We start from the raw sequence: 56,232 nt of genomic DNA, 5'->3' as shown, positions 1-56,232 counted from the left end.
CTGTTGAAGTTACTCATGCAGACAATGCACTGAACTTCGGTCCACGTGATGGTTTCGTGGATGGATGGGCTCAGGCTGGTACCGCGCGTGCCCTGCTGAATTCAATGGTTGTTGGTGTTACCGAAGGCTTCACTAAAAAGCTTCAGCTGGTTGGTGTAGGTTATCGTGCAGCGATCAAAGGGAATGCAGTAGGCCTGTCTCTGGGCTTCTCACACCCTGTTGAGCATCCGCTGCCGGCCGGTATCACTGCAGAATGTCCGACTCAAACTGAAATCGTGCTGAAAGGCGCTGATAAACAGCTGATCGGTCAGGTTGCAGCAGATCTGCGCGCCTACCGTCGTCCTGAGCCTTACAAAGGCAAGGGTGTTCGTTACGCCGACGAAGTCGTGCGTACCAAAGAGGCTAAGAAGAAGTAAGGTAACACTATGGATAAGAAATCTGCTCGTATCCGTCGTGCGACCCGCGCACGCCGCAAGCTCAAAGAGCTGGGTGCAACTCGCCTGGTGGTACATCGTACCCCGCGTCATATTTACGCACAGGTAATTGCACCAAACGGTTCTGAAGTTCTGGTAGCTGCTTCTACTGTAGAAAAAGCTATTACTGAACAATTGAAGTACACCGGTAACAAAGACGCCGCTGCAGCTGTAGGTAAAGCTGTTGCTGAACGCGCTCTGGAAAAAGGCATCACAGTTGTGTCCTTTGACCGTTCCGGGTTCCAATATCATGGTCGCGTCCAGGCACTGGCAGATGCTGCCCGTGAAGCTGGCCTTCAGTTCTAAGGTAGAGGTGTAAGATGGCTCACATCGAAAAACAGGCTGGCGAACTGCAGGAAAAGCTGATCGCGGTTAACCGCGTATCTAAAACCGTTAAAGGTGGTCGTATTTTCTCCTTCACAGCTCTGACTGTTGTTGGTGATGGTAATGGCCGCGTTGGTTTTGGTTACGGTAAAGCGCGTGAAGTTCCAGCAGCGATCCAGAAAGCGATGGAAAAAGCCCGTCGCAATATGATTAACATCGCGCTGAACCACGGCACCCTGCAGCACCCTGTTAAGGGTACTCACACGGGTTCTCGTGTCTTCATGCAGCCAGCTTCCGAAGGTACCGGTATCATCGCCGGTGGTGCAATGCGCGCCGTTCTGGAAGTTGCTGGAGTTCATAACGTTCTGGCTAAAGCATATGGTTCCACCAACCCGATTAACGTGGTTCGTGCAACTATTGATGGCCTGGAAAATATGAAATCTCCAGAAATGGTCGCTGCCAAGCGTGGTAAATCCGTTGAAGAAATTCTGGGGTAATTGACCATGGCAAAGACTATTAAAATTACACAAACCCGCAGTGCAATCGGACGTCTGCCGAAACATAAGGCAACGCTGCTTGGCCTGGGTCTGCGTCGTATTGGTCATACCGTTGAGCGCGAGGATACTCCTGCTGTTCGTGGTATGGTCAACGCGGTTTACTTCATGGTTAAAGTTGAGGAGTAAGAGATGCGTTTAAATACTCTGTCTCCGGCCGAAGGCTCTAAAAAGGCGGGTAAACGCCTGGGTCGTGGTATCGGTTCTGGCCTCGGCAAAACCGGTGGTCGTGGTCACAAAGGTCAGAACTCTCGTTCTGGCGGTGGCGTACGTCGCGGTTTCGAGGGTGGCCAGATGCCACTGTACCGTCGTCTGCCGAAGTTCGGCTTCACCTCTCGCAAATCAGCGATCACAGCCGAAGTTCGTCTGTCTGACCTGGCGAAAGTTGAAGGCGGCGTTGTAGACCTGAACACGCTGAAAGCAGCAAACATTATCGGTATCCAGATCGAGTTCGCGAAAGTGATCCTGGCTGGTGAAGTTTCTACTCCGGTAACTGTTCGTGGCCTGCGTGTTACTAAAGGTGCTCGTGCTGCTATCGAAGCTGCTGGCGGTAAAATCGAGGAATAAGTAGCAGATGGCTAAACAACCGGGATTAGATTTTCAAAGTGCCAAAGGTGGCTTAGGCGAGCTGAAACGCAGACTGTTGTTTGTAATCGGTGCGCTTATTGTGTTCCGTATTGGCTCTTTCATTCCGATCCCTGGTATTGATGCCGCTGTACTTGCCAAACTGCTTGAGCAACAGCGTGGCACCATCATTGAAATGTTCAACATGTTCTCTGGTGGTGCTCTCAGCCGTGCTTCAATCTTTGCTCTGGGTATCATGCCGTACATTTCGGCATCGATTATTATCCAGCTGCTGACGGTCGTTCATCCGACCCTGGCAGAGCTGAAGAAAGAAGGGGAGTCTGGTCGTCGTAAGATCAGCCAGTACACCCGTTACGGCACTCTGGTGCTGGCAATATTCCAGTCGATCGGTATTGCTACCGGTCTACCGAATATGCCTGGTATGCAGGGCCTGGTTATTAACCCAGGCTTTGCATTCTATTTCACCGCTGTTGTAAGTCTGGTCTCAGGAACCATGTTCCTGATGTGGCTCGGCGAACAAATTACTGAACGTGGTATCGGCAACGGTATTTCGATCATTATTTTCGCTGGTATTGTTGCGGGACTCCCGCCAGCCATTGCCCACACTATCGAGCAAGCGCGTCAAGGCGACCTGCACTTCCTCCTGTTGCTGTTGGTTGCAGTATTAGTATTTGCAGTGACGTTCTTTGTTATTTTCGTTGAACGTGGTCAACGCCGCATTGTGGTAAACTACGCTAAACGTCAGCAAGGTCGTCGTGTCTATGCTGCACAGAGCACACATTTACCGCTGAAAGTGAATATGGCAGGGGTTATCCCGGCAATCTTCGCTTCCAGTATTATTCTGTTCCCGGCGACCATCGCGTCATGGTTCGGGGGCGGGACTGGTTGGAACTGGCTGACAACAATTTCGCTGTATTTGCAGCCTGGGCAACCACTTTATGTGTTACTCTATGCGTCTGCGATCATCTTCTTCTGTTTCTTCTACACGGCGTTGGTCTTCAACCCGCGTGAAACAGCAGATAACCTGAAGAAGTCCGGTGCATTTGTACCAGGAATTCGTCCGGGAGAGCAAACGGCGAAGTATATCGATAAAGTAATGACTCGCCTGACTTTGGTTGGTGCGCTTTATATTACTTTTATTTGCCTGATCCCGGAGTTCATGCGTGATGCAATGAAAGTACCGTTCTACTTCGGTGGGACCTCACTGCTTATCGTTGTTGTCGTGATTATGGACTTTATGGCTCAAGTGCAAACTCTGATGATGTCGAGTCAGTACGAGTCTGCATTGAAGAAGGCGAACCTTAAAGGCTACGGCCGACAATAGGTCGCTCGAGAAGTTACGGAGAGTAAAAATGAAAGTTCGTGCTTCCGTCAAGAAATTATGCCGTAACTGCAAAATCGTTAAGCGTGATGGTGTCATCCGTGTGATTTGCAGTGCCGAGCCGAAGCATAAACAGCGCCAAGGCTGATTATTTCGCATATTTTTCTTGCAAAGTTGGGTTGAGCTGGCTAGATTAGCCAGCCAATCTTTTGTATGTCTGTACGTTTCCATTTGAGTATCCTGAAAACGGGCTTTTCAGCATGGTGCGTACATATTAAATAGTAGGAGTGCATAGTGGCCCGTATAGCAGGCATTAACATTCCTGATCAGAAACATGCTGTGATCGCATTAACTTCGATCTACGGCGTCGGCAAGACCCGTTCAAAAGCCATTTTGGCTGCAGCGGGTATCGCTGAAGATGTTAAGATCAGTGAGCTGTCTGAAGAACAAATCGACACGCTGCGTGACGAAGTTGCCAAATTTGTCGTTGAAGGTGATCTGCGCCGTGAAGTTAGCATGAGCATCAAGCGCCTTATGGACCTTGGTTGCTATCGCGGTTTGCGTCATCGTCGTGGTCTCCCGGTTCGCGGCCAGCGCACCAAGACCAACGCACGTACCCGTAAGGGTCCGCGCAAACCGATCAAGAAATAATCGGGGTGATTGAATAATGGCAAAGGCACCAGTTCGTGCACGTAAGCGTGTAAGAAAACAAGTCTCTGACGGCGTGGCTCATATCCATGCTTCTTTCAACAACACCATCGTTACTATTACTGATCGTCAGGGTAACGCACTGGGTTGGGCAACAGCCGGTGGTTCCGGTTTCCGTGGTTCACGCAAATCCACTCCGTTCGCAGCTCAGGTTGCAGCAGAGCGTTGCGCTGAAGCCGTAAAAGAATACGGCATCAAGAATCTGGAAGTTATGGTAAAAGGTCCGGGTCCGGGTCGCGAATCTACTGTTCGTGCTCTGAACGCCGCTGGTTTCCGCATCACTAATATTACTGATGTGACTCCGATCCCTCATAACGGTTGTCGTCCGCCGAAAAAACGTCGCGTATAACGCGTTCGTTTCTAGGATTGTTGGAGATAGAAAATGGCAAGATATTTGGGTCCTAAGCTCAAGCTTAGCCGTCGCGAGGGTACCGACTTATTCCTTAAGTCTGGCGTTCGCGCGATCGATACCAAGTGTAAAATTGAACAAGCTCCTGGCCAGCACGGTGCGCGTAAACCGCGTCTGTCTGACTATGGTGTGCAGTTGCGTGAAAAGCAGAAAGTTCGCCGTATGTACGGTGTGCTGGAGCGTCAGTTCCGTAACTACTATAAAGAAGCAGCACGTCTGAAAGGCAACACCGGTGAAAACCTGTTGGCTCTGCTGGAAGGTCGTCTGGACAACGTTGTATACCGTATGGGCTTTGGCGCCACTCGTGCTGAAGCACGTCAGATGGTTAGCCATAAAGCAATCATGGTAAACGGTCGTGTTGTTAACATCGCTTCTTATCAGGTTAAAGCGAATGACGTTGTTAGCATTCGTGAGAAAGCGAAAAAGCAATCTCGCGTGAAAGCCGCTCTGGAGCTGGCTGAGCAGCGTGAAAAGCCAACCTGGCTGGAAGTTGATGCTGGCAAGATGGAAGGCACGTTCAAGCGTCAGCCGGAACGTTCTGATCTGTCTGCGGACATTAACGAACACCTGATCGTCGAGCTTTACTCCAAGTAAAGCTTAGTACCAAAGAGAGGACACAATGCAGGGTTCTGTGACAGAGTTTCTAAAACCGCGCCTGGTAGATATCGAGCAAGTGAGTTCGACGCACGCCAAGGTGACCCTTGAGCCTTTAGAGCGTGGCTTTGGCCATACTCTGGGTAACGCACTGCGCCGTATTCTGCTCTCATCGATGCCGGGTTGCGCGGTGACCGAGGTTGAGATTGATGGTGTACTTCATGAGTACAGCACCAAAGAAGGCGTTCAGGAAGATATCCTTGAAATCCTGCTCAACCTGAAAGGGCTGGCGGTGAGAGTTCAGGGTAAAGATGAAGTTATTCTTACTCTGAATAAATCTGGCATTGGCCCTGTGACTGCAGCCGACATCACCCACGACGGTGATGTTGAAATCGTCAAGCCGCAGCACGTGATCTGCCACCTGACCGATGAGAACGCAGCTATTAGCATGCGTATCAAAGTTCAGCGCGGTCGTGGTTATGTGCCGGCTTCTGCCCGAATTCATTCGGAAGAAGATGAGCGCCCAATCGGCCGTCTGCTGGTCGACGCATGTTACAGCCCTGTAGAGCGTATTGCCTACAATGTTGAAGCAGCGCGTGTAGAACAGCGTACCGACCTGGACAAGCTGGTCATCGAAATGGAAACCAACGGCACAATCGATCCTGAAGAGGCGATTCGTCGTGCGGCAACCATCCTGGCAGAACAACTTGAAGCTTTCGTTGACTTACGTGATGTACGTCAGCCGGAAGTGAAAGAAGAGAAACCAGAATTCGATCCGATCCTGCTGCGCCCTGTTGACGATCTGGAATTGACTGTCCGCTCTGCTAACTGCCTCAAGGCAGAAGCTATCCACTATATCGGTGATCTGGTACAGCGTACCGAGGTTGAGTTGCTGAAAACGCCGAACCTGGGTAAAAAATCTCTTACTGAGATTAAAGACGTGCTGGCTTCACGTGGTCTGTCTCTGGGCATGCGCCTGGAAAACTGGCCACCGGCAAGCATTGCTGACGAGTAACCGGATCACAGGTTAAGGTTTTACTGAGAAGGATAAGGTCATGCGCCATCGTAAGAGTGGTCGTCAACTGAACCGCAACAGCAGCCATCGCCAGGCTATGTTCCGCAACATGGCAGGTTCACTGGTTCGTCATGAGATCATCAAGACGACCCTGCCTAAAGCGAAAGAGCTGCGTCGCGTAGTTGAGCCGCTGATTACTCTTGCCAAGACTGACAGCGTTGCTAATCGTCGTCTGGCATTCGCCCGTACTCGTGATAACGAGATCGTGGCAAAACTGTTTAACGAACTGGGCCCGCGTTTCGCGAGCCGTGCCGGTGGTTACACTCGTATTCTGAAGTGTGGCTTCCGTGCAGGCGACAACGCGCCGATGGCTTACATCGAGCTGGTTGATCGTTCAGAGAAAGCAGAAGCTGCTGCAGAGTAATCTGTAGCAACGTAAAAAAACCCGCCTCGGCGGGTTTTTTTATATCTGCTGGATCCCCACTTTCCTACAATAGTCGTATTCATTTTATTCTCTGCGGAGTTTTGCTATGTGGTTACTTGACCTGTGGGCAGAACGACACATTCTTGATGCTCAACGCCAGGGTGAATTTGATAATCTGCCCGGGAGTGGGCAACCGTTAATGCTGGACGATGATTCTCATGTTCCTGCTGAACTGAGAGCGGGTTATCGGATGTTGAAAAATGCAGGTTGCCTGCCGCCAGAGCTTGAGCAGCGTAAAGAGGCAGTTGAACTCGCTCAATTACTCGATTCGGTCAGACAGGGGTCTGCAGAGCATACGGATTACAGCCGTCGTCTTGCATTGCTTGAGCTTAAGCTTCGTCAGGCGGGAGTGAACACAGATTTCCTGCGTGGCGACTATGCCGATCGGTTAGCGTCAAAAATGAATGAGGAATAACGATGTATCGTATTGGTGAGATTGCGAAGCTGGCTGACGTCACCCCTGACACCATCCGTTATTACGAAAAGCAGCAGATGATGGAGCATGAAATTCGCACGGAAGGTGGCTTTCGGTTGTATACCGATAAGGATCTTCAGCGTCTGAAGTTTATTCGCCATGCCCGGCAGCTGGGATTTACGCTGGAGTCGATCCGGGAACTACTGTCGATCCGTATCGATCCCGAACACCATACCTGCCAGGAATCAAAAAGCATTGTGCAGGCGAGGCTGAGTGAGGTCGAAGCGCGAATTGAAGAGTTACAAACGATGCGTCTGTCACTCCAGAGATTGAATGATGCCTGTTGTGGCACCGCGCACAGCAGCGTCTACTGCTCTATACTGGAAACCCTCGAGCAGGGAGCAAACGGGGAAAATCGCGGCTGTTGATTTTATTGCCGTCAGCTTCTACACTCGCGTGGATATTTTATATACCGGAGAATTTATGAGTCATTATCAGCATAAGAAAGGTCAAATCAACGATAATGCTATCGAGGCATTATTACATGATCCTTTATTCAGACAGCGGATCGAGAAGAATAAGAAAGGGAAAGGAAGTTATCTGCGTAAAACTAAACATGCAAAACGGGGTAACTGGGAGGCCAGTGGCAAGGAAGCGAATCGCTTTCTTACCACTGGCCTTCTTGCTTTCAGAGCCTTACAAAGTGCGGTTGTTCTGCACTTTCAGTAAGTCACGAATTTCTGTCAGCAATACTTCTTCTTTCGATGGGGCTGCCGGTGCAGCAGGTTCTTCTTTTTTCTTACGGTTCAATCTGTTGATGAGCTTTATAGCCATGAAGATGGCAAAAGCAACAATCACAAAATCAAATACGTTTTGAATAAACACGCCGTAATGCATTACTACTGCAGGAATATCACCTTGTGCTTCACGCAGGGTTATGGCGAATTGTTTGAAATCAATCCCGCCAATTAACAATCCCAGCGGGGGCATGATGATATCAGCAACCAGTGATGAAACGATCTTACCAAACGCTGCACCAATAATTACACCCACAGCCAAATCCACTACATTCCCGCGCATCGCAAATTCGCGAAATTCTTTAATAAAACTCATTTTGTTCTCCTTGTGCCAGCTGACAAATACAAGTCTAACAAATCATTAGCGGATTGCCATTGAAGAGAGATATGCGTCACAGAAATATAACCCTTACATATTATTGGGTTAAATAAGTAAAGGTGCTGATAACAGCACCTTTGAGGTATTACAGGAAGAAAGGACTCGGCTGGAAGAGGCGTTCGACGTCGGTAATAAACTTTTTATCAGTGAGGAACATAATCACATGATCCCCCTGCTCAATACGTAAATTATCATTGGCGATCATCACGTCATTGCCCCGCACTACCGCGCCAATGATGGTACCCGGTGGGAGCTTAATCTCATCAATGGAACGTCCAACCACACGAGACGTACTCTCATCGCCGTGCGCCACGGCTTCGATAGCTTCTGCCACCCCACGACGCAGAGAAGATACGCCCACGATATCCGCTTTACGCACATGGCTCAGCAGGGCAGAAATGGTGGCCTGTTGTGGCGAAATCGCAATATCGATAACGCTTCCCTGCACCAGATCTACATAGGCGCGGCGCTGGATAAGCACCATTACCTTTTTCGCCCCCATCCTTTTTGCCAGCATCGCTGACATGATGTTGGCTTCGTCATCGTTGGTAACCGCGATGAAAAGATCGACTTGATCGATATGCTCTTCGGCAAGCAGCTCCTGATCCGACGCATCGCCATAAAAAACGATCGTATTCTGCAGTTTTTCGGCCAGCTCAGAAGCCCGCTGTTGATCGCGTTCGATCAACTTAACGCTGTAATCTTTTTCTAGCTGGCGAGCCAGACCGGCACCGATATTACCGCCTCCGACCAGCATAATCCGCTTATAGGGTTTTTCCAGTCGCTGAAGCTCACTCATCACCGCGCGAATATGTTGCGACGCTGCGATAAAGAACACTTCATCTCCGGCTTCGACAATAGTGGAGCCTTGCGGGCGGATAGGGCGGTCATGACGGAAAATCGCCGCAACGCGGGTGTCGATGTGCGGCATATGTTCGCGCATGGTGGAGAGCGCGTTACCAATCAGCGGGCCACCATAATAGGCTTTTACCACCGCAAGACTGACTTTGCCTTCCGCGAAATTCACTACCTGCAGTGCTCCAGGGTATTCGATCAGCCGGTAGATACTGTCAATAACCAGCTGTTCTGGCGCGATGAGATGGTCGATCGGAACCGCATCGGAATTGAACAGCTTATCGGCATCACGTACATAATCCGGGGAACGGATACGCGCGATACGGTTTGGCGTGTTGAATAACGAATAGGCCACCTGACAGGCAACCATATTGGTTTCATCGGAACTGGTAACGGCAACCAGCATGTCGGCATCATCCGCACCGGCTTCACGTAATACCCGGGGATGGGAGCCATGCCCCTGAACCACACGCAGATCGAATTTATCCTGCAGGCTGCGCAGACGATCGCCATTGGTATCAACGATAGTGATGTCATTATTCTCACCGACCAGGTTTTCTGCCAGCGTACCGCCCACCTGTCCCGCGCCCAGAATGATTATCTTCATATCTTGTGACCCGTTATCAACATCACGCTTTGATTAGCTTAGCGTAAAAGAAGCCATCGCCTTCTTCTGCCCCAGGCAGGTTTTGTTTGCCGGGCTGCTCTGGCGTACCGGTCAGATGTAGACGCGCATCTGGCGTACGCTTCAGGAACGCCGCGATCTGCTGGCTATTTTCTTCTGGCAGTACGGAACAGGTGGCATAAACCAGCGTCCCACCTGTTTTCAGATGTGGCCAGATAGCGTCAAGGATCTCTGACTGCAGCTGTGCCAGCTCATTAATATCCCGGTCGCGGCGTAACCATTTAATATCCGGATGACGGCGAATCACCCCGGTAGCTGAACATGGGGCGTCCAGTAAAATACGATCGAACTGCTCATCCCCGCACCACTGCGCAGGCGTGCGCCCGTCGCCCTGCTTAACCTCAGCCTTCATGCCCAGACGCTTAAGATTATCGTAGACCCGGGACAGACGCTGTTCATCAACGTCGACGGCCATCACACTTGCCTGAGGTGCGACTTCCAGAATATGCGTTGTCTTACCGCCAGGCGCGGCACACAGATCGAGAATACGCTCACCGTCTTTCGGCTCAAGCCAGGTCATGCAACCCTGAGCGGAAGCATCCTGAACGGTAACCCAGCCTTGTTCAAATCCCGGAAGAGCAAGTACCGGCGCAGGTGCGGCAAGACGAACCGCATCACTATAATCCGGATGCGGAAAACCACTCATCCCGGCTTCTTCCAGTAGGGCCAGCCACCCATCGCGGGAGTGGTGGTTGCGGTTGACGCGTAACCACATTGGCGGCCGCTGGTTATTGGCCTCAACCACCTTTTCCCACTGCTGAGGATAGGCTTTTTGCAGACGTTTTAATAACCAGTCGGGATGCAGGAAACGTTTTTCGGAGCGGGTAAATTCAGCCAGTAACTCATCCTGTTGGCGCTGAAACTGACGTAATACGCCGTTAATCAGCCCCTTAAGCTGCGGACGCTTAACCGCAACCGCACCCTCTACCGTTTCAGCCAGTGCGGCATGAGGCGGAATGCGGGTATGCAGTAACTGATAGAAGCCGACCATGATCAGATAATGAAGCACGCGCTGTTTGCCCGCCATCGGGCGCGCCATCAGTTTGCCGATTAGCCACTCTAACTGAGGTAAGGTGCGCAGAACGCCAAAGCACAATTCCTGAAGCAGTGCTTTATCCTTATCGGAAACTTTTTGCTGTAACGGTGGCAGGACATTGCTCAGGGATTGGCCCTGTTCGACCACTTGTTCGATCGCCTGTGCTGCCAGGCTGCGTAAATTTTGTTTTTTCATAACCGCAAAAATAAAAATGCCCGGAAACACCGGGCCTTAAATGGAGATGATTTCAGGCGAGACTATTGCCAGGCGTAAACCATTCGCGGCGTGAGTTCAGAAGGTCCTGCGCGCTCATGGCTTTTTTACCTGCAGGTTGTAAGGATTCCAGATTGAGGATCCCTTCAACAGTTGCGACCTGAATACCCTGCTTACTGGCTTCAATAATCGTTCCGGGCGCGGCGTTTGCCTGTCCGTCAATCACGGTAGCCTGCCAGACTTTCACCGGCTGCCCGTCTATCTCCAGCCAGCTCATTGGCCAGGGATTAAATGCCCGGATGCAACGTTCAAGCTGGGCTGCGGAAAGTGACCAGTCGAGGCGGGCCTCTTCTTTGCTGAGCTTTTCGGCGTAGGTCACCAGGGCTTCGTCCTGGACTTCTGGCTGAGCACGGTTATCCGCCAGCTGTTGCAGCGTATCGATAAGCCCTTTTGGTCCAAGTTCCGCCAGTTTGTCATACAGCGTGGCGCTGGTGTCTTCGGCAGTAATGGGGCAGGAAAGCTTATAAAGCATGTCGCCAGTATCCAGACCCACGTCCATCTGCATGATCGTCACGCCAGTGTCGGCATCGCCGGCCCACAAAGAGCGTTGAATCGGCGCCGCCCCGCGCCAGCGCGGAAGCAGTGAGCCGTGGACGTTAATGCAACCCAGGCGCGGCATATCAAGCACCGCTTTTGGCAGGATGAGGCCATATGCCACAACCACCATGACATCCGCATTTAAATCAGCGACCAGCTGCTGGTTTTCCTGCGGACGTAACGAAGCAGGCTGAAACACCGGTAAGCCATGTTCTTCCGCCAGCACTTTAACCGGGCTCGGCATCAATTTTTTACCACGGCCTGCCGGGCGATCGGGCTGAGTAAAAACGCCCACAACCTTATGGCCAGACGACAACAGCGCGTCCAGATGACGCGCTGCAAAGTCAGGTGTTCCTGCGAAGATGATACGTAGTGATGTAGACACGTTATTCCTTGTATCCGGGGTCACGTTATGCGCGGGTGCGCATGCGATCCAGTTTCTCTACTTTCTGACGAATACGTTGCTGCTTCAGTGGAGAGAGGTAATCGATAAACAGTTTACCGACCAGATGATCCATCTCATGCTGAATGCAGATCGCCAGCAGATCGTCTGCTTCCAGTTCAAAAGGCTTACCGTCGCGATCGAGCGCGCGGATTTTAACTTTTTCTGCACGAGGAACCAGCGCTCTCTGCTCAGGAATAGAGAGACAGCCTTCTTCGATTCCGGTTTCGCCGCTTTTTTCCAGTAACTCCGGGTTAATTAACACCAGGCGTCCTTCACGGTTTTCGGAAACGTCGATCACGATAATGCGCTGGTGAATATCAACCTGCGTCGCCGCGAGACCAATGCCTTCTTCGGCGTACATCGTATCGAACATATCATCAATGATACGTTGAGTTTCTGCATTCACTTCTTTTACCGGCTCGGCGACTTTGCGAAGGCGCTCGTCCGGGATATGTAACACTTGCAAAACTGCCATATTTTTCCAGAGTCGTGTTCAGGAGTTGATAAGAATATACCCTCTATTCTAGACAAAACCCCCTCTGATTGACAGCATCAGTGACCAATCGCAAAGATTGCTATAGCGGCTTGTGGCAGGGGAAAGGATGACATCCACAGAGATATGGTTACGCCTGATCAGCACTGGAGAATTGTACGGCGATAAGATGGTGGCGATAGCGCAGCAGTTACAGCGCCAACCCCATATTGATGGTGCTGTGCTGACAGGAATGGGGCTGACCCAAAAGCAAAAGGCGCGGTTTCTTACATTTTCGCCGCGTGAAATTGATCGCAGTATGCAGTGGCTGGCAGAACCGGATCATCACCTGATATGTGCAGACAGTGCTCTCTATCCCGTCCAGCTACGCGCCATTACGGATTATCCGGGCGCCCTGTTCGTCAGGGGGGCTGTGCAGGTGCTGTCGAGCCTGCAGCTGGCCGTCGTTGGTAGCCGTTCCCACTCCTGGTATGGCGAGCGGTGGGGAACACTCCTGTGCGAGCAGCTGGCCCAGGCGGGCCTGACGATTACCAGCGGCCTGGCCTGCGGAATCGATGGGGTCGCGCATCGCGCCGCGCTTACCGTAAAGGGGAAGAGCGTGGCGGTTTTAGGCAATGGTTTGTCCGAAGTCTATCCCCGACGCCATACCTCGCTGGCCACGCGTCTTGTTGAGAGCGGTGGCGCTGTGATTTCGGAGTTTCCTCTCGCTACGCCTCCCTGGCCCGGTAATTTTCCCCGGCGTAACCGTATCATTAGTGGCCTGAGCCAGGGGGTATTCGTCATCGAAGCGCGGTTAAAGAGCGGCTCACTCGTTACCGCGAAATGTGCACTCGAACAGGGGCGCGAAGTCTTTGCGCTACCAGGGGCGATTGGAAACCCAGGTTGCGAGGGACCTCACTGGTTGATAAAGCAGGGCGCCACGCCAGTGACGGCGGTAGACGATATTCTGGAAAGTTTGCGTTATGGCCTTAACTGGCTGCCACAGGATCCCGAAAATGGGCTTTATTCATCAGAGCAGGACCAGGTAGCATTGCCATTTCCTGAGCTCCTGGCTAACGTAGGAGATGAGGTAACACCTGTTGACGTTGTCGCTGAACGTGCCGGCCAACCTGTGCCAGTAACGGTAGCACAGCTACTGGAACTGGAGTTAGCAGGATGGATCGCAGCTGTACCCGGCGGCTATGTCCGATTAAGGAGGGCAAGCCATGTTCGACGTACTCATGTATTTGTTTGAGACTTACATCCATAACGAAGCTGAAGCACGCGTGGATCAGGACAAACTTACACGCGATCTCACCGATGCAGGTTTCGAACGGGAAGATATTTACAACGCGTTAATATGGCTCGAAAAACTGGCTGATTATCAGGAAGGCCTCGCCGAACCGATGCAGTTAGCTTCCGATCCGCTGTCTGTACGCATTTATACGGCTGAAGAATGTGAAAGGCTGGATGCCAGTTGCCGGGGATTTGTTTTATTCCTGGAGCAGATTCAGGTGCTGAACCTCGAAACGCGAGAAATGGTGATAGAGCGCGTCATGGCGCTGGATACGGCAGAATTTGAACTGGAAGATCTGAAATGGGTCATCCTGATGGTTCTGTTCAACATTCCAGGCTGTGAAAATGCCTATCAACAAATGGAAGAATTACTCTTTGAAGTGAATGAAGGTATGCTGCATTAATTCATCATGCAGCACCAAGAGTTGTTATGGCCAAATCAGCACTATTTACGGTGCATAAAAATGAGCCCTGCCCGCAGTGTGGAGCAGAGCTTGTTATCCGGTCCGGTAAGCACGGGCCGTTTCTCGGTTGTTCACACTATCCAGACTGTGATTATGTCCGTCCCCTGAAGAATCAGGCGGACGGACATATTGTTAAAGTTCTGGAGGGGCAGCCGTGCCCACAATGTGGCGCGGATCTGGCGTTGCGTCAGGGTCGTTATGGCATGTTTATCGGCTGCAGCCGCTATCCTGAATGTGAGCACACTGAACAGATAGATAAACCCGATGAAACAGCGTTGGCCTGTCCACAATGCGATAGCGGTCATCTTGTTCAACGGCGTTCACGTTACGGTAAGACATTCCACTCCTGCGATCGTTATCCTGAATGTCAGTTCGTCACCAATTTCAAACCGGTGGCGGGGAGCTGTCCTGAGTGCCATTACCCGCTACTTATCGAGAAGAAAACGGCGCAAGGCATGAAGCGTTTTTGCGCCAGTAAACAATGTGGAAAGCCGGTTTCGGCGGATCAAAAAAGTGAATAATAACCTGCAGTCAGGCTCCATCGCGCATGCGGTGGACGTACTGAATAAAGAAGACGTCATCGCTTATCCAACAGAAGCTGTTTTTGGGGTTGGGTGCGATCCCGACAGCGAAATGGCCGTATCGCGCCTGTTAACACTTAAGCAGAGACCGGTTGAAAAAGGCCTGATTCTCATCGCGGCCAGTTTCGAACAGCTTAAACCTTATATTGATGATTCCATGTTGACGTCAGCGCAGCGTGAGGCCATCGATGCCGCATGGCCCGGACCCGTGACCTTTGTGTTTCCCGCGCTGCCAACTACGCCGCGATGGCTGACGGGACGGTTTGATTCACTCGCCGTTCGCGTGACCGACCATCCATTGGTTATCGAACTCTGTAATCGTTTTGGTAAACCGCTGGTCTCAACCAGTGCCAATCTGACGGGATTGCCCCCTTGCCGCACCTCAGAAGAGGTATTAGCGCAGTTTGGTGACGATTTCCCGGTAGTTATCGGTGAAACCGGTGGCCGCCTGAACCCGTCTGAAATTCGTGATGCGTTGACCGGCGAACGTTTTCGCCAGGGGTAATCAGATGGAAGCGTACGCCGTTTTTGGTAATCCAATTGCTCACAGCAAGTCGCCGTTTATTCATCAGCAATTTGCGCAGCAGCTGCGCATTGAGCACCCTTATGGCCGTGTGCTTGCACCTGTCGATGCCTTTGTAGCAACGCTGGACAGCTTCTTTGCTGGTGGCGGAAAAGGAGCGAATGTCACTGTGCCTTTTAAAGAAGAGGCATTTGAACGCGCCGATGAGTTAACGGAACGCGCGGCCCTTGCAGGCGCTGTGAATACCCTTAAACGGCTTGAAGATGGTCGGATTCTGGGGGACAACACGGACGGCATTGGCTTGTTAAGCGATCTGGAACGACTGTCATTTATCAAACCTGGCGCGCGTATTCTGTTGATCGGTGCGGGGGGGGCGTCGCGGGGCGTGATTCTGCCGCTACTCTCTCTGGATTGCGCCGTGACCATTACGAATCGTACTTATTCCCGTGCAGTAGAGCTGGCCACCCTATTTGCCCATACCGGGAGTATTCATGCAGTAGCTCTGGACGCGCTGAGCGGCCATGAATTTGATCTGATTATTAATGCGACCTCCAGTGGTATAGCCGGTGACGTTCCCGCTATACCCTCTTCATTAGTTAACGCCCAGGTTCACTGCTATGACATGTTCTACCAAAAAGGCAAAACGCCTTTTCTGAACTGGTGTGAACAGCAAGGCGCAAAACATGTTGCTGACGGGCTGGGAATGCTGGTGGGGCAGGCGGCACACGCCGTAATGCTCTGGCATGGTGTATTGCCGGCAGTAGAGCCGGTCATTGAAAAGCTTAAACAGGAGTTGTCGGCATGAACCAGGCGATCCAGTTTCCGGATCGGGAAACGTGGGACGACGAAAAGCGGGCCGTCTGTTTTCCCGCTCTGGTGAATGGTATGCAAATGATGTGTGCGATCGAAGGGACAACGCTGGTTCGTCGTTTTGGCGAAGGCCTTCCGCTCAATATCTTTCGCGAACATCGCTGGGATCTGGAAGAAGAAGCCAGCGATGCGATCCGCGAGGGTGACGAGGACGATCAGGGATGGTTCTGGCTCTCTTGATCCAGATAGTCATTCTTCCATTTAACGTAGTTATTGGCTGAGTACTTCAGACCTTCCTTTTCCGCTTCCGTCAGGGGGCGGATCTGTTTGACCGGGCTTCCTAAATAGAGAAAGCCACTTTCCAGCCGCTTATTTTGCGGAACCAGACTCCCGGCACCAATCATCACCTCATCTTCTATTACTACACCATCCAACAAAATCGATCCCATACCCACCAGAACGCGATTGCCAATCGTGCAGCCGTGCAGCATCACTTTATGGCCGACTGTCACCTCTTCACCGATGACCAGTGGGTTGCCTTCAGGGTTATAAGCCGATTTATGGGTGACATGCAGGACGCTGCCATCCTGGATATTGGTCCGTGCGCCAATAGAGACATAGTTAACATCGCCGCGTATAGCGACCAGGGGCCAGATACTGACGTCGTCGTCCATTCGGACATCGCCAATGACCACACTACTGCTGTCGATCATGACGCGATCGCCTTGTTTAGGGAAAAGATCTTTATAGGGACGGAGTACTGCGGACATATCAACCTCTACTAATGAGCACTATATAGAAGACTGTGAGCCTGTTATTCGGCTTGATCAAGGGAGAATTACGTCATTATTTGAGCGGATCGCGTGGGATTTCAGCGAAAAGAACGAAAAAAGAACAGTCAGCAGAAAAGATCGAAAAAATGCTTGTGCTAAAAACTGGGATCCCTATAATGCGCCTCCATCGACACGGCAGATGTGAATCACTTCACACAAACAGCTGGGTCGGTTGAAGAGAAAAGCGAAAATAAACGCTTGACTCTGAAAGAGGAAAGCGTAATATACGCCACCTCGCAACGGTGAGCGAAAGCCGCGTTGCACTGCTCTTTAACAATTTATCAGACAATCTGTGTGGGCACTCAAAGTGACATGGATTCTTAACGTCGCAAGACGAAAAATGAATACCAAAGTCTCTGAGTGAACATACGTAATTCATTACGAAGTTTAATTCACGAGCATCAAACTTAAATTGAAGAGTTTGATCATGGCTCAGATTGAACGCTGGCGGCAGGCCTAACACATGCAAGTCGAACGGTAGCACAGAGAGCTTGCTCTCGGGTGACGAGTGGCGGACGGGTGAGTAATGTCTGGGAAACTGCCTGATGGAGGGGGATAACTACTGGAAACGGTAGCTAATACCGCATAACGTCGCAAGACCAAAGAGGGGGACCTTCGGGCCTCTTGCCATCAGATGTGCCCAGATGGGATTAGCTAGTAGGTGGGGTAATGGCTCACCTAGGCGACGATCCCTAGCTGGTCTGAGAGGATGACCAGCCACACTGGAACTGAGACACGGTCCAGACTCCTACGGGAGGCAGCAGTGGGGAATATTGCACAATGGGCGCAAGCCTGATGCAGCCATGCCGCGTGTATGAAGAAGGCCTTCGGGTTGTAAAGTACTTTCAGCGAGGAGGAAGGTGTTGAGGTTAATAACCTCAGCAATTGACGTTACTCGCAGAAGAAGCACCGGCTAACTCCGTGCCAGCAGCCGCGGTAATACGGAGGGTGCAAGCGTTAATCGGAATTACTGGGCGTAAAGCGCACGCAGGCGGTCTGTCAAGTCGGATGTGAAATCCCCGGGCTCAACCTGGGAACTGCATTCGAAACTGGCAGGCTAGAGTCTTGTAGAGGGGGGTAGAATTCCAGGTGTAGCGGTGAAATGCGTAGAGATCTGGAGGAATACCGGTGGCGAAGGCGGCCCCCTGGACAAAGACTGACGCTCAGGTGCGAAAGCGTGGGGAGCAAACAGGATTAGATACCCTGGTAGTCCACGCCGTAAACGATGTCGACTTGGAGGTTGTTCCCTTGAGGAGTGGCTTCCGGAGCTAACGCGTTAAGTCGACCGCCTGGGGAGTACGGCCGCAAGGTTAAAACTCAAATGAATTGACGGGGGCCCGCACAAGCGGTGGAGCATGTGGTTTAATTCGATGCAACGCGAAGAACCTTACCTACTCTTGACATCCAGAGAACTTAGCAGAGATGCTTTGGTGCCTTCGGGAACTCTGAGACAGGTGCTGCATGGCTGTCGTCAGCTCGTGTTGTGAAATGTTGGGTTAAGTCCCGCAACGAGCGCAACCCTTATCCTTTGTTGCCAGCGGTCCGGCCGGGAACTCAAAGGAGACTGCCAGTGATAAACTGGAGGAAGGTGGGGATGACGTCAAGTCATCATGGCCCTTACGAGTAGGGCTACACACGTGCTACAATGGCGCATACAAAGAGAAGCGACCTCGCGAGAGCAAGCGGACCTCATAAAGTGCGTCGTAGTCCGGATTGGAGTCTGCAACTCGACTCCATGAAGTCGGAATCGCTAGTAATCGTAGATCAGAATGCTACGGTGAATACGTTCCCGGGCCTTGTACACACCGCCCGTCACACCATGGGAGTGGGTTGCAAAAGAAGTAGGTAGCTTAACCTTCGGGAGGGCGCTTACCACTTTGTGATTCATGACTGGGGTGAAGTCGTAACAAGGTAACCGTAGGGGAACCTGCGGTTGGATCACCTCCTTACCTTAAAGAATCTGCCTTTGCAGTGCTCACACAGATTGTCTGATGAAAAGTAACGAGCAAGACGGCTGCGAAGTCGTGACACATCGTGTCCCCTTCGTCTAGCGGTTAGGACTCCGCCCTTTCACGGCGGCAACAGGGGTTCGAATCCCCTAGGGGACGCCACTTGCTGGGTGTGAGTGAAAGGCACAACCAATCAGTATCTCAAAACTGACTGTTAAGTCATGTTTGAGATATTTGCTCTTTAAAAATCTGGATCAAGCTGAAAATTGAAACGACACACTGTGTCTGCTCTCCGTAATAAGAGCAGATAAGCGGTGTGTTCGAGTCTCTCAAATTTTCGCAATCAGAAGTGAAACATCTTCGGGTTGTGAGGTTAAGCGACTAAGCGTACACGGTGGATGCCTAGGCAGTCAGAGGCGATGAAGGACGTGCTAATCTGCGATAAGCGTCGGTAAGGTGATATGAACCGTTATAACCGACGATTTCCGAATGGGGAAACCCAGTGCAATCCGTTGCACTATCGTTAAGTGAATACATAGCTTAACGAAGCGAACCAGGGGAACTGAAACATCTAAGTACCCTGAGGAAAAGAAATCAACCGAGATTCCCCCAGTAGCGGCGAGCGAACGGGGAGCAGCCCAGAGTCTGAATCAGCATGTGTGTCAGTGGAAGCGTCTGGAAAGTCGCAGGGTACAGGGTGATACTCCCGTACACGAAGATACACCTGCTGTGAACTCGAAGAGTAGGGCGGGACACGTGGTATCCTGTCTGAATATGGGGGGACCATCCTCCAAGGCTAAATACTCCTGACTGACCGATAGTGAACCAGTACCGTGAGGGAAAGGCGAAAAGAACCCCGGCGAGGGGAGTGAAAAAGAACCTGAAACCGTGTACGTACAAGCAGTGGGAGCACCTTCGTGGTGTGACTGCGTACCTTTTGTATAATGGGTCAGCGACTTATATTCTGTAGCAAGGTTAACCGTATAGGGGAGCCGAAGGGAAACCGAGTCTTAACTGGGCGTTAAGTTGCAGGGTATAGACCCGAAACCCGGTGATCTAGCCATGGGCAGGTTGAAGGTTGGGTAACACTAACTGGAGGACCGAACCGACTAATGTTGAAAAATTAGCGGATGACTTGTGGCTGGGGGTGAAAGGCCAATCAAACCGGGAGATAGCTGGTTCTCCCCGAAAGCTATTTAGGTAGCGCCTCGTGAACTCATCTCCGGGGGTAGAGCACTGTTTCGGCTAGGGGGCCATCCCGGCTTACCAACCCGATGCAAACTGCGAATACCGGAGAATGTTATCACGGGAGACACACGGCGGGTGCTAACGTCCGTCGTGAAGAGGGAAACAACCCAGACCGCCAGCTAAGGTCCCAAAGTCATGGTTAAGTGGGAAACGATGTGGGAAGGCACAGACAGCCAGGATGTTGGCTTAGAAGCAGCCATCATTTAAAGAAAGCGTAATAGCTCACTGGTCGAGTCGGCCTGCGCGGAAGATGTAACGGGGCTAAACCATGCACCGAAGCTGCGGCAGCGACACTATGTGTTGTTGGGTAGGGGAGCGTTCTGTAAGCCGTCGAAGGTGGACTGTGAGGTCTGCTGGAGGTATCAGAAGTGCGAATGCTGACATAAGTAACGATAAAGCGGGTGAAAAACCCGCTCGCCGGAAGACCAAGGGTTCCTGTCCAACGTTAATCGGGGCAGGGTGAGTCGACCCCTAAGGCGAGGCCGAAAGGCGTAGTCGATGGGAAACAGGTTAATATTCCTGTACTCGGTGTTACTGCGAAGGGGGGACGGAGAAGGCTATGTTGGCCGGGCGACGGTTGTCCCGGTTTAAGCATGTAGGCGGAGGTTCCAGGTAAATCCGGAACCTTATTCAACGCTGAGGTGTGATGACGAGGCACTACGGTGCTGAAGCAACAAATGCCCTGCTTCCAGGAAAAGCCTCTAAGCATCAGGTAACATCAAATCGTACCCCAAACCGACACAGGTGGTCAGGTAGAGAATACCAAGGCGCTTGAGAGAACTCGGGTGAAGGAACTAGGCAAAATGGTGCCGTAACTTCGGGAGAAGGCACGCTGATGGTAAGTGAAGCGACTTGCTCGTGGAGCTGAAATCAGTCGAAGATACCAGCTGGCTGCAACTGTTTATTAAAAACACAGCACTGTGCAAACACGAAAGTGGACGTATACGGTGTGACGCCTGCCCGGTGCCGGAAGGTTAATTGATGGGGTTAGCGGCAACGCGAAGCTCTTGATCGAAGCCCCGGTAAACGGCGGCCGTAACTATAACGGTCCTAAGGTAGCGAAATTCCTTGTCGGGTAAGTTCCGACCTGCACGAATGGCGTAATGATGGCCAGGCTGTCTCCACCCGAGACTCAGTGAAATTGAAATCGCTGTGAAGATGCAGTGTACCCGCGGCAAGACGGAAAGACCCCGTGAACCTTTACTATAGCTTGACACTGAACACTGGTCCTTGATGTGTAGGATAGGTGGGAGGCTTTGAAGCGTGGACGCCAGTCTGCGTGGAGCCAACCTTGAAATACCACCCTTTAATGGCTGGTGTTCTAACGTGGACCCGTAATCCGGGTTGCGGACAGTGTCTGGTGGGTAGTTTGACTGGGGCGGTCTCCTCCTAAAGAGTAACGGAGGAGCACGAAGGTTAGCTAATCCTGGTCGGACATCAGGAGGTTAGTGCAATGGCATAAGCTAGCTTGACTGCGAGAGTGACGGCTCGAGCAGGTGCGAAAGCAGGTCATAGTGATCCGGTGGTTCTGTATGGAAGGGCCATCGCTCAACGGATAAAAGGTACTCCGGGGATAACAGGCTGATACCGCCCAAGAGTTCATATCGACGGCGGTGTTTGGCACCTCGATGTCGGCTCATCACATCCTGGGGCTGAAGTAGGTCCCAAGGGTACGGCTGTTCGCCGTTTAAAGTGGTACGCGAGCTGGGTTTAGAACGTCGTGAGACAGTTCGGTCCCTATCTGCCGTGGGCGCTGGAGAATTGAGGGGGGCTGCTCCTAGTACGAGAGGACCGGAGTGGACGCATCACTGGTGTTCGGGTTGTCATGCCAATGGCACTGCCCGGTAGCTAAATGCGGAAAAGATAAGTGCTGAAAGCATCTAAGCACGAAACTTGCCCCGAGATGAGTTCTCCCTGACCCTTTAAGGGTCCTGAAGGAACGTTGAAGACGACGACGTTGATAGGTCGGGTGTGTAAGCGCAGCGATGCGTTGAGCTAACCGATACTAATGAACCGTGAGGCTTAACCTTACAACGCCGAAGCTGTTTCGGCGGACTTGAGAAGACGATTTTCAGCTGATACAGATTACTCATCACGCCTGAGGGCGGGGTGAACAACAGAATTTGCCTGGCGGCTGTAGCGCGGTGGTCCCACCTGACCCCATGCCGAACTCAGAAGTGAAACGCCGTAGCGCCGATGGTAGTGTGGGGTCTCCCCATGCGAGAGTAGGGAACTGCCAGGCATCAAATTAAGTGTGCTGATATGGCTCAGTTGGTAGAGCGCACCCTTGGTAAGGGTGAGGTCCCCAGTTCGACTCTGGGTATCAGCACCAGTTTTTAGGTTAAAGTTCGGCGCGTAGAAAAGAATTTGTCTGGCGGCTGTAGCGCGGTGGTCCCACCTGACCCCATGCCGAACTCAGAAGTGAAACGCCGTAGCGCCGATGGTAGTGTGGGGTCTCCCCATGCGAGAGTAGGGAACTGCCAGACATCAAATAAGTGAAAAGGCCATCCGCAAGGATGGCCTTTTTGCGTTTGCGCGGCCATAAAAATGCTCGACCCGGCGCGCAAAGCGCCACCGGGCAGGGTAATTATTAGTGAATAACCTGCGATAAGAACGCGCGCGTACGCTCTGATTTTGGGTGGGAGAAGAACTCTTCCGGCGCTGCTTGCTCGACGATTTCCCCGCGATCCATAAAGATCACCCGATCCGCGACGGTTCTGGCGAAACCCATCTCATGCGTCACACACAGCATCGTCATGCCCGATTCAGCCAGCCCTATCATGGTATCCAGAACCTCTTTTACCATCTCCGGATCCAGCGCTGAGGTCGGCTCATCGAACAGCATGATTTTAGGTTTCATGCATAAAGAGCGGGCGATTGCCACGCGCTGTTGCTGTCCACCCGAGATCTGCCCCGGAAACTTATGCGCATGTTCTGCAATGCGCACGCGTTCCAGATAGTGCATGGCCAGCGCCTCGGCTTCCTTTTTCGGCATTTTGCGCACCCAGATCGGGGCCAGAGTGCAGTTTTGCAGAACGGTCAGATGGGGAAACAGATTGAAATGCTGGAAGACCATGCCGACTTCCTGGCGGACACGCTCCACGTTACGGATGTCATCGTTTAGCTCAATACCATCAACAACAATCCGTCCCTGCTGATGCTCTTCCAGATGGTTAATACAGCGGATAGTCGTGGATTTACCCGAGCCTGAAGGCCCACAAAGAACAATACGCTCGCCCTGTTTCACCTTCAGGTTAATGTCTTTCAAGACATGAAATTGTCCGTACCACTTATTCACATTATCCAGCGTAATCATCGCGTCAGCGGGGGTCATAGTTATCTGGCTCATAGGTTCCTCAGTGCGGTGTACGCCCGGTGTTAAAGCGCTTTTCCAGATGCTGGCTGTAGCGCGACATGCTAAAACAGAAAATCCAGTAGATAAGCGCAGCAAAAACATAGCCTTCGGTCGACATGCCCAGCCACGCCGGGTCGACGGTAGCCTGCTGCACGCTACTGAAAAGATCGAATAATCCAATGATGATCACCAGACTGGTATCTTTGAACAGCGCGATAATAGTGTTCACCAGTCCGGGGATCACCAGCTTCAGTGCCTGCGGCAGGATCACTAATCCCTGCGTTTTCCAGTACCCCAGCGCCAGCGATTCGGCGGCTTCGTACTGGCCTTTGGGCAGCGCCTGCAGCCCGCCGCGTACGACCTCAGCCACATAGGCAGACTGGAACAGAATGACGCCAACCAGGGCGCGGATCAGTTTGTCGATGGTGGTGCCCTCCGCCATAAACAGCGGCAGCATTACCGACGACATAAACAGCACGGTGATCAGCGGAACGCCGCGCCAGAACTCGATAAAAATCACCGAGAGGACGCGTACGACCGGCATGGTTGAGCGGCGGCCCAGGGCCAGTAAAATGCCTAAAGGCAATGCGCCGGCGATCCCGACCGAGGCGATGATCAGCGTCAGCGTCAAGCCACCCCACTGCCGGGTTTCCACCCGCTCCAGTCCCTGCATCCCGCCATACAGCAGGAACCAGACGATAAGCGGATAGACCACCGCCCAGCAGGCGATGTACCGTCCCCGCTGCGGCATCCCTTTCCAGAACATCGGGATGATGGAGAGTAGCCCGACGAGCAGCGCAAGATTGATGCGCCAGCGCTGGTCGTGAGGGTAGAGCCCATACATGAACTGGCCGAAACGCTGATGAATAAAGACCCAGCAGGCTCCCTCTTTCGTACAGTCGGCACGGGTAGTGCCGATCCAGTTAGCCTGCAAAAACGCCCAATTGAGCAGCGGCGGGATCAGCTCCCACATCAGCCAGAAGCAGAGCAGCGTGAGTAAGCTGTTACTCCAGCTGGAGAACAGATTTTTACGTGCCCAGAGAATAATGCGTCCGTTGCCGGTAGTGGCCGGACGCACAGGGTGAGACAAGACGGCTTTTGTCATCATGGTTCCTTAGCGTTCAACCAGCGCGATGCGACGGTTATAGATATTCATTAACAGGGAAATGGTCAGGCTGATAATCAGGTAGACCGACATGGTGATGGCGATAGTTTCGATGGCCTGGCCCGTCTGATTGAGCACGGTGCCGGCAAACAGGGAAACCATATCGGGATAGCCAATCGCAGCCGCAAGGGACGAGTTTTTCACAATATTGAGATACTGGCTGGTCAGCGGTGGAATGATGACCCGCATGGCCTGAGGGATGATGACCTGACGCAGCGTGACCGGGTTCGGCAGGCCGAGCGAGCGGGCGGCTTCATGCTGACCATGAGGAACGGCCTGGATCCCGGCGCGAATAATCTCTGCGATAAAGGCCGAGGTATAGATCGACAGTGCCAGCGTCAGGGCTGCCAGCTCCGGGATCAATACCATGCCGCCGCGGAAGTTAAACCCCTGCAACGTCGGAATATCCCAGTGCATCGCCGGGCCCGCAATGATATGTGCCAGCCCCGACAGGATCACCAGCAAGGCCAGCGTGACGGGCCAGGTGCGTCGCAGCTGTCCGGTTTTCATCTGATGCTTGCGGTTGTAGCGAAACAGCCCGATGGTAATCACTGCGACACAGGCCAGAGCCGCCAGCAGCGCCAGCATCCCTTCGGCAATCTGCGGCGCCGGGATATACAAACCACGATTGCTTAAAAAGGCCAGATCAAACGCATCCACCGCCTGACGTGGCCCGGGCAGGTTGCGCAGGACGGCGAAATACCAGAAGAAGATCTGCAGCAGCGGCGGAATATTACGGAAGGTCTCGATATACAACGTGGAGAGCTTACGCAGCAGCCAGTTATCAGACAGGCGTGCGAGACCGAGGAAAAAGCCCAGCAGAGAGGCAAAGACAATGCATAATCCGGAGACCAGCAGAGTATTCATCAGGCCGACCAGGAAGACGCGACCGTAGGTATCTCCTTCATCGTAATCAATTAAATGCTGAACAATGCCAAATCCCGCATTGCGTTCAAGGAAGGCAAAGCCCGAAGTAATGCCGCGTGTACTCAGGTTGGTAACGGTGTTGTGGAACAAGTAGATCGCGACGGCCAGGACAGCGAGAACAGCGAGGATCTGAAACAGCCAGGCGCGAACCGCAGGATTAGAAAAGGAGAGGGCTCCTTTCAGGGCTAAGCGGCGATGGGACATAAAAAACCTCGGGTAACCATGACTCTGGACTGGGCACCGCACCGGCAGTGCCCGTTACAGCAAGCTGCTTAGCGTACTGGCGGAGCGTACTGAATGCCGCCATTGTTCCAGAGGTTGTTCTGACCACGGCTGATCTTCAACGCGCTTTCAGAGCCAACGTTACGCTCGAAGATTTCAGCGTAGTTACCCACCTTTTTAATGATGTTGTACGCCCATTTGTTATCCAGCTTCAGATCCTTGCCGTAATCACCCTCTTTACCTAACAGGTGAGCCATATCCGGCGTGGATGGATTGGCGGCTTTCTCATCGACGTTCTTCGAGTTGATACCCATCTCTTCGGCGTTGAGCATGGCGAACAGCGTCCAGCGCACCACGGCGTTCCACTCATCATCCCCACGGCGCACTACCGGGCCCAGCGGCTCTTTAGAGATCACCTCTGGCAGAACGATAAATTCAGCCGGATTACTCAGCTTGATCCGCAGCGCGTACAGCTGGGACTGATCCGATGCCAGGGTGTCACAGCGGCCCGATTCCAGCGCTTTGGCCGATTCGTCAGAGCGATCGAAGGTCACCGGCGTATATTTCATGTTATTGGCTTTGAAATAATCGGCGACGTTCAGTTCGGTGTCGGTACCCGCCTGAATACAGACCGTCGCGCCATCCAGCTCTTTTGCACTCTTCAGGCCCGCTTTATTGTGCGTCAGGAATCCAATACCGTCGTAATAGGTCACGCCGGTGAAGGACATGCCCATGCCGGCATCACGTGACGAGGTCCAGGTGGTATTACGTGAAAGCAAATCCACTTCGCCAGATTGCAGGGCGGTAAAACGCTCTTTCGCCGTCAGTGGGGTGTATTTCACCTTGGTATCGTCACCTAATACCGCGGCAGCAACGCCACGGCACACGTCGACATCGATACCGGAGAATTTACCGTTGGCATCTGCGTAGGAGAAACCTGGCAGGCCGTCGCTGATCCCACATTGCACAAAACCTTTCTGCTTAACGGCATCCAGCGTGGCACCCGCCTGAGCCTGGCCGGCGATCGCAAGAAGCACACCTGCAGCGGTGAGGCTGGCCATCATCATCTTTTTCATAATGCATCCTGTGTGGCGAAAATTATCGTTATAGTGAAGCGTTTATAAACGCTTTAACCTGTCTGTGGCTGTGGCCGACGTTAATAAAGCAAACGTGATGCCAGTTTTTGCATTCAACGTAATAAACGATTACGCAACGCGTAAAGCTGAGTGTAGACAGTGATAATTAAATCGAGCGCCCTGAAATGGTGCGAAATTACAACCTGCGCCACAAATCAGAGCAAAAGTCTGATTAAGAAACGGATGAATAGAGGGAGAGTTTATGCCGTGAATATTGTAAGTCAGCAAGGTGTGAATAACGTCACGTCGCCACATTGAAAAGAATATAAAAAAGCAAAAAGATGTGAGCAGATTCAGATTTAATTATTAACCTAAATCGGGAAAGCAAAAGCGCGAACGAATTCGCGCTTTGTGGATTACTTGGACACGGCAATGATGCCCAGCGTCAGACCTGCAACGGCTGCTGCGCCACCGGCGATGGCCCCTGCAGTTTCCCAGTTATCCTGCGTGGTGCCTTTCATACAGGTATTGGTATGAACCAGTCGGCCCTGATCGTCGTATGTCGGCACGCACGGAGAGTCATGCGCGCAACCCGCAAGTAGCGCGGTAAGGAGTGCAACCGAAATGAGTCTTTTCATGGTGTTACCTCAAAATGAAATCTAACTTTGCGATATAGTCAGTACGGTCTTCTGCAAAGCTGATGGTTATATTACCACCGCTTAAAAACAGCCATGAAGAGTGAATAATCTCAAATTATTTGGATTGTAAAAAAGATGGAGAAATCTCTCTTTCTGCACGCCAATAATGGAGAGATTAGGGAGGCGAATTGATTAAGTGTGCAAGCTAAAAATCGCAAGCAAACAATTCATTGGCGCGCTAATTAATAAGTTAAATAAATGGATAAGAATAAATTTCCGTTTATTATCATCAGTAAAGGCGCCGAAGCGCCTTTATCTATTACTCTTCGTGATGACGCGTAAAGCGTCTGCGTACCACGACAAAGAAGACCGGCACGAAGAAGATGGCCAGCAGGGTGGCCGAAAGCATGCCGCCCATCACTCCGGTGCCTACAGCATTTTGTGCACCACTGCCTGCGCCGTGACTGATGACCAGCGGCATCACGCCAAGAATAAACGCCAGCGAGGTCATCAGAATCGGACGCAGGCGCATGCGCGCTGCCTCGAGGGTGGCTTCAACAATCCCTTTCCCCTCTTTCTCCATCAGGTCCTTGGCAAATTCGACAATCAGAATGGCGTTCTTTGCCGACAGGCCGATGGTGGTGAGCAGCCCCACCTGGAAATAGACATCGTTGTTCAGCCCCCGCAGGGAGGCGGCCAGCAGGGCACCGACCACCCCTAACGGCACCACCAGCATCACCGAGAACGGAATCGACCAGCTTTCATAGAGTGCCGCCAGGCAGAGGAACACGACCACCAGTGAGATGGCATACAGGGCAGGGGCCTGGTTGCCTGACAGTCGCTCCTGGTATGACATGCCCGTCCAGTCGAAACCAATACCCGTCGGGAGTTTCGCCGCCAGCTGCTCCATTAACACCATCGCTTCACCGGTACTTTTCCCTGGGGCGGCCTCGCCGAGGATCTCCATAGAGGGGGTGCCGTTATAGCGTTCGAGGCGCGGTGAACCATAGATCCAGTGCGACTCGCTGAACGCTGAAAGCGGCACCATTTCACCGTTGGCGCTGCGCACGTACAGGCGATTGATATCCTCGGGCAGCATCCTGAAGCGCGCATCCGCCTGGACATAGACTTTCTTCACCCGGCCACGGTCAATGTAGTCGTTGACGTAGGTGCCCCCCAGGGCGGTGGAGATGGTCTGGTTGATGTCCGACACGCTGACGCCCAGCGCCTGGGCTTTTTCCTGATCGATATCCAGCTTGAACTGCGGGGTATCCTCCAGACCATTAGGCCGCACGCGAACCAGCAGATCGGAATGGGCTTTGATCATGCCCAACAGCTGGTTTCGGGCCTGCGTCAGCTGGTTGTGGCCCAGGTTGGCCTGGTCGATCAGCTCAAAATCGAAGCCTGTTGCGGTACCCAGCTCGATAATGGCGGGCAGGTTAAACGGGAACACCAGCCCATCTTTGATCTGGCTGAAGGCCCGGGTGGCACGGCTGACGATAGCCCCCACGCTGTTAGCGGCACCGATGCGCTCCTCCCAGGGTTTAAGGCTGATAAACGCCACCCCGGCATTTTGCCCCTGGCCGCTGAAGCTGAAACCGTTAACGGTAAAGACCGACGCCACGTTGGCTTTTTCCGTGGTGAGATAATAGTGCTCAACCTGATCCAGCACCTGCTGGGTACGGGGTTGTGTGGCACCCGCCGGGAGCTGCACCATGGTCATAAAGACGCCCTGGTCCTCTTCCGGGAGGAACGAGGTTGGCAGACGCAGGAACAGCACCGCCATGCCGCCGACAATCAGGACATAGACCACCAGGTAGCGACCGGTCTTACGCAGAATATGGCTAACGCTGTTGCTGTAGTGCGCCACGCTCCTGTCGAACAGGGCATTGAACCAGCCGAAGAACCCGCTTTTATGCCCATGATCCTCGTCCGGCGCTTTAAGCAGAGTGGCGCACAGCGCCGGGGTCAGGATCAGCGCCACCAGCACGGACAGCGCCATGGCCGAGACAATCGTCAGGGAGAACTGACGGTAAATCGCCCCGGTGGACCCGCCGAAGAAGGCCATCGGGATAAATACCGCCGACAGCACCATAGCGATGCCGACCAGCGCCCCCTGGATCTGCGACATCGATTTCTGCGTCGCCTCTTTGGGCGGTAGCTTCTCCTCCACCATTACGCGCTCGACGTTCTCTACCACCACGATAGCGTCATCCACCAGCAAGCCTATCGCCAGCACCATACCAAACATGGTCAGGGTATTGATGGAGAAGCCAAACGCCGCCAGTACTGCAAAGGTGCCCAGCAATACCACCGGCACGGCGATAGTTGGGATCAGCGTGGCGCGCAAGTTTTGCAGGAACAGGTACATCACCAGGAAGACGAGGATGATGGCTTCAAACAGCGTCTTCACCACTTCATGGATGGAGATCTTCACAAACGGCGTGGTGTCGTAGGGATAGACCACCTTCAGCCCCTGGGGGAAGAAGGCTTGCAGCTGCGCCAGTTTGCTCTTGATCGCCGCGGCGGTATCCAGGGCATTGGCGCCGGTGGCGAGCTTGATCCCCAGCCCGGTCGCCGCCTGGCCGTTGATTTTGGTCACCATATTGTAGTTTTCACCGCCAGGCGCAATCCGGGCCACATCTTTCAGATGCACCATCGACCCGTCCTGATTGACCTTCAGAGTGATGTTGCCAAACTCTTCGGCGGTTTTCAGGCGCGTCTGGGCGATGATCGAGGCGTTGAGCTGCTGTCCCGGCACCGACGGCGTACCGCCCAGCTGACCGGCGGCAATCTGGTTATTCTGGGTTTTAAGCTGATTGATGACATCCAGCGGCGTCAGCTGATAGGCGTTCAGCTTATTGGCATCCAGCCAGATACGCATCGCATACTGGGCACCGAACAGCTGCACATCGCCTACCCCGGAGGTACGGCTGATGGCATCCTTCACGTTAGAGGCGACGTAGTCAGAGATATCGTCCTGGCTCAGGTCTTTATTGTCCGAGACAAAGCCCGCCACCAGCAGGAAGCTGCTGCTCGACTTCTCTACGCCGATCCCCTGCTGCTGCACTTCCTGCGGCAGCAGCGGCATCGCCAGCTGGAGTTTGTTCTGCACCTGCACCTGGGCAATGTCCGGGTCGGTACCCGACTGGAAGGTCAGGGTGATGGTCACGCTGCCCGCCGAATCGCTGGTGGAGGACATATACATCAGGTTATCGATGCCGTTCATGTTCTGCTCGATAACCTGGGTCACCGTATCCTGCACCGTCTGCGCGTCGGCACCAGGGTAGGTCGCGGAGATCGCCACGGCTGGCGGAGCAATGGTGGGATACTGGGCGATCGGCAGCTTGAGGATCGCCAGCCCGCCCGCAATCATCAGGATAATGGCAAGTACCCACGCAAAAACCGGGCGCTGAATAAAGAAGTTGGCCATGCTCTGTTCCTTATCCCGCTTTCTGCGCGGCGGTGTCTGGCGTGGCGACAACCGCGACGCCAGGGCGCACTTTTTGCAGCCCACTGACGATCACCCGATCGCCTTCCTGCAGGCCGTCGGTGATCAGCCATTGATCGCCAATCGCCTGCGGCGCGACGACGTTCCGCGCTTCGGCCTGATTCTTCTCGTTCACCACCATCACGCTGGCTTCACCGCGCGGGGTGCGAGTTACCCCCTGCTGCGGTACCAGGATGGCGTGGGGCTGGGTGCCTTCATCAATACGCGCCCGGACAAACATACCCGGCAGCAGGACATGTTGCGGGTTAGGGAAGATCGCCCGCAGAGTAATGGAGCCAGTGCTCTCGTCCACCGTGACATCGGAAAATTGCAGCGAGCCTTTCAGCGGGTACGGCTGACCGTTCTCCATCAGCAGCTGCACGCTGCTGGTACTTTCGCCCGTCTGCAGGCTGGATTGCTTCAGGCGCATAAAATCGTTGCTGGATTGGGTCACATCGACATAGATCGGATCCAGCTGCTGCACCGTCGCCAGTGCTGACGCCTGGCCGTTCGCCACCAGCGCCCCCTCGGTGACGCTGGATTTGCCGATGCGCCCGCTGATAGGTGAGGTCACTTTGGTGTAGGCCAGATTAATGCGCGCGGTCTCAACATCTGCCTGGGCTGCAATCACCGACGCATCGGCCTGACGGGCGGTAGCAACGGACTGATCGTACTCCTGCTTACTGACGTACTGGGTGCCCATCAGCGGTAAATAGCGTTTTACGGTCAGGTGGGCGATGTTGGCAGCGGCCTGGGCTTTGGCCAGCTCCCCTGACGCGCTGTCAAAGGCCGCCTGATAAGTGGCCGGATCGATCTGATACAGCGATTCCCCCGCTTTGACGTCGCTGCCCTCGGTGAAGTTGCGCTTCAGAACAATGCCGCTCACCTGAGGGCGAACCTCTGCAACGCGATACGCATCGGTACGGCCCGGCAGTTCGGTGGTGACGACCAGCGGTGCGCTTTTCACCACATGAACCACAACCTGTGGTGATGGCGGCTGCTGGGCTTGCTCGCTGTGATCATCACAACCCACGAGTAATGCGGCACCGATGATAAAACCGGATAAGGGTAAAAACCTGAAATGAGGCGTCATGGCTATTCCTTCAAAATCATCAACCCGCATTAACCGACAGCGGTTAAGCGTTAAGGAGAGGTAAACAGAAAACGGCGGGCGCCATAATAAAGAATGGCCGGGCGGGTTTTTGATTTATAAGTGCGAAGAAAGAATCGAAGAGAAAAAAAACGAGGCTGAATGTGATTAAACAACGGGATAGCATTCCCGAATATCTATTTCACGGCATTATGCTTTAGACATACATATGTGTTTAATGAATAAAGTGATGTTGAAACATCATTGAGATTAATAAATTAAGCGTGTTGACGTTTTTTGTTCAAAATTATTTTTTGCAGTAATAGATAATTGACGACCTGACAATTATCACTGTTGTTTGATAAATGTAATTAATCCGTTAAAAGAGTGACTCCCTATGGCGCGTAAAACGAAGGCCGAGGCGCAGAAGACACGCCAGCTGTTGATTGAGGCAGCGATAGAGCAGTTTGCCGCACGGGGTGTGGCAAGTACCACGCTGACCGATATTGCTGATGCCGCGGGTCTGTCCCGGGGGGCCGTTTACTGGCATTTCAGCAGTAAGGCTGAGATATTTAATGCTATCTGGCAGGAGCAATGTCCGCTACGGGAGATTATTCGCGGTCTGTTGTCGCAGGGAGAAGAGGACAAGCCGTTATTTATTTTACGTGAACTGTTTGTTACCGCGTTGCAATATATTGCCCGGGATCGCCGCCAGCGTACGCTATTGCAGATCCTCTATCACAAATGTGAATTTGAACCGGGCATGATTTCAGAATATGAAATTCGGGAGAGGATCGGCTTCAACTATGAAAACGTTCGTCAGATCCTGCAGAGATGCATTGCGACAGGCGCTATTTCCGCGCAGATCAATATCGACACGACCTTAATTGTTTTCCATGGCTTTTTTTGTGGATTGATTAAAAACTGGTTAATGAGCCCGGAAAGGCTGGACCTGTATCAACAGGCCCCGGAGCTGGTGGATAACATCCTCTCGACGTTACCGCTTGCTCCGGCGCCGCACCGTTTCTACGACGCCGCCTCATAGCGGCATCGGCCCGGTCAGATTTGCTGGGTCAGCATGGCTTGCGGATCCTGACTCATGGCCTTGATGGTCTGCGCCGAAACCGGTTTACCCAGCAGATAACCTTGTAAAGTGTTACACCCGAGCCTGGTCAAAAACGCCTGCTGCTCCTGCGTTTCCACCCCTTCTGCTACCACCTTAAGATTGAGGGTCTTTGCCAGCGCAACAATGGCGGCAACAATAGTGGCATCGTCCCCCTCGCCCTTGAGATCTTTAACAAACGCCCGATCGATCTTCAGCTCACAGGCTGGCAGCTTTTTCAGGTACAGCAGGCTGGAATAGCCCGTACCAAAATCATCGATGGAGGCTTTCACCCCCGCCTGCGTCAGTTCGGTCAGCACCCGCACGCTCTCATCCGGATTATTCATGGCCGTCGTTTCGGTCACTTCCAGGATCAGGGTGTGGGGCGGAATGTGATGTCGCGCCAGGCTACTCATCACCGTCTCAACCAGCAGGGGTTGCTCAAACTGCAGCGTGGAGAGATTCACCGCCATCGACCACTCGGTATGCCCTTCAAGATGCCAGACGCGGAGCTGGCGGCAGGCCTCATCAATCACCCAGTTGCCGATAGGAATGATCAGCCCGCTTTTTTCCGCCAGCGGCAGGAACTGGTCAGGGCAGAGTAGCCCCTGGGAAGGGTGCTGCCAGCGCAGCAGGGCCTCAAAGCCGACGATAGGGCCCACCGGGGCCTGGAACTTCGGCTGATAAACCAGATGCAGTTCCTGTCGATCCAGCGCCAGCCACAGATCGTTCATCAGCTGCAGCTGTTTTTGCGCCAGGGTGTTCATCGACGGCTGGAAGAAATGGTAGCCGTTACGCCCCATATGCTTGGTGTGGTACATCGCCGCATCGGCGTTAAACATCAGCTCCCGCTGATTTTTGCCATCGTGCGGATAGATAGCAATCCCCACGCTGAGGGTCACCACCAGATCGTACAGCTCAAGGCTGAAGGGCTGGTCGATCACATGCACCAGCGCGCTGGCCAGTGAAGCGGCATCGTTGGGGGTATCGATCTCGGCCAGCAGCACAAACTCGTCGCCGCCAATACGGGCGAGGGTGTACTGACCTTTCAGCGGTTGTTCCAGACGTTCCGTCACGGCAATCAGCAGCTTATCGCCGGTGTCATGCCCGTAGGCATCGTTGACGGCTTTGAAGCCGTCCAGATCCATAAACAACAGCGCGAATAACTTTCCTTCACGATCGGCTTTGTTGATCGCCTGATCGAGACGGTCCTCCAGCAGCACGCGGTTTGGCAAGCGCGTCAGCGTGTCGTGCAGCGCCAACTGCGCCAGCTCACGGTTCGCTTCCGCCAGCGACGAGGCCAGAAGGGCGGTGCGGGCCTGCAGCCTGGCGTCAAACATCGAGACCAGCAGCGTAATGCCAAGAATAGAGAGCGCCACGACGCTCACCAGTACCGCCAGCCAGCTGCCGTTCACCCCCTGATGGTGCATATGGACCTGAACCGGGAACTGGGCGGCCTTCATCCCGGTATAGTGCATGCCGGCAATCGCCATGCCCATCAGTACGGCGGCACCCGCGCGCATCAGCGCAACCTGGGCGGCGTCGCGACGAAGACGAAACGTGAGCCACAGAGCGGCCAGCGAGGCGAGCAGGGCGATCACCACCGACAGCGCAACCCAGCGCATATCCCAGACGATAGCGGGCTCAACCTGTAATGCCGCCATCCCGGTGTAGTGCATCGCGACAATCCCGCTGCCCAGAATCACGGCACCGGTGAACAGGCGACGCCTGCGCAGGTGATCCCGGCTTACCAGCCAGAGGGCGAACAGCGAGGCGCCGATGGCAATGAACATCGACAGAGCCGTTTGCATCAGGTCGTAGTTCAGGCGCATGGAGACATCCATCGCCAGCATGCCGATAAAGTGCATGGCCCAGATGCCGATGCCCATGGCAATACCGCCGCCCGTCAGCCAGACGCGTGCCGCGATGCCCGTACTGCCGACAACCCGGCCTGCCATATTCAGGGCGGTGTAGGAGGCAAGAATGGCGACAACAAAAGAGATAACCACAAGAAGTTGGTCGTATTGGCTAACCAGCATGATCTCATCAACTCAAACGCAGGGGGTATTACGTGATACCGGATGTGACGGGCTGAGACATTATCATCCAACAGAGATGCCTCAAAGGCTTTTAAGTCCGCACATTTTTCGAGGGAAAGTAAGGGTTTAATCCAGATCCGCGCAGTTGATCAGCTTGAGTGGATTCACCGAGTTCATGTTGCGGCATTTGTCCGTTTCCGTAGACATCAACTCGATCCACTGCATTAACAGTGCATCAAAAAGGAAAGCGCTAATCGCGAAGACGACTAACCACCCATACTTACGGATCATTCGGAGTTCCGGGAACAAAGGAAAAGAGTGCAGGAAATATACACGAAAAATAGCGGCTGAGAAGTGGGCAGACGGATGTTTACGTTTCGGCTGTTAGCGGTGTGATGAGGGGAGCAAAAGGCGGGAAAAGCGGGCATAAAAAAAGGCGCGTCCCCATGCCGGTTTGCGCCTTTTTATACAAGCATTTAGCTAATCGAAATTAGTTCATGCCGTACTTTTTCAATTTCTTACGCAGCGTACCACGGTTGATGCCCATCATCAGGGCAGCACGGGTCTGGTTACCGCGGGTGTATTGCATCACCATGTCCAACAGGGGCTGTTCAACTTCAGCCAGTACCAGCTCATACAGGTCATTAACGTCCTGACCGTTCAGTTGAGCAAAATAGTTCTTCAGTGCCTGTTTAACCGAGTCACGCAGGGGCTTTTGTGTTACTTGATCCTGAGAGTTAACGGTGGAAACGGTCAGTACGTCAGAATTTACGCGTTGTTCGAACATAGTTCTGTCAGCTCTTTATTTCATTACGCAAGATTTTCGAAGTATGCCTCCAACGCCTCCAGCTGATCGCTGGCATCCTCTATGGCGTTGAATGTGCGCCGAAACTGGTCATTTGGAGCGTGCTCCTGGAGATACCAGGATACGTGTTTACGCGCAATTCGGTACCCTTTTGCCTGACCATAAAAGCCATGCAATTCCCGAACGTGCGAACAAAGCAAGCGCTTAACCTCTGCCAGCGGCAGCGGGGCAAGCAGCTCCCCAGTGTCCAGATAATGCTGGATTTCCCGAAAGATCCAGGGTCTTCCCTGAGCCGCACGTCCTATCATCAGAGCATCAGCTCCCGTATAGTCGAGCACAGCTCTGGCTTTAAGCGGGTCAGTAATGTCGCCATTCGCGATAATCGGAATGGAAACTTTCTGCTTAACTGCCCGAATGCTGTCGTATTCAGCTTCGCCGTTGAACAAACAGGCGCGGGTGCGTCCATGTATGGTCAGGGCCTGAATGCCACAGTCTTCAGCCAGTTGGGCAATCTCTACACAGTTACGGTGATCCGGCGACCAACCCGTGCGAATCTTCAACGTAACAGGAACGTCCACTGCGCTGACAACCGCCGTCAGGATTGACTTCACCTGGTCGGGGTATTGCAGAAGGGCTGAACCTGCCAGCTTGCGATTCACCTTTTTGGCCGGGCACCCCATATTGATATCAATAATCTGGGCACCACTTTCCACGTTAATACGCGCGGCGTCTGCCATCTCTTCAGGCACGCTTCCGGCAATTTGCACGGTGCGGATACCTGGTTCGTCAACATGCACCATCCGAAGACGGGATTTATCGCTTTCCCAAACCTGCGGGTTAGACGACATCATCTCGGAAACGGTGAGTCCTGCTCCCATCTCATAGCACAGCGTCCTGAAGGGCCGGTCGGTAATACCTGCCATAGGTGCTGCGATCAGGCGATTTCTAAGCTGGTGGTTTCCGATGCGCATGAGTTAAGAAATGACCATACTGTGACTGCAAGGCGGCGTATCTTACGCATTTTTTGCACGAGATGAAAGGCCAAACTTTGAACAATCACCTGTTGCAGATCATGGAATCAGACACAAAGCATAGCCTGTAAAATTATATGCGATATAAATCATTCACTTAAATGGGTGTGATGATTTTATGGCCGCTTACAATTTCCCAAAACTTCTCGTTTTTTCTTAAAGAATGAAACCTTAAGCCGAATAATCTGCTGTTTTAACCAGCAGATTTCCGCGGTTCTTTGCGATCTGCGTCGCATTTTAGAACATGATCGTTAGCAATGGATTGCCTGTTCTTTAACCAAAAGGGCAGTTTAAAAAACAGGCACCCGATTAAACCCTTACTTTTTACGACCGGTAATGCGGCACCACTCCTCTTTTTCGACCACCGGGTCGAGTGTAAAGAGGTCGGCGTAAGCTTCGCAGACGCTTTCTGCCTGGCTGGCAAGAATACCGGAAAGCCCCAGCAGGCCACCCTCAACGGGCAGGACGCTGATTAACGGTGCCAGCTCGCGTAACGGGCCGGCCAGGATGTTGGCGACCACCACATCGGCTTTCATCACCGCAGGCTGGTTATTCGGCAGATACAGTTCCAGACGGTCGGAGACGCCGTTGCGCTGCGCGTTATCGCGGCTGGCCTGGATTGCCTGCGGATCGATGTCGATCCCAATCGCTTTTGCCGCACCCAGCTTCAGGGCAGCGATGGCGAGGATCCCGGACCCGCAGCCAAAGTCGATCACTGTTTTACCATCCAGATCCAGACCATCCAGCCACTGCAGGCACAGGGAGGTCGTCGGGTGGGTGCCGGTCCCGAAGGCCAGGCCCGGATCGAGCATCACGTTAACGGCATTTTCATCCGGCACGTCGCGCCAGCTCGGGCAGATCCACAGACGCTTGCCGAACTGCATCGGGTGGAAGTTATCCATCCACTCGCGCTCCCAGTCCTTGTCTTCCAGTTGCTCAATTTTGTGCGCAAAACCGGCGCCCAGCAGCGGATGATTCTCCAGAATCGCGACCACCTCGGCCATATCAGTTTCGGCATCAAACAGGCCGATGACATCGGTGTCGCCCCACAGGCGGGTTTCACCCGGCAGTGGTTCAAACACCGGGGTGTCATGCGTGTCCTGGAAGGTGACAGAGACCGTACCGGCCTCTACCAGGGCATCACTCAGCGCTTCGGCATTAGCGCCGGTCGTATTCAGTTTTAATTGGATCCACGGCATGGCAAAACTCTTTATTTATCAGTAGAAATGACGGCCATCTGCGGTGTGGGTTGACCGAAACGGTTCCCCACCACAAACGCCAGCAAACTTAGCAGTAGCGAGGGCACAATTGGATGGAAGCCCAGGTACTGAATATTAAAGGAGGCGAGCACGGCATAGAGCACGCCACCGACGATCATTGCGCTCAGGGCACCCGCCGCGTTGGCGCGCTCCCAGTACAGGCCCAGCACCAGCGGCCAGAGGAACACCGCCTCCAGGCCACCAAACGCCAGCAGGTTCAGCCAGATGATCATCTCAGGCGGCCGCCACGCGGCCAGCAACAGCAACGCCCCCAGCACCAGGGTGATCACAGCCGACATCCGCTTCAGAAGTCGCTCATTGTTCATCTGCGCCGGGCGCATGTTCAGGTAGAGATCTTTAATGATCGTAGCGGAACTTTGCAGCAGCTGGGCGTTAATTGTCGACATGATCGCTGCCATTGGCGCAGCAAGGAAGATCCCGGCCGCAAACGGCGGCAGGACTTTTACCATCAGGGTCGGGATCACCAGGTCCGGCACGGTTAAGTCCGGGATCACCGCCCGGCCGAGCGCCCCGGCAAGGTGCATGCCGAGCATCAGGATCGCCACGACGATGGTGCCGATAATAATTCCCCGGTGCACCGCCTTGCTGTCTTTATAGGAGATGCAGCGCACGGCCGTATGCGGCAGGCCAATCACCCCGAAGCAGACCAGCACCCAGAAGGAGGTCATAAAGGTGGGGGAGAGGATGTCATCCGCACCCTGAGGCGATACCAGCTTCGGATCGATGGTCTGCAGGGTTTCCACTGCATGGGTTAAACCACCCGCCGCATGCACCACGCCCACCAGCAGCACAATGGTGCCAATCAGCATCACCATGCCCTGCATGGTGTCGTTGAGCACGCTGGCGCGGAATCCACCAAAGGCGGTGTAGAGCGCGATACTGATACCAAAAATCAGCAGGCCCGTTTCGTAAGGGATCCCGGCGGCGGTCTCAAGCAGGCGCGCGCCACCGATAAACTGCACGGTCATGGCACCGATAAAGGCCACCAGCAGGCTCAGGCTGGCCAGCCAGACCAGCAGCCGGCTGTGATAGCGGGCAAACAGCATATCGTTGAGGGTCACCGCATTATAGCGGCGCGCCAGAATCGCGAATTTTTTCCCGAGAATACCCAGCGAGAGCCAGATGGCAGGCAGCTGGATCATCGCCAGCAGTACCCAGCCCAGCCCGTATTTATAGGCCGCACCCGGGCCACCAATAAAGGAGCTGGCGCTGATGTAGGTGGCGGTCAGGGTCATCGCCAGCACAATACCGCCCATCGAGCGGCTACCAAGGAAATACTCGTTCAGGAAGGTGCCCGTCGTTCGTTTGCGCATGGCGTAAACGGACAGGCCAAAAACAACAAACAGATACGCGACGAGGGGCAGGATCACTTCAAGCTGCATTATCGTCATCCTCCAGCGGAATATCGCGATAGATAAATTTCACCATCGCCCAGCAGAGCAGAATAAACACCAGCGGGAGCAGCAGACAGGCCATCTCAAACCAGTGCGGCAGACCGGTAATGCCAATGGCAGAGTCAGGTATGTAAGCAGTTACTAACCACGCGGCGAGATAGAGAAGGGTTAACCACAGCGCCCAGCGCGCTTCTTTGTGGGCCTGAACAAAACGCTTGTCCATTTTTTGTCCCTTGTGGAAAAAGAAAGCGGGGATTGTACCTTATGGGGCCTGGCGATCCCCAGAAATAAAAAAAGGCCGGATTAACCGACCTTTTTACGCTTACGCAGGCTTATTTTTCATTGAGACCGAGCTTCTTCTCAAGATAGTGGATGTTAGTACCACCATGCTGGAAGTTCTCGTCGCTCATAATACGCATCTGCAGATCAACGTTAGTTTTGATGCCGTCGATGATCAGCTCCTGCAGGGCGTTCTTCATGCGGGAAATCGCCACATCGCGGGATTCGCCGTAGCAGATCAGCTTGCCGATCATGGAGTCATAGTACGGCGGTACGGTGTAACCGGCGTAAATATGGGACTCCCAGCGCACACCAAAGCCACCCGGCGCGTGGAAACGCGTGATTTTACCCGGGCTCGGCAGGAAGGTGTTCGGGTCTTCGGCGTTGATACGGCATTCCACCGCATGGCCTTTAACCACAACTTCTTCCTGCTTGATGGACAGCGGTTGACCCGCCGCGATACGCAGCTGCTCTTTAATCAGGTCAACGCCGGTGATCATTTCGGTAACCGGGTGTTCAACCTGAATACGGGTGTTCATCTCGATGAAGTAGAACTCGCCGTTTTCGAACAGGAACTCAAACGTACCCGCCCCGCGATAACCGATATCGACACAGGCTTTAGAGCAACGCTCGCCGATGTAGCGACGCAGTTCCGGAGTGATACCCGGTGCTGGTGCCTCTTCGACCACTTTCTGGTGACGTCGCTGCATGGAGCAGTCACGTTCTGCCAGATAGATCGCGTTACCCTGACCGTCAGCCAGCACCTGAATTTCGATGTGGCGTGGGTTTTCCAGGTATTTTTCCATGTACACCATGTCATTGCTGAAAGCTGCTTTCGCTTCTGCTTTGGTCATGGAGATGGATTGAGCCAGTTCAGCATCGCTGCGCACAACGCGCATACCGCGACCGCCGCCGCCGCCGGACGCCTTGATGATAACCGGGTAGCCAATGCGTTTCGCATGAGCACGGTTAGCATCCATGTCGTCGGTCAGAGGACCGTCGGAGCCCGGTACGGTTGGAACACCGGCTTTTTTCATTGCGGTGATCGCAGACACTTTGTCGCCCATCAGGCGGATGGTGTCAGCTTTCGGGCCGATGAAGATAAAGCCAGAGCGTTCTACCTGTTCAGCAAAGTTGGCGTTCTCAGAGAGGAAGCCATAACCCGGGTGAATCGCCACCGCGCCAGTGATCTCAGCGGCGCTGATGATAGCCGGGATATTCAGATAGCTTTTGACGGACGGAGCCGGGCCGATACAGACCGTCTCATCCGCCAGTAATACGTGTTTCAGATCGCGGTCCGCGCTTGAGTGCACAGCGACAGTCTTAATGCCCAGCTCTTTACAGGCACGAAGAATACGCAGTGCGATCTCGCCGCGGTTGGCGATAACAATTTTATCCAGCATGTTCGCCTCGTTACTCGATGACGACCAGCGGCTCGTCAAATTCAACCGGCTGACCACTTTCGACCAGAATCGCTTTCACAGTACCTGACTTGTCAGCTTCGATCTGGTTCATCATTTTCATGGCTTCAACGATGCACAGGGTATCGCCCGCGTTAACTTTCTGGCCCACTTCGATGAACGCTTTAGCGTCCGGGCTCGGGGTGCGGTAGAAAGTACCAACCATTGGGGAACGTACGATGTGACCACTGATTTCCGCTGCTGCTGGTGCTTCCATTGCTGGAGTCGTCGCCGGCGCGACAGCGTTAGACAGAGCTGGCTGCTGCATCATTGGTGCAGCATAAGCTTGTTGCATAACCGGGTAGCCTGCGTTTGGCGCGGCACGGCTGATGCGTACAGACTCTTCGCCTTCAGAAATTTCCAGTTCGGAGATGCCTGATTCTTCAACCAGCTCGATCAGTTTTTTAATCTTACGAATATCCATGAGTGGGTTCCGTACTCTTTGTTTAGTGTGATTGTGACAGGCGTTTTACCGCTGTCTGTAAAGCGAATGAATAACCGTCAGCCCCCAGTCCACAGATGACGCCAGCGGCGATATCCGACAGGTAGGAGTGGTGGCGGAACGGCTCCCGCGCATGCACGTTGCTGAGGTGGATCTCGATAAACGGGATGCTCACTGCCAGCAGCGCGTCACGAATAGCAACACTGGTGTGCGTAAACGCGGCCGGATTAATCAGGATATAGTCCGTGGTGTCTTTAGCCTGATGAATGCGGTCGATGAGTGCGTACTCCGCGTTTGACTGAAAATGGTCAAGTTCCACATTGAGTGCCGCCGCTTCGCTACCCAAACGGTTAACAATTTCGGTTAACGTCAGCGTGCCGTACTTCTCGGGTTCACGGGTGCCGAGCATATTCAGGTTCGGTCCGTTCAAAACTAAGATGTGAAACTTGTCAGCCATTGTGCCGCTATCTCCTGCGATTCTCCGGTAAAAAACAAAATATACCTTCGATGCGCGATTGTCACCCTTTCTGGCTATGAAAAACCCATCGGGGAAACCAAAGTCGCACATTATAACGATTTCGTAGCATTTGGCAGCTAAATACTGGTCTTATCAGGGAAGATTATCAATAGCATTCGGATAAACGCCCGGGAAGGGTAAGCGTTCTGCGGGGATCTACACACTTTCGCCCATTATCGCCACCACTGACGAAACTTCTTATATCGCCATGCCAGAAGCACTATTGCCAGCACGGCATAGATGATCGGCTGCGGTGAGAGAATTTTCACTGACCAAAGGTAGTGGATAGGGGCGAGGATCGCGACAAGATATACAAAATTATGCAGAAGTTGCCAGCGCCTTCCCAGTTTTCGCTGAGCGGACTGCGTAGAGGTGAGAGTCAACGCGAGTAAAATCACCCAGCTGATAATCCCCAGAGTTAAGTAAGGGCGGGTAACCAGTTCGCTTCCCAGCAGGGCCAGATTGTTAATGCCCAGCTCCAGAAACGCATAGCTGGTGAGATGCAGCGTCGCCCAGGCGAAACACCATAGCCCAAGCAGGCGGCGGGTGCGGATCAACAAAGGCTGTTTCGCGTAGCGCGCCAGGGGAGAGATCAGCAGAGTCGCCAGTAAAAACTTCAGCGCGGTGCGGCCGGTGAAGTGCTGGATATCTTTAGCCGGATCGGCACTCAGGCCGCCGTGGTTGATGGCCCAGAATAGCCATATAAAAGGAAGCAACCCTGCAAGATGCAGGGCGACTTTCAGCCAGGTAATCTGTTTTGCCGTCAGACGCACTTAGAAAAACTCCCGTAAGTCGAGGCCGCGGTAGAGCGATGCGACCTGGTCGGCATAGCCGTTGAACAGCAGCGTCGGCTGACGCTTAACGTCCAGCGCCCCGCCCGAGCCAATAAACCGCTCAGTCGCCTGCGACCAGCGCGGGTGATCGACGTGCGGGTTTACGTTAGCGTAAAAACCGTATTCATTCGGTGCGGCAAGGTTCCAGGTGGTGGGTGGGCGTTCACGTGTCAGCTTGATGCTGACGATCGATTTGATGCCCTTAAAGCCATATTTCCACGGCACGGTCAGGCGGATGGGTGCACCATTTTGCGGCGGCAGCGCTTTGCCGTACACGCCGACGGTAAGCAGCGTCAGCGGGTGCATAGCCTCGTCAATGCGCAATCCCTCCACGTACGGATAGTCGAGCCCACCGCCAATAAACCGGTCTTTCTGGCCGGGCATGATCTCCGGTGCGTAAAGGGTCTGGAAGGAGACATACTTCGCGTCGCTGGTGGGCTCCACCATCGCCAGCAGCTTATGCAGCGGGAAACCAATCCACGGCACCACCATCGACCAGGCCTCGACGCAACGCATGCGGTAGATTCGCTCTTCCAGCGGGAAGCGGGTGGTCAAATCGTTGTAATCAAGGGTCAGCGGTTTTGCCACTTCGCCGTCGATGGTCAGCGTCCAGGGATCGGTCTTCAGGCTGCCGGCATTGGCCGCCGGATCGGCTTTATCCAGGCCGAACTCGTAGAAGTTGTTATAGCCTGTCACTTTCTCTTCGGGGGTTTTGGCGAGCGTGCTCTGCCACTGGGCGGGTTGGGTAAAAGTAAGCGGCTTCCCGGGGGGCGCTTTAGGACGATCGTTACCCTTAAACCAGTCCAGCAGGTCGGCCTGGGCGAGGGGAGATAGCGTCAGCGCACCGGCACCGATCCCCAGCATTTTCAGGATCTGGCGGCGCTTCAGCATAAAAACGGATTCCGCGGTGATATCGGCTTCCGTCAGGGGTTTCACTTTCATGGCATCCTCCGTCATGCGTTTTTCTAAGCATGACGGAGGAGCAGGGTTAAAGCGAATATGTCACGAAAATTTGAAGATTACGCCAGCTTCACCAGGGTACGGCCCTGGATCTGATTATTGATGATCTTCGCGGCATACTCCGGGGCCTGCTCAAGGCTAATCTGGGTGGCGCTTTGATCATAGAAGGAGGCAGGCAGGTCGCGAACCAGTCGTTCCCAGGCCTGGGCCCGGCGCTCTGGCGGGGTCATCACGGAATCGACACCCTGCAGACGGACGTTACGCAGAATAAACGGCATTACCGTGGTCGGCAGGGCAAAACCGCCCGCCAGGCCGCAGGCCGCCACGCAGCCGCCGTAGTTCATCTGCGCCAGCAGTTTCGCCAGCACTTTGTCCCCCACGGTATCGACGGCACCAGCCCAGATCTGTTTCTCCAGCGGGCGGGTCTCAGCGAACTCGTCGCGGCCCAGAATGCGGCTGGCACCGAGGCTACGCAGATAGTCATGGGTACTTTCACGTCCGGAGACTGCCGCCACCTGATAGCCCAGCTTATGCAGCAGGGCGACCGCGGTGCTGCCGACGCCGCCGCTGGCGCCCGTCACCACTACCTCACCGGACTGCGGCGTAACGCCGGCTTCTTCCAGCGCCATCACGCACAGCATGGCGGTGAAACCGGCGGTGCCGATGATCATCGCTTTACGGCCATCGAGCCCGTTCGGCATCGGCACCAGCCAGTCGCCATTGACGCGTGCCTGCGCGGCCAGCCCGCCCCAGTGATTCTCGCCCACGCCCCAGCCGGTCAGCAGCACCTGTTGGCCGACATGGAAACGCGGATCTTTGCTGGCATGTACGCGGCCCGCAAAGTCGATACCTGGAACCATTGGAAAATTACGCACGATCTTGCCGGTGCCCGTAATGGCGAGCGCGTCTTTGTAATTCAGACTGGACCAGTCGATATCAACGGTCACGGCCCCTTCCGGCAGGCGGCTCTCTTCGATAGATTGCACTGATGCAAGAGTTTTGCCTTCCTGCTGTTCTAAGATCAAAGCCTGCATACGAATTCCTTACTCAGCATGATGATTGGAAAAAAATTTTTGAAGACTATACTCGCTCATTGACATGCAATGCCGATTTAACGCAATAAATTGCCAGATACACCGGATTTGGTAGTATGCCGATGCCGTATTGCGAGTTAGTGCTCACTTGCTATCCTCATCAACTCACGGAGTAATCTCAAGGATGCGATTATCGACGAAGTTCTCCGCTTTTATTGCCTTGCTAACCGGTTTGACGATCTTTGTCACCCTGATTGGCTGCTCGCTCAGTTTTTATAATGCGATCCAGGGAAAGCTGGTGAACCGCGTCCATTCCGTAGCGTCGGTAATTGATTCCCGCCTTGTCAGTACGCCCTTTCCGGAACTGTCTCGTCAACTGGATGAGCTGATGGCTCCGGTTGATATCACGCGTGTCGAGATTACCCAGGGCGGAAAAACTCTCTTCAGCCACAGCGGGCAAAAGGGTTATCGACCGGCCGGTGCGCCACCCCAGCATCTGGAACTGACCGTCTCCTCCCTGAAAAACCCCGGGATGACCATAAGCCTGGCCTATCTGGACCCCATGGACAGTTATTATCGCTCACTGATGACCACCGCGCCTCTGACGGTGGCGGTGATCTTCGTGGTGGTGCTGATCTTTCTGGCGGTGCGCTGGCTGCGTCGCCAGCTCTCGGGGCAGGAGCTGCTGGAGTCGCGCTCGGTACGGATCCTCAACGGTGAACGTGGGCCTCAGGTGCGCGGCTCCGTCTATGAATGGCCGTCCCGCACCAGCAGCGCGCTGGACGTTCTGCTGTCCGAAATTCAGTTTGCCAGCGACCAGCGCAGCCGGATAGACACGCTGATCCGCTCCTATGCCGCCCAGGACAACAAAACCGGCCTCAATAACCGTCTTTTCTTTGATAATCAGCTGGCTACCCTGCTGGAAGATACCGAGAAAGTGGGATCGCACGGGGTGGTGATGCTTGTCCGTCTGCCGGACTTCGATCTGCTGAAGGACAACTGGGGTCGGGCGGTGGCGGAGGAGCATCTGTTTATGCTCATCAACATGCTCTCCACCTTTATGATGCGCTATCCCGGCGCACTGCTGGCGCGCTATCACCGCAGTGATTACGCCGTGCTGCTGCCGCATCGCTCCCTGAAAGAGTCAGAGAGCATTGCCAGCCTGCTGTTAAAGTCGGTGGATGCGCTACCCCCCAGCAAAATGCTCGATCGTGATGATATGGTGCATATTGGCATTTGCGCCTGGCGCGGCGGCCAGACCACCGAGCAGGTGATGGAGCACGCTGAGGCCGCCACCCGCAATGCCGTGCTGCAGGGGGCTAATGGCTGGGCGATTTATGATGACTCCTTGCCAGAGAAAGGGCGCGGCAACGTGCGCTGGCGCACCCTGATTGAGCAGATGCTCACCCGCGGCGGGCCGCGGATCTATCAAAAACCGTCGGTGCTGGTTAACGGTCAGGTTCACCACCGGGAGCTGCTGTGCCGCATCTTTGACGGCAATGAAGAGGTGGTCTCGGCGGAGTATCTGCCAATGGTGCTGCAGTTTGGCCTGTCGGAAGAGTACGACCGTCAGCAAATCTCCCGATTGATGCCATTCTTATCCTACTGGCCCGAAGAGCATCTGGCGCTGCAGGTGACGGTGGAGTCGCTGATCCGCCCGCGTTTCCAGCGCTGGCTACGCGATGTGCTGATGCAATGTGAAAAATCGCAGCGTAAACGCATTATTTTTGAACTTGCAGAGGCGGATGTTTGTCAACACATCAGTCGGTTACAGCCGGTGGTTCGGTTGATCAATGCGCTGGGGTCTCGTGTGGCGGTGACGCAGGCGGGTCTGACGCTGGTCAGCACCAGCTGGATCAAGGCGCTGGAGGTAGAGCTGTTGAAGCTACATCCGGGGCTGGTAAGGAATATCGAAAAACGTACGGAAAACCAGCTGCTGGTGCAGAGTCTGGTTGAAGCCTGCAAGGGAACGCAAACCCATGTTTTTGCCACAGGCGTGAGGTCCCGAACCGAATGGCAGACGTTGACAGAGCGCGGAGTTACAGGGGGTCAAGGCGATTTTTTTGCAGCCTCTCAGCCTCTTGACAGCAATGTGAAAAAATATTCGCAAAGATACTCTGTTTAACCTGCCGTTTGGTAAGTTTTCACGTAGAATATCGCGCCTGTAGCGTGATGTATGACGCACAACACGACAGTAAACGACCTTTATCGGGTTACAAATGAACGTGAGGAACGCTGTTTTTTCTCAGCCCTGAGGGAGTCAGGCGACGATTTGTAACTAAGGAAGCGTGCTGCACAAATTTTCACCGTAGCAGGCGATTTTTGCGCCTTGTCGCTGCTGCGTGTGGTTGGTAAAGTAAGCGGATTTTGTTTTCCGCCCCAGCTTTCAGGATTATCCCTTAGTATGTTGAAAAAATTTCGTGGCATGTTTTCCAATGACCTGTCCATTGACCTGGGTACCGCGAATACCCTCATTTATGTAAAAGGACAAGGCATCGTACTGAATGAGCCTTCAGTTGTGGCCATTCGTCAGGATCGTGCTGGTTCACCGAAAAGCGTAGCGGCCGTCGGCCATGACGCTAAGCAGATGCTTGGTCGTACGCCGGGTAATATCGCTGCCATTCGTCCGATGAAAGACGGCGTTATCGCTGACTTCTTCGTGACCGAGAAAATGCTTCAGCACTTTATCAAACAGGTGCACAGCAACAGCTTTATGCGTCCGAGCCCACGTGTTCTGGTGTGTGTGCCGGTTGGCGCTACCCAGGTTGAACGTCGTGCTATTCGTGAATCCGCTCAGGGCGCTGGTGCGCGTGAAGTCTTCCTGATTGAAGAGCCAATGGCTGCCGCCATCGGTGCCGGCCTGCCGGTTTCCGAAGCGACCGGCTCCATGGTGGTGGATATCGGTGGCGGTACCACTGAAGTGGCCGTTATCTCCCTGAATGGTGTGGTTTACTCCTCTTCCGTACGTATTGGTGGTGACCGCTTCGACGAAGCCATCATTAATTATGTTCGCCGTAACTACGGCTCTCTGATCGGTGAAGCCACCGCAGAGCGTATTAAGCACGAAATCGGTTCTGCTTACCCGGGTGACGAAGTGCGCGAGATCGAAGTGCGCGGCCGTAACCTGGCAGAAGGCGTTCCACGTGGCTTTACCCTGAACTCCAACGAAATCCTCGAAGCGCTGCAAGAGCCGTTGACCGGCATTGTAAGCGCCGTCATGGTTGCCCTCGAGCAGTGCCCGCCGGAACTGGCTTCCGATATCTCCGAGCGCGGTATGGTTCTGACCGGTGGTGGTGCGCTGCTGCGTAACCTCGACCGCCTGTTGATGGAAGAGACAGGTATTCCTGTCGTAGTTGCTGAAGATCCACTGACTTGCGTAGCCCGTGGCGGCGGCAAGGCGCTGGAAATGATCGACATGCACGGCGGCGACTTGTTCAGCGAAGAGTAGTCAGGTGTGAAAGGGTAGCGGATGGCTACCCTTTCTCTCTGACGCGAGAGTACGCATAGCCTATGAAGCCAATTTTTAGCCGTGGCCCGTCGCTACAGTTTCGCCTGATCCTTGGGGTGTTGGTAGCGCTTGGTGTCATTATTGCCGATAGCCGCCTCGGTACGTTCAGCCAGATCCGAACGTACATGGATACCGCCGTCAGTCCTTTCTACTTTGTATCAAATGGTCCCCGTGAACTGCTCGACAGCGTCTCGCAAACCCTGTCCTCACGCGATCAACTCGAACTTGAAAACCGCGCGTTACGCCAGGAACTGCTGCTGAAAAACAGCGAAATACTGATGCTGGGCCAGTACAAGCAGGAGAACGCCCGTCTGCGTGAGCTGCTGGGCTCCCCGCTGCGTCAGGATGAGCAGAAGATGGTGACCCAGGTGATCTCCACCGTTAACGATCCCTACAGCGATCAGGTGGTGATCGACAAGGGCAGCGTCAATGGCGTGTACGAAGGCCAGCCGGTGATCAGCGATAAAGGCGTTGTCGGCCAAGTGGTCGCGGTCGCCAAGCTGACCAGCCGCGTGCTGCTGATTTGCGATGCCACCCATGCGCTGCCGATCCAGGTGCTGCGTAACGATATCCGCGTGATTGCGGCCGGTAACGGCTGTACGGACGATCTGCAGCTGGAACATCTGCCGGCGAATACTGATATTCGCGTGGGCGATGTGCTGGTGACGTCAGGTCTGGGCGGTCGTTTCCCGGAAGGGTATCCGGTTGGGGTGGTCTCCTCCGTGAAGCTGGACACTCAGCGCGCCTATACCGTGATTCAGGCCCGTCCAACGGCGGGTCTGCAGCGTCTGCGCTATCTGTTGCTGTTGTGGGGCGCCGATCGTAACGGGACTAACCCGATGACCCCGGAAGATGTGCATCGCGTGGCAAATGAACGTCTGATGCAGATGATGCCGCAGGTTCTGCCGGCGCCAAACTCAATGGGGCCGCCTGCGCCAGTACCTGCGCCGGCAACCGGGCTGACCCAGCCGCTGCCTGATGCGCCACCGCCACCGCAACTCTCCCCGGGAGGGCAATAGTGGCAAGCTACCGTAGCCAGGGACGCTGGGTTATCTGGCTCTCGTTTTTGATCGCGCTGTTACTGCAAGTAATGCCCTGGCCGGACGACATTCTCGTTTTCCGGCCAAACTGGGTGCTGCTGATTCTGCTTTACTGGATCCTCGCTCTGCCGCACCGCGTAAATGTGGGCACAGGTTTTGTGATGGGTGCCATACTGGATCTGATTAGTGGCTCAACGCTTGGCGTACGCGCCCTGTCCATGAGTATCATCGCATACCTGGTCGCTCTGAAATTCCAGCTCTTTCGTAATCTGGCGCTCTGGCAACAGGCGCTGGTGGTGATGTTGTTATCCATGGCCGCGGATATCATTGTTTTCTGGGCAGAGTTTTTAGTGATCAACGTCTCTTTCCGTCCGGAAGTGTTCTGGAGTAGTGTAGTTAACGGTGTGCTCTGGCCATGGTTGTTCCTGCTGATGCGTAAGGTTCGCCAGCAATTTGCCGTGCAATAAAAGGTTTCTATGACGTCTTTGTATCTCGCTTCCGGCTCCCCGCGCCGTCAGGAACTCCTGACGCAGTTAGGGGTATCTTTTGAACGCATCGTCACTGGCATTGAAGAGCAACGTGCCGAGGGCGAAAGCGCACAACAGTATGTTTCCCGTCTGGCACGGGAGAAAGCACAGGCCGGCGTGGCGCAGGTGCCGCGTGATTTACCGGTGCTGGGCGCAGATACTATCGTGATCCTCAATGGTGAAGTCCTCGAGAAACCGCACGACGATGAGCATGCGTTTACGATGCTGCGCAAATTGTCCGGCCATACGCATCAGGTCATGACCGCGGTTGCGCTGGCAGACCGCCAGCACGTGCTCGATTGCCTGGTGGTTACCGATGTCACGTTCAGAGTACTCACAGAAGAAGATATCGCCGGTTATATCGCCAGCGGTGAACCTATGGATAAAGCAGGTGCATACGGTATTCAAGGGTTGGGTGGCTGTTTTGTCAGGAAGATCAATGGCAGCTATCACGCCGTAGTCGGCTTACCGCTGGTGGAAACGTATGAGTTGCTGAGCAATTTTAACTCACTGCGTGAGGGAAGGGATAATTATGACGGCTGAATTGTTGGTAAACGTAACGCCCTCGGAAACCCGTGTGGCCTATATCGATGGCGGAATTCTCCAGGAAATTCACATCGAGCGTGAAGCGCGGCGCGGAATAGTAGGCAATATCTACAAAGGTCGTGTCAGTCGTGTCCTGCCGGGTATGCAGGCGGCATTTGTAGATATTGGCCTCGATAAAGCGGCATTCCTGCATGCCTCCGACATCATGCCGCATACCGAATGTGTGGCGGGTGAAGAGCAAAAACAGTTTACCGTTCGTGATATCTCCGAGCTGGTGCGTCAGGGCCAGGATCTGATGGTGCAGGTGGTGAAAGATCCGCTGGGCACCAAAGGCGCGCGACTGACTACCGACATCACCTTACCATCCCGTTATCTGGTCTTTATGCCTGGCGCATCGCACGTTGGCGTCTCCCAGCGTATCGAGAGCGAAAGCGAGCGCGAGCGCCTGAAAAAGGTGGTGGGCGCGTACTGTGATGAGCAGGGCGGATTCATTATTCGCACCGCGGCGGAGGGGATCAGCGAAGAGGATCTGGCGTCGGATGCCGCCTACCTGAAACGCGTCTGGACCAAAGTGATGGAGCGTAAAAAACGCAACCAGACCCGCTATCAGCTGTACGGCGAGCTGGCACTGGCCCAGCGCGTTCTGCGCGACTTCGCCGATGCCCAGCTGGACCGCATCCGCGTCGACTCCCGTCTGACCTATGACGCGCTACTCGAATTTACCGCCGAGTACATCCCGGAAATGCCGGGTCTGCTGGAGCACTACACCGGCAAGCAGCCCATCTTTGATCTGTTCGATGTTGAAAATGAAATCCAGCGCGCGCTGGAGCGCAAGGTCGAGCTCAAGTCCGGCGGCTATCTGATTATCGACCAGACCGAAGCGATGACCACCGTGGATATCAACACCGGGGCGTTTGTTGGTCACCGCAATCTGGACGACACCATTTTCAACACCAACATCGAAGCGACGCAGGCCATTGCGCGTCAGCTTCGTCTGCGCAATCTGGGTGGCATCATCATCATCGACTTTATCGATATGAGTAACGAAGATCACCGCCGCCGCGTGCTGCACTCCCTGGAGCAGGCGCTGAGTAAAGATCGCGTGAAAACCAGCATCAACGGCTTCTCCCAACTGGGCCTGGTTGAGATGACCCGCAAGCGCACCCGTGAAAGCGTGGAGCATGTGCTGTGCAACGAGTGCCCGACCTGCCATGGCCGCGGTACGGTGAAATCGGTGGAGACCGTCTGCTACGAGATCATGCGTGAGATCGTTCGTGTGCATCACGCCTACGACTCCGACCGCTTCCTGGTCTATGCTTCTCCTTCGGTGGCGGAAGCCCTGAAAGGGGAAGAGTCCCACGCGCTGGCAGAAGTGGAAATCTTCGTCGGCAAACAGGTAAAAGTGCAGATAGAGCCGCTCTATAACCCGGAGCAGTTTGACGTGGTGATGATGTAATCCGCAGGTACTGCGAGACAAGAACGGCTGACAAGGAGAGACGCGTGAGGCGATTGCCGGGGATTTTACTGCTTACAGGGGCAACGCTGATTGTGATTGTCGCGCTGCTCGTAAGCGGGCTGCGTCTCATATTGCCGCATCTGGATAGCTGGCGCCCTGAGCTGCTGGCAAAAATCGAATCCGCGACCGGCATGCCCGTCGCGGCCAGCCAGCTCAACGCGAGCTGGCAGAACTTCGGCCCGACCCTGGAAGTGCGCGATATCAATGCGCAGCTGAATGACGGCGGCCATCTGAAAATCAAGCGCGTGACCCTGGCCCTGGACGTGTGGCAGAGCCTGCTGCACCTGCGCTGGCAGTTTCGCGATCTCACCTTTTATCAGCTGCAATTTCTGACCAACACCCCGCTACGCAGCGACGACCAGGGCGAAGGCTTCGAAGCCAACCGCATCAGCGATCTGTTCCTGCGCCAGTTCGATCATTTCGATCTGCGCGACAGTGAGATCAGCTTTATTACCCTCTCCGGGCAGCGCGCCGAGCTGGCGATCCCGCAGCTCACCTGGCTCAACGGCAAAGAGCGGCACCGTGCGGAAGGTCAGGTCAGCCTCTCCAGCCTGAATGGACAGCATGGCGTGATGCAGGTGCGGATGGATCTGCGCGACGACAATGGCCTGCTGAATAACGGCAAGGTGTGGATGCAGGCCGATGACGTTGACGTCAAACCCTGGCTGGGTGAGTGGGTGCAGCAGAACATGCAGCTGGAAACCGCGCGCTTTAGCATTGAAGGCTGGATGACCCTCACCAACGGCGAGTTCGCCAGCGGCGATATCTGGCTGAAGCAGGGCGGTGCCAGCTGGCCGGGAAAGGCGCGTCAGCATCAGCTTTCGGTTGATAATCTCACCGCGCACGTCACCCGTGCGAAAGAGGGCTGGCAGTTTGCCATCCCGGATACCCGCATTACCATGGACGATAAGGCGTGGCCGCGTGGAGCCCTGGCCCTGGCCTGGATCCCGGCGCAGGACGTCGGCGGCGTCGACAGTAAACGCAGCGACGAGCTGCGTATTCGCGCCAGCAATCTGGAGTTGTCCGGCCTGGAAGGGCTGCGAACCATCGCGGCGAAGCTCTCCCCGGCGCTGGGCGACGTCTGGCAGGCCACCCAGCCGGTAGGGGCGATCAACGCCCTGGCGCTGGATATTCCCCTGCAGGCGACAGAAAAAACCCGCTTCAACATCGCCTGGACCGATCTTGCCTGGAAGCAGTGGGAGCTGCTGCCGGGGGCCGAGCATTTCAGCGGCACGCTGCAGGGCAGTGTGGAAGATGGCCGCCTGGTGGCCAATATCCGCGATGCGAAAATGCCATATGAAACCGTCTTCCGCGCCCCGCTGGAGGTGGAGAAAGGTACCGCCACCCTCCACTGGCTGAAGAACGAGAAAGGTTTCCAGCTCGACGGGCGTAACATCGACGTCAAAGCCAAAGCGGTGCATGCCCGGGGTGATTTCCGCTATCTGCAGCCGGCGGGCGATGAGCCCTGGTTGGGGATCCTGGCGGGCATCAGCACCGATGACGGGTCACAGGCCTGGCGCTATTTTCCTGAAAACCTGATGGGCAAAGCGCTGGTGGACTACCTGAGCGGCGCAATTCAGGGCGGGCAGGCCGATAACGCCACCCTGGTCTACGGCGGCAACCCGCACTTGTTCCCCTATAAGTACAACGAAGGCCAGTTCCAGGTTCTGGTGCCGTTACGCAATGCCACCTACGCCTTCCAGCCCGAGTGGCCGGCGCTGAAAAACCTCGATATTGAGCTTAACTTTATCAATGACGGGTTGTGGATGAAGACCGATGGCGTGGCGCTGGGCGGAGTGAAAGCCAGTAACCTGACGGCGGTGATCCCGGATTATTCGAAAGAAAAACTGCTGATCGATGCCGATATCAACGGGCCCGGGAAAGCCGTTGGGCCGTACTTTGACGAGACGCCGCTGGATGATTCCCTGGGTGCCACGCTCCAGCAGCTCCAGCTGGATGGCGATGTGAATGCTCGCTTACATCTGGATATCCCGCTGGACGGCACCATGACCACCGCTGAAGGCGACGTCAGGCTGAAAAATAACAGCCTGTTCATTAAGCCGTTGAACAGCACCATTAACAATCTCAGCGGGCAGTTCAGCTTCGTGAATGGCGATCTGAAAAGTGGGCCGCTGACCGCAAGCTGGTTTAATCAGCCGGTAAATATCGACTTCTCTACCACCGAAGGCGAGAAAGCCTATCAGGTGGGGATCAATCTGGATGCCAGCTGGCAGCCTTCGCGGATGGATGTATTGCCAAAAACCATCAGCCAGTCGCTGGAAGGCCGCCTGCCGTGGAAGGGTAAGGTGGCAATTGAGCTGCCTTATCGTGGCGATGCCCGGTATAAGGTGGATATCAGCGGCGATCTGAAGAACGTCAGCAGCGACCTGCCGTCGCCGCTGGAGAAGAGCGCCGGCGAGCCGCTGCCGGTTAAGCTGAACGTCGACGGGGATCTCAACAGCTTTACCCTGACGGGCAACGCTGGCGGCAAGAATCACTTTAACAGCCGCTGGCTGCTTAACCGCAAGCTGACGCTGGATCGCGCTATCTGGACCTCCGACAGCCGCACGCTGCCGCCGCTGCCGGAGCAGTCGGGCATCGAACTCAACCTGCCGCCGATGGATGGTGCTGAATGGCTAGCGCTGTTCCAGCGTGGTGTCGGGCAAAATGTGGATGATACGGCGCAATTCCCGCAGCACATCACGGTGCGCACTCCCGCCCTGGCGCTGGGTGGACAGCAGTGGAATAACCTGAGCATCGTCTCGCAGCCTACCCTGAACGGTTCAAAAGTTGAGGCGCAGGGGCGGGAGATCAATGCCACCCTGCTGATGCGCGACACTGCGCCATGGCAGGCGGAGATCCGCTACCTCTATTTCAACCCGGCGACCGCTACTGCCGGGAAAGGCAACGTCGCTTCGCCATTAGCCAGCACCACACGGGTCAATTTCAGCGGCTGGCCTGATTTACAGCTGCGCTGTGCCGAGTGCTGGCTGTGGGGGCAGAAATATGGCCGTATCAACGGTGATTTCACCATTAAGGGCAACACCCTTAGCCTGGCGGGCGGGCTGATTGATACCGGCTTCGGCCGTCTGACCGCCAACGGCGAGTGGGTGAACGGCGCCAACGAGCAGCGCACCTCCCTGAAAGGACAGATCAAAGGCAACAAGCTGGATGCGGCAGCGAACTATTTCGGTGTGAGTACCCCGATTCGCGGTTCGTCGTTTGACCTCGACTACGATCTGCACTGGCGCGACCAGCCGTGGAAGCCTGATGAAGCCACGCTGAACGGCATCCTCAAAACCCGTCTGGGCAGAGGGGAAATTGCCGATCTGAGCACCGGCCATGCGGGTCAGCTGCTGCGTCTGCTCAGCTTCGACTCCCTGCTGCGTAAGCTGCGCTTTGACTTCAGCGATACCTTTAACGAAGGCTTCTACTTCGACTCGATCCGCAGCACCGCGTGGATCAAAGACGGTGTCCTGCATACCGATGACACCCTGGTCGACGGGCTGGAAGCGGATATCGCCATGAAAGGCTCCGTCAATCTGGTGCGTCGCGAACTGGATATGGAAGCGGTGGTGGCACCGGAAATTTCCGCCACCGTTGGCGTGGCTGCGGCCTTCGCCGTGAACCCGATCGTCGGCGCGGCGGTGTTTGCCGCCAGTAAAGTGCTGGGGCCGCTGTGGAGCAAAGTCTCCATTCTGCGTTACCACATCACCGGCCCGGTGGATAAACCGCAGATTAATGAAGTGCTGCGTCAGCCACGCAAAGATGCACAGCAATGATTTGACGCGGGCAATTAATTGCCTCACTCTCAATAGATAAGATCTTAGATACGTCCTGTGGACGGCAACGAACGAGTAGCAAAACGATGAGTCTGAACCTGGTAAGTGA

General features: G+C 54.4%; 56 protein-coding genes, 2 tRNA genes and 4 rRNA genes (2 of these 62 only partly in view). 36 read left to right on the top strand and 26 right to left on the bottom strand.

What is annotated here, in order from left to right; all coding sequences use genetic code 11:
• From rplF to G7090_RS21290, 15 genes are all read left to right on the top strand, one after another.
• Positions 1-416, top strand: the 3' portion of a protein-coding gene (gene rplF / locus G7090_RS21360) for a 50S ribosomal protein L6 (RefSeq protein WP_166184325.1). 118 nt of this gene lie to the left of the window's left edge; only the last 416 of its 534 coding nucleotides appear in the window; the start codon falls outside the window, past its left edge; it ends in the stop codon at positions 414-416.
• A gap of 9 nt (positions 417-425) precedes the next feature.
• On the top strand, positions 426-779 hold the full coding sequence (rplR, locus tag G7090_RS21355; protein WP_032614694.1) for a 50S ribosomal protein L18: 354 nt from the start codon (positions 426-428) through the stop codon (positions 777-779).
• Positions 780-793: 14 nt separating this feature from the next.
• Entirely contained in the window at positions 794-1,294 is a 501-nt protein-coding gene (gene rpsE, locus G7090_RS21350) for a 30S ribosomal protein S5 (protein WP_106996075.1), read from the top strand.
• A gap of 6 nt (positions 1,295-1,300) precedes the next feature.
• Complete coding sequence (gene rpmD / locus G7090_RS21345; RefSeq protein ID WP_003863301.1) at positions 1,301-1,480, top strand: 50S ribosomal protein L30; 180 nt, start codon at positions 1,301-1,303, stop codon at positions 1,478-1,480.
• A gap of 3 nt (positions 1,481-1,483) precedes the next feature.
• Positions 1,484-1,918, top strand: coding sequence for a 50S ribosomal protein L15 (rplO, locus tag G7090_RS21340; RefSeq protein ID WP_032614692.1), 435 nt, complete (start codon positions 1,484-1,486; stop codon positions 1,916-1,918).
• A gap of 7 nt (positions 1,919-1,925) precedes the next feature.
• A complete protein-coding gene (gene secY / locus G7090_RS21335) occupies positions 1,926-3,260 on the top strand; it encodes a preprotein translocase subunit SecY (RefSeq protein ID WP_032614690.1) in 1,335 nt (444 codons plus the stop codon).
• A 28-nt stretch (positions 3,261-3,288) separates the two neighbouring features.
• Positions 3,289-3,405, top strand: a complete 117-nt coding sequence (gene rpmJ, locus G7090_RS21330) for a 50S ribosomal protein L36 (RefSeq protein WP_000868187.1) — start codon at positions 3,289-3,291, stop codon at positions 3,403-3,405.
• Between the two features lie 146 nt (positions 3,406-3,551).
• Positions 3,552-3,908, top strand: a complete 357-nt coding sequence (gene rpsM, locus G7090_RS21325) for a 30S ribosomal protein S13 (protein WP_003031135.1) — start codon at positions 3,552-3,554, stop codon at positions 3,906-3,908.
• Between the two features lie 16 nt (positions 3,909-3,924).
• On the top strand, positions 3,925-4,314 hold the full coding sequence (gene rpsK, locus G7090_RS21320; RefSeq protein ID WP_003863312.1) for a 30S ribosomal protein S11: 390 nt from the start codon (positions 3,925-3,927) through the stop codon (positions 4,312-4,314).
• A 33-nt stretch (positions 4,315-4,347) separates the two neighbouring features.
• The gene (rpsD, locus tag G7090_RS21315; protein ID WP_032614687.1) at positions 4,348-4,968 is read left to right on the top strand and encodes a 30S ribosomal protein S4; all 621 of its coding nucleotides are present in this window, start codon (positions 4,348-4,350) and stop codon (positions 4,966-4,968) included.
• Between the two features lie 25 nt (positions 4,969-4,993).
• Positions 4,994-5,983, top strand: a complete 990-nt coding sequence (rpoA, locus tag G7090_RS21310) for a DNA-directed RNA polymerase subunit alpha (RefSeq protein WP_002919219.1) — start codon at positions 4,994-4,996, stop codon at positions 5,981-5,983.
• A 40-nt stretch (positions 5,984-6,023) separates the two neighbouring features.
• Positions 6,024-6,407, top strand: coding sequence for a 50S ribosomal protein L17 (gene rplQ / locus G7090_RS21305; RefSeq protein WP_001216368.1), 384 nt, complete (start codon positions 6,024-6,026; stop codon positions 6,405-6,407).
• A gap of 106 nt (positions 6,408-6,513) precedes the next feature.
• The gene (locus G7090_RS21300) at positions 6,514-6,882 is read left to right on the top strand and encodes a DUF1992 domain-containing protein (RefSeq protein WP_106996074.1); all 369 of its coding nucleotides are present in this window, start codon (positions 6,514-6,516) and stop codon (positions 6,880-6,882) included.
• A gap of 2 nt (positions 6,883-6,884) precedes the next feature.
• A complete protein-coding gene (gene zntR / locus G7090_RS21295; RefSeq protein ID WP_106996073.1) occupies positions 6,885-7,310 on the top strand; it encodes a Zn(2+)-responsive transcriptional regulator in 426 nt (141 codons plus the stop codon).
• A 55-nt stretch (positions 7,311-7,365) separates the two neighbouring features.
• Entirely contained in the window at positions 7,366-7,611 is a 246-nt protein-coding gene (locus tag G7090_RS21290) for an alternative ribosome-rescue factor A (RefSeq protein WP_166184323.1), read from the top strand.
• On the opposite strand, the gene mscL is transcribed toward G7090_RS21290, so the two are convergent.
• The 5 genes from mscL to def form a co-directional block, all read right to left on the bottom strand.
• Positions 7,579-7,995, bottom strand: a complete 417-nt coding sequence (mscL, locus tag G7090_RS21285) for a large-conductance mechanosensitive channel protein MscL (RefSeq protein WP_166184321.1) — start codon at positions 7,993-7,995, stop codon at positions 7,579-7,581. The genes G7090_RS21290 and mscL overlap by 33 nt on opposite strands.
• Before the next feature lie 148 nt (positions 7,996-8,143).
• Complete coding sequence (trkA, locus tag G7090_RS21280; RefSeq protein ID WP_106996071.1) at positions 8,144-9,520, bottom strand: Trk system potassium transporter TrkA; 1,377 nt, start codon at positions 9,518-9,520, stop codon at positions 8,144-8,146.
• Between the two features lie 22 nt (positions 9,521-9,542).
• The gene (gene rsmB / locus G7090_RS21275) at positions 9,543-10,829 is read right to left on the bottom strand and encodes a 16S rRNA (cytosine(967)-C(5))-methyltransferase RsmB (RefSeq protein WP_166184319.1); all 1,287 of its coding nucleotides are present in this window, start codon (positions 10,827-10,829) and stop codon (positions 9,543-9,545) included.
• A gap of 52 nt (positions 10,830-10,881) precedes the next feature.
• Positions 10,882-11,829, bottom strand: coding sequence for a methionyl-tRNA formyltransferase (gene fmt, locus G7090_RS21270; RefSeq protein ID WP_166184317.1), 948 nt, complete (start codon positions 11,827-11,829; stop codon positions 10,882-10,884).
• 25 nt (positions 11,830-11,854) lie between these two features.
• Positions 11,855-12,364, bottom strand: a complete 510-nt coding sequence (def, locus tag G7090_RS21265; protein ID WP_106996069.1) for a peptide deformylase — start codon at positions 12,362-12,364, stop codon at positions 11,855-11,857.
• A gap of 127 nt (positions 12,365-12,491) precedes the next feature.
• Here def and dprA point away from each other — a divergent pair, with 127 nt between their 5' ends.
• The 6 genes from dprA to G7090_RS21235 are packed head-to-tail and all read left to right on the top strand — an operon-like array spanning position 12,492 to position 16,275.
• Positions 12,492-13,616, top strand: coding sequence for a DNA-protecting protein DprA (gene dprA / locus G7090_RS21260; RefSeq protein WP_166184315.1), 1,125 nt, complete (start codon positions 12,492-12,494; stop codon positions 13,614-13,616).
• The gene (gene smg, locus G7090_RS21255; protein WP_032614670.1) at positions 13,588-14,061 is read left to right on the top strand and encodes a DUF494 family protein Smg; all 474 of its coding nucleotides are present in this window, start codon (positions 13,588-13,590) and stop codon (positions 14,059-14,061) included. The genes dprA and smg overlap by 29 nt, the downstream gene beginning before the upstream one ends.
• Positions 14,062-14,087: 26 nt before the next feature.
• Positions 14,088-14,642: a type I DNA topoisomerase gene (locus G7090_RS21250; protein ID WP_106996067.1), complete on the top strand. Its 555-nt coding sequence runs from the start codon at positions 14,088-14,090 to the stop codon at positions 14,640-14,642.
• Positions 14,635-15,207, top strand: a complete 573-nt coding sequence (tsaC, locus tag G7090_RS21245) for an L-threonylcarbamoyladenylate synthase type 1 TsaC (protein WP_106996066.1) — start codon at positions 14,635-14,637, stop codon at positions 15,205-15,207. Before G7090_RS21250 ends, tsaC begins: the two co-directional genes overlap by 8 nt.
• 4 nt (positions 15,208-15,211) lie before the next feature.
• The gene (aroE, locus tag G7090_RS21240) at positions 15,212-16,030 is read left to right on the top strand and encodes a shikimate dehydrogenase (protein ID WP_166184313.1); all 819 of its coding nucleotides are present in this window, start codon (positions 15,212-15,214) and stop codon (positions 16,028-16,030) included.
• On the top strand, positions 16,027-16,275 hold the full coding sequence (locus tag G7090_RS21235; RefSeq protein WP_166184311.1) for a DUF1488 domain-containing protein: 249 nt from the start codon (positions 16,027-16,029) through the stop codon (positions 16,273-16,275). Before aroE ends, G7090_RS21235 begins: the two co-directional genes overlap by 4 nt.
• On the opposite strand, the gene G7090_RS21230 is transcribed toward G7090_RS21235, so the two are convergent.
• Positions 16,251-16,805: a gamma carbonic anhydrase family protein gene (locus G7090_RS21230; protein ID WP_106996063.1), complete on the bottom strand. Its 555-nt coding sequence runs from the start codon at positions 16,803-16,805 to the stop codon at positions 16,251-16,253. The genes G7090_RS21235 and G7090_RS21230 overlap by 25 nt on opposite strands.
• 472 nt (positions 16,806-17,277) lie before the next feature.
• Here G7090_RS21230 and G7090_RS21225 point away from each other — a divergent pair.
• The 6 genes from G7090_RS21225 to rrf (G7090_RS21200) all read left to right on the top strand — a co-directional run bounded on the left by G7090_RS21225 (position 17,278) and on the right by rrf (G7090_RS21200) (position 22,551).
• Positions 17,278-18,817: ribosomal RNA gene (locus G7090_RS21225) — 16S ribosomal RNA — on the top strand.
• An 87-nt stretch (positions 18,818-18,904) separates the two neighbouring features.
• Positions 18,905-18,979 (top strand) — tRNA-Glu (locus G7090_RS21220).
• A gap of 209 nt (positions 18,980-19,188) precedes the next feature.
• Positions 19,189-22,095: ribosomal RNA gene (locus tag G7090_RS21215) — 23S ribosomal RNA — on the top strand.
• A 96-nt stretch (positions 22,096-22,191) separates the two neighbouring features.
• A 5S ribosomal RNA gene (gene rrf / locus G7090_RS21210) occupies positions 22,192-22,307 on the top strand.
• Positions 22,308-22,321: 14 nt separating this feature from the next.
• Positions 22,322-22,397, top strand: a tRNA-Thr gene (locus G7090_RS21205).
• Positions 22,398-22,435: 38 nt separating this feature from the next.
• Positions 22,436-22,551, top strand: a 5S ribosomal RNA gene (gene rrf, locus G7090_RS21200).
• The 16S, 23S and 5S rRNA genes sit together here with 2 tRNA genes alongside, the layout of an rRNA operon.
• Before the next feature lie 104 nt (positions 22,552-22,655).
• On the opposite strand, the gene G7090_RS21195 is transcribed toward rrf (G7090_RS21200), so the two are convergent.
• The 7 genes from G7090_RS21195 to G7090_RS21165 all read right to left on the bottom strand — a co-directional run bounded on the left by G7090_RS21195 (position 22,656) and on the right by G7090_RS21165 (position 32,031).
• Positions 22,656-23,414 (bottom strand): amino acid ABC transporter ATP-binding protein, encoded by a 759-nt coding sequence (locus G7090_RS21195; protein WP_106994893.1) that lies wholly within the window; start codon positions 23,412-23,414, stop codon positions 22,656-22,658.
• A gap of 7 nt (positions 23,415-23,421) precedes the next feature.
• Positions 23,422-24,525, bottom strand: coding sequence for an amino acid ABC transporter permease (locus G7090_RS21190; RefSeq protein ID WP_166185499.1), 1,104 nt, complete (start codon positions 24,523-24,525; stop codon positions 23,422-23,424).
• 9 nt (positions 24,526-24,534) lie between these two features.
• On the bottom strand, positions 24,535-25,716 hold the full coding sequence (locus G7090_RS21185; protein WP_166184308.1) for an amino acid ABC transporter permease: 1,182 nt from the start codon (positions 25,714-25,716) through the stop codon (positions 24,535-24,537).
• Between the two features lie 68 nt (positions 25,717-25,784).
• Entirely contained in the window at positions 25,785-26,810 is a 1,026-nt protein-coding gene (locus G7090_RS21180; protein WP_166184306.1) for an amino acid ABC transporter substrate-binding protein, read from the bottom strand.
• 416 nt (positions 26,811-27,226) lie between these two features.
• Positions 27,227-27,448, bottom strand: a complete 222-nt coding sequence (locus G7090_RS21175; RefSeq protein ID WP_106994889.1) for a lipoprotein — start codon at positions 27,446-27,448, stop codon at positions 27,227-27,229.
• Positions 27,449-27,767: 319 nt separating this feature from the next.
• Positions 27,768-30,881, bottom strand: a complete 3,114-nt coding sequence (locus G7090_RS21170) for an efflux RND transporter permease subunit (RefSeq protein WP_166184304.1) — start codon at positions 30,879-30,881, stop codon at positions 27,768-27,770.
• 10 nt (positions 30,882-30,891) lie between these two features.
• On the bottom strand, positions 30,892-32,031 hold the full coding sequence (locus G7090_RS21165; protein WP_166184302.1) for an efflux RND transporter periplasmic adaptor subunit: 1,140 nt from the start codon (positions 32,029-32,031) through the stop codon (positions 30,892-30,894).
• Positions 32,032-32,425: 394 nt separating this feature from the next.
• On the opposite strand from G7090_RS21165, the gene envR reads away from it, so the two are divergent.
• Positions 32,426-33,073: an acrEF/envCD operon transcriptional regulator gene (gene envR / locus G7090_RS21160; protein ID WP_166184299.1), complete on the top strand. Its 648-nt coding sequence runs from the start codon at positions 32,426-32,428 to the stop codon at positions 33,071-33,073.
• Between the two features lie 14 nt (positions 33,074-33,087).
• Here envR and G7090_RS21155 read toward each other — a convergent pair whose 3' ends face one another.
• From G7090_RS21155 to G7090_RS21095, 13 genes are all read right to left on the bottom strand, one after another.
• Positions 33,088-35,169, bottom strand: coding sequence for a bifunctional diguanylate cyclase/phosphodiesterase (locus G7090_RS21155; RefSeq protein WP_166184297.1), 2,082 nt, complete (start codon positions 35,167-35,169; stop codon positions 33,088-33,090).
• 126 nt (positions 35,170-35,295) lie between these two features.
• Positions 35,296-35,460, bottom strand: a complete 165-nt coding sequence (locus G7090_RS21150; protein WP_166184294.1) for a DUF2556 family protein — start codon at positions 35,458-35,460, stop codon at positions 35,296-35,298.
• 199 nt (positions 35,461-35,659) lie between these two features.
• Positions 35,660-35,956 (bottom strand): DNA-binding transcriptional regulator Fis, encoded by a 297-nt coding sequence (gene fis, locus G7090_RS21145; protein ID WP_000462905.1) that lies wholly within the window; start codon positions 35,954-35,956, stop codon positions 35,660-35,662.
• A gap of 23 nt (positions 35,957-35,979) precedes the next feature.
• The gene (dusB, locus tag G7090_RS21140) at positions 35,980-36,945 is read right to left on the bottom strand and encodes a tRNA dihydrouridine synthase DusB (RefSeq protein WP_106994884.1); all 966 of its coding nucleotides are present in this window, start codon (positions 36,943-36,945) and stop codon (positions 35,980-35,982) included.
• Positions 36,946-37,322: 377 nt separating this feature from the next.
• Entirely contained in the window at positions 37,323-38,204 is an 882-nt protein-coding gene (gene prmA, locus G7090_RS21135; protein WP_166184292.1) for a 50S ribosomal protein L11 methyltransferase, read from the bottom strand.
• A gap of 11 nt (positions 38,205-38,215) precedes the next feature.
• Complete coding sequence (panF, locus tag G7090_RS21130; RefSeq protein ID WP_166184290.1) at positions 38,216-39,667, bottom strand: sodium/pantothenate symporter; 1,452 nt, start codon at positions 39,665-39,667, stop codon at positions 38,216-38,218.
• Positions 39,657-39,902, bottom strand: coding sequence for a YhdT family protein (locus G7090_RS21125; RefSeq protein ID WP_106994881.1), 246 nt, complete (start codon positions 39,900-39,902; stop codon positions 39,657-39,659). The genes panF and G7090_RS21125 overlap by 11 nt, the downstream gene beginning before the upstream one ends.
• Before the next feature lie 109 nt (positions 39,903-40,011).
• On the bottom strand, positions 40,012-41,361 hold the full coding sequence (gene accC / locus G7090_RS21120; protein WP_106994880.1) for an acetyl-CoA carboxylase biotin carboxylase subunit: 1,350 nt from the start codon (positions 41,359-41,361) through the stop codon (positions 40,012-40,014).
• A 10-nt stretch (positions 41,362-41,371) separates the two neighbouring features.
• Positions 41,372-41,842, bottom strand: a complete 471-nt coding sequence (gene accB, locus G7090_RS21115) for an acetyl-CoA carboxylase biotin carboxyl carrier protein (RefSeq protein WP_106994879.1) — start codon at positions 41,840-41,842, stop codon at positions 41,372-41,374.
• A gap of 22 nt (positions 41,843-41,864) precedes the next feature.
• Positions 41,865-42,317, bottom strand: coding sequence for a type II 3-dehydroquinate dehydratase (aroQ, locus tag G7090_RS21110; protein WP_166184288.1), 453 nt, complete (start codon positions 42,315-42,317; stop codon positions 41,865-41,867).
• A gap of 233 nt (positions 42,318-42,550) precedes the next feature.
• Positions 42,551-43,150, bottom strand: coding sequence for a protein-methionine-sulfoxide reductase heme-binding subunit MsrQ (gene msrQ / locus G7090_RS21105; protein WP_166184286.1), 600 nt, complete (start codon positions 43,148-43,150; stop codon positions 42,551-42,553).
• Positions 43,151-44,152, bottom strand: coding sequence for a protein-methionine-sulfoxide reductase catalytic subunit MsrP (gene msrP / locus G7090_RS21100; protein ID WP_166184284.1), 1,002 nt, complete (start codon positions 44,150-44,152; stop codon positions 43,151-43,153).
• A 77-nt stretch (positions 44,153-44,229) separates the two neighbouring features.
• Positions 44,230-45,204 carry an MDR family oxidoreductase gene (locus G7090_RS21095; RefSeq protein WP_166184281.1) on the bottom strand — a complete coding sequence of 325 codons (975 nt, stop codon included), beginning with the start codon at positions 45,202-45,204 and terminating at the stop codon, positions 44,230-44,232.
• A gap of 184 nt (positions 45,205-45,388) precedes the next feature.
• Between G7090_RS21095 and csrD the strand changes: the two genes are divergently transcribed.
• The 8 genes from csrD to tldD form a co-directional block, all read left to right on the top strand.
• A complete protein-coding gene (csrD, locus tag G7090_RS21090) occupies positions 45,389-47,329 on the top strand; it encodes an RNase E specificity factor CsrD (protein ID WP_166184279.1) in 1,941 nt (646 codons plus the stop codon).
• A gap of 279 nt (positions 47,330-47,608) precedes the next feature.
• Complete coding sequence (gene mreB / locus G7090_RS21085; protein ID WP_000913396.1) at positions 47,609-48,652, top strand: rod shape-determining protein MreB; 1,044 nt, start codon at positions 47,609-47,611, stop codon at positions 48,650-48,652.
• A gap of 62 nt (positions 48,653-48,714) precedes the next feature.
• A complete protein-coding gene (gene mreC / locus G7090_RS21080) occupies positions 48,715-49,731 on the top strand; it encodes a rod shape-determining protein MreC (protein WP_106994872.1) in 1,017 nt (338 codons plus the stop codon).
• On the top strand, positions 49,731-50,219 hold the full coding sequence (mreD, locus tag G7090_RS21075; RefSeq protein WP_032614566.1) for a rod shape-determining protein MreD: 489 nt from the start codon (positions 49,731-49,733) through the stop codon (positions 50,217-50,219). The genes mreC and mreD overlap by 1 nt, the downstream gene beginning before the upstream one ends.
• A gap of 9 nt (positions 50,220-50,228) precedes the next feature.
• Positions 50,229-50,822 carry a nucleoside triphosphate pyrophosphatase gene (locus G7090_RS21070; protein WP_166184276.1) on the top strand — a complete coding sequence of 198 codons (594 nt, stop codon included), beginning with the start codon at positions 50,229-50,231 and terminating at the stop codon, positions 50,820-50,822.
• Positions 50,812-52,281: a ribonuclease G gene (gene rng / locus G7090_RS21065; protein ID WP_106994870.1), complete on the top strand. Its 1,470-nt coding sequence runs from the start codon at positions 50,812-50,814 to the stop codon at positions 52,279-52,281. Before G7090_RS21070 ends, rng begins: the two co-directional genes overlap by 11 nt.
• Before the next feature lie 44 nt (positions 52,282-52,325).
• Complete coding sequence (gene yhdP / locus G7090_RS21060; protein WP_166184274.1) at positions 52,326-56,123, top strand: AsmA2 domain-containing protein YhdP; 3,798 nt, start codon at positions 52,326-52,328, stop codon at positions 56,121-56,123.
• 86 nt (positions 56,124-56,209) lie between these two features.
• On the top strand, positions 56,210-56,232 hold the 5' end (the start) of the coding sequence (gene tldD, locus G7090_RS21055) for a metalloprotease TldD (RefSeq protein WP_166184272.1). The gene runs 1,423 nt beyond the window's last position; 23 of the gene's 1,446 nt are visible here — the first part of the coding sequence; its start codon is at positions 56,210-56,212; its stop codon lies off the right edge, out of view.

Origin of the sequence: Leclercia sp. 29361, from assembly GCF_011290365.1 — a bacterium.
Taxonomy (GTDB): domain Bacteria; phylum Pseudomonadota; class Gammaproteobacteria; order Enterobacterales; family Enterobacteriaceae; genus Enterobacter; species Enterobacter tamurae.
Note: the sequence above shows the minus strand (reverse complement) of the source record. Positions and strands in the feature narration are given on the sequence as shown.

What these genes read in the sequence shown, in the direction of transcription:
- rplR (WP_032614694.1), top strand. Translation starts at nt 426, where the DNA reads ATGGATAAGAAATCTGCTCGTATCCGTCGTGCGACCCGCGCACGCCGC.
- rpsE (WP_106996075.1), top strand. Translation starts at nt 794, where the DNA reads ATGGCTCACATCGAAAAACAGGCTGGCGAACTGCAGGAAAAGCTGATC.
- rpmD (WP_003863301.1), top strand. Translation starts at nt 1,301, where the DNA reads ATGGCAAAGACTATTAAAATTACACAAACCCGCAGTGCAATCGGACGT.
- rplO (WP_032614692.1), top strand. Translation starts at nt 1,484, where the DNA reads ATGCGTTTAAATACTCTGTCTCCGGCCGAAGGCTCTAAAAAGGCGGGT.
- secY (WP_032614690.1), top strand. Translation starts at nt 1,926, where the DNA reads ATGGCTAAACAACCGGGATTAGATTTTCAAAGTGCCAAAGGTGGCTTA.
- rpmJ (WP_000868187.1), top strand. Translation starts at nt 3,289, where the DNA reads ATGAAAGTTCGTGCTTCCGTCAAGAAATTATGCCGTAACTGCAAAATC.
- rpsK (WP_003863312.1), top strand. Translation starts at nt 3,925, where the DNA reads ATGGCAAAGGCACCAGTTCGTGCACGTAAGCGTGTAAGAAAACAAGTC.
- rpsD (WP_032614687.1), top strand. Translation starts at nt 4,348, where the DNA reads ATGGCAAGATATTTGGGTCCTAAGCTCAAGCTTAGCCGTCGCGAGGGT.
- rpoA (WP_002919219.1), top strand. Translation starts at nt 4,994, where the DNA reads ATGCAGGGTTCTGTGACAGAGTTTCTAAAACCGCGCCTGGTAGATATC.
- rplQ (WP_001216368.1), top strand. Translation starts at nt 6,024, where the DNA reads ATGCGCCATCGTAAGAGTGGTCGTCAACTGAACCGCAACAGCAGCCAT.
- G7090_RS21300 (WP_106996074.1), top strand. Translation starts at nt 6,514, where the DNA reads ATGTGGTTACTTGACCTGTGGGCAGAACGACACATTCTTGATGCTCAA.
- zntR (WP_106996073.1), top strand. Translation starts at nt 6,885, where the DNA reads ATGTATCGTATTGGTGAGATTGCGAAGCTGGCTGACGTCACCCCTGAC.
- G7090_RS21290 (WP_166184323.1), top strand. Translation starts at nt 7,366, where the DNA reads ATGAGTCATTATCAGCATAAGAAAGGTCAAATCAACGATAATGCTATC.
- mscL (WP_166184321.1), bottom strand. Translation starts at nt 7,995, where the DNA reads ATGAGTTTTATTAAAGAATTTCGCGAATTTGCGATGCGCGGGAATGTA.
- trkA (WP_106996071.1), bottom strand. Translation starts at nt 9,520, where the DNA reads ATGAAGATAATCATTCTGGGCGCGGGACAGGTGGGCGGTACGCTGGCA.
- rsmB (WP_166184319.1), bottom strand. Translation starts at nt 10,829, where the DNA reads ATGAAAAAACAAAATTTACGCAGCCTGGCAGCACAGGCGATCGAACAA.
- def (WP_106996069.1), bottom strand. Translation starts at nt 12,364, where the DNA reads ATGGCAGTTTTGCAAGTGTTACATATCCCGGACGAGCGCCTTCGCAAA.
- dprA (WP_166184315.1), top strand. Translation starts at nt 12,492, where the DNA reads ATGACATCCACAGAGATATGGTTACGCCTGATCAGCACTGGAGAATTG.
- smg (WP_032614670.1), top strand. Translation starts at nt 13,588, where the DNA reads ATGTTCGACGTACTCATGTATTTGTTTGAGACTTACATCCATAACGAA.
- G7090_RS21250 (WP_106996067.1), top strand. Translation starts at nt 14,088, where the DNA reads ATGGCCAAATCAGCACTATTTACGGTGCATAAAAATGAGCCCTGCCCG.
- aroE (WP_166184313.1), top strand. Translation starts at nt 15,212, where the DNA reads ATGGAAGCGTACGCCGTTTTTGGTAATCCAATTGCTCACAGCAAGTCG.
- G7090_RS21235 (WP_166184311.1), top strand. Translation starts at nt 16,027, where the DNA reads ATGAACCAGGCGATCCAGTTTCCGGATCGGGAAACGTGGGACGACGAA.
- G7090_RS21230 (WP_106996063.1), bottom strand. Translation starts at nt 16,805, where the DNA reads ATGTCCGCAGTACTCCGTCCCTATAAAGATCTTTTCCCTAAACAAGGC.
- G7090_RS21195 (WP_106994893.1), bottom strand. Translation starts at nt 23,414, where the DNA reads ATGAGCCAGATAACTATGACCCCCGCTGACGCGATGATTACGCTGGAT.
- G7090_RS21190 (WP_166185499.1), bottom strand. Translation starts at nt 24,525, where the DNA reads ATGACAAAAGCCGTCTTGTCTCACCCTGTGCGTCCGGCCACTACCGGC.
- G7090_RS21185 (WP_166184308.1), bottom strand. Translation starts at nt 25,716, where the DNA reads ATGTCCCATCGCCGCTTAGCCCTGAAAGGAGCCCTCTCCTTTTCTAAT.
- G7090_RS21180 (WP_166184306.1), bottom strand. Translation starts at nt 26,810, where the DNA reads ATGAAAAAGATGATGATGGCCAGCCTCACCGCTGCAGGTGTGCTTCTT.
- G7090_RS21175 (WP_106994889.1), bottom strand. Translation starts at nt 27,448, where the DNA reads ATGAAAAGACTCATTTCGGTTGCACTCCTTACCGCGCTACTTGCGGGT.
- G7090_RS21170 (WP_166184304.1), bottom strand. Translation starts at nt 30,881, where the DNA reads ATGGCCAACTTCTTTATTCAGCGCCCGGTTTTTGCGTGGGTACTTGCC.
- G7090_RS21165 (WP_166184302.1), bottom strand. Translation starts at nt 32,031, where the DNA reads ATGACGCCTCATTTCAGGTTTTTACCCTTATCCGGTTTTATCATCGGT.
- envR (WP_166184299.1), top strand. Translation starts at nt 32,426, where the DNA reads ATGGCGCGTAAAACGAAGGCCGAGGCGCAGAAGACACGCCAGCTGTTG.
- G7090_RS21155 (WP_166184297.1), bottom strand. Translation starts at nt 35,169, where the DNA reads ATGCTGGTTAGCCAATACGACCAACTTCTTGTGGTTATCTCTTTTGTT.
- G7090_RS21150 (WP_166184294.1), bottom strand. Translation starts at nt 35,460, where the DNA reads ATGATCCGTAAGTATGGGTGGTTAGTCGTCTTCGCGATTAGCGCTTTC.
- fis (WP_000462905.1), bottom strand. Translation starts at nt 35,956, where the DNA reads ATGTTCGAACAACGCGTAAATTCTGACGTACTGACCGTTTCCACCGTT.
- dusB (WP_106994884.1), bottom strand. Translation starts at nt 36,945, where the DNA reads ATGCGCATCGGAAACCACCAGCTTAGAAATCGCCTGATCGCAGCACCT.
- prmA (WP_166184292.1), bottom strand. Translation starts at nt 38,204, where the DNA reads ATGCCGTGGATCCAATTAAAACTGAATACGACCGGCGCTAATGCCGAA.
- panF (WP_166184290.1), bottom strand. Translation starts at nt 39,667, where the DNA reads ATGCAGCTTGAAGTGATCCTGCCCCTCGTCGCGTATCTGTTTGTTGTT.
- G7090_RS21125 (WP_106994881.1), bottom strand. Translation starts at nt 39,902, where the DNA reads ATGGACAAGCGTTTTGTTCAGGCCCACAAAGAAGCGCGCTGGGCGCTG.
- accC (WP_106994880.1), bottom strand. Translation starts at nt 41,361, where the DNA reads ATGCTGGATAAAATTGTTATCGCCAACCGCGGCGAGATCGCACTGCGT.
- accB (WP_106994879.1), bottom strand. Translation starts at nt 41,842, where the DNA reads ATGGATATTCGTAAGATTAAAAAACTGATCGAGCTGGTTGAAGAATCA.
- aroQ (WP_166184288.1), bottom strand. Translation starts at nt 42,317, where the DNA reads ATGGCTGACAAGTTTCACATCTTAGTTTTGAACGGACCGAACCTGAAT.
- msrP (WP_166184284.1), bottom strand. Translation starts at nt 44,152, where the DNA reads ATGAAAGTGAAACCCCTGACGGAAGCCGATATCACCGCGGAATCCGTT.
- G7090_RS21095 (WP_166184281.1), bottom strand. Translation starts at nt 45,204, where the DNA reads ATGCAGGCTTTGATCTTAGAACAGCAGGAAGGCAAAACTCTTGCATCA.
- csrD (WP_166184279.1), top strand. Translation starts at nt 45,389, where the DNA reads ATGCGATTATCGACGAAGTTCTCCGCTTTTATTGCCTTGCTAACCGGT.
- mreB (WP_000913396.1), top strand. Translation starts at nt 47,609, where the DNA reads ATGTTGAAAAAATTTCGTGGCATGTTTTCCAATGACCTGTCCATTGAC.
- mreC (WP_106994872.1), top strand. Translation starts at nt 48,715, where the DNA reads ATGAAGCCAATTTTTAGCCGTGGCCCGTCGCTACAGTTTCGCCTGATC.
- G7090_RS21070 (WP_166184276.1), top strand. Translation starts at nt 50,229, where the DNA reads ATGACGTCTTTGTATCTCGCTTCCGGCTCCCCGCGCCGTCAGGAACTC.
- rng (WP_106994870.1), top strand. Translation starts at nt 50,812, where the DNA reads ATGACGGCTGAATTGTTGGTAAACGTAACGCCCTCGGAAACCCGTGTG.